The sequence below is a fragment of the Clostridium sp. OS1-26 genome, from assembly GCF_030915445.1.
Lineage (GTDB): Bacteria > Bacillota > Clostridia > Clostridiales > Clostridiaceae > Clostridium_AM.
Window position 1 is genome coordinate 287,662 of record NZ_CP133264.1, and the last position, 57,671, is coordinate 345,332.

Annotated in this window: 50 protein-coding genes and 3 pseudogenes (2 of these 53 only partly in view); 1 reads left to right on the forward strand and 52 read right to left on the reverse strand. The window is 29.0% G+C overall.

Translation table 11 applies throughout. The features are described 5' to 3' along the window. Positions 1-313, forward strand: partial view of a TrkA C-terminal domain-containing protein gene (locus RCG18_RS01500; RefSeq protein ID WP_308039678.1) — the end only. The gene continues 359 nt to the left of window position 1, outside the view; only the last 313 of its 672 coding nucleotides appear in the window; its start codon lies off the left edge, out of view; the stop codon is at positions 311-313. A 78-nt stretch (positions 314-391) separates the two neighbouring features. On the opposite strand, the gene RCG18_RS01505 is transcribed toward RCG18_RS01500, so the two are convergent. The 52 genes and pseudogenes from RCG18_RS01505 to RCG18_RS01765 form a co-directional block, all read right to left on the reverse strand. Next, positions 392-568 (reverse strand): YjfB family protein, encoded by a 177-nt coding sequence (locus RCG18_RS01505; protein WP_308039679.1) that lies wholly within the window; start codon positions 566-568, stop codon positions 392-394. Positions 569-658: 90 nt separating this feature from the next. Beyond that, positions 659-2,436: pseudogene (locus RCG18_RS01510) on the reverse strand (aminopeptidase P family protein). Positions 2,437-2,755: 319 nt separating this feature from the next. Then, the gene (locus tag RCG18_RS01520; protein WP_308039681.1) at positions 2,756-3,685 is read right to left on the reverse strand and encodes a flagellin; all 930 of its coding nucleotides are present in this window, start codon (positions 3,683-3,685) and stop codon (positions 2,756-2,758) included. A 285-nt stretch (positions 3,686-3,970) separates the two neighbouring features. Further along, entirely contained in the window at positions 3,971-4,978 is a 1,008-nt protein-coding gene (locus RCG18_RS01525; protein ID WP_308039682.1) for an SDR family NAD(P)-dependent oxidoreductase, read from the reverse strand. A gap of 45 nt (positions 4,979-5,023) precedes the next feature. After that, the gene (gene pseG / locus RCG18_RS01530) at positions 5,024-6,100 is read right to left on the reverse strand and encodes a UDP-2,4-diacetamido-2,4,6-trideoxy-beta-L-altropyranose hydrolase (RefSeq protein WP_308041946.1); all 1,077 of its coding nucleotides are present in this window, start codon (positions 6,098-6,100) and stop codon (positions 5,024-5,026) included. A 199-nt stretch (positions 6,101-6,299) separates the two neighbouring features. Next, a complete protein-coding gene (locus RCG18_RS01535) occupies positions 6,300-7,298 on the reverse strand; it encodes an SGNH/GDSL hydrolase family protein (RefSeq protein ID WP_308039683.1) in 999 nt (332 codons plus the stop codon). A gap of 92 nt (positions 7,299-7,390) precedes the next feature. Continuing rightward, positions 7,391-8,473 carry a mannose-1-phosphate guanylyltransferase gene (locus tag RCG18_RS01540; RefSeq protein ID WP_308039684.1) on the reverse strand — a complete coding sequence of 361 codons (1,083 nt, stop codon included), beginning with the start codon at positions 8,471-8,473 and terminating at the stop codon, positions 7,391-7,393. A 203-nt stretch (positions 8,474-8,676) separates the two neighbouring features. After that, a complete protein-coding gene (locus RCG18_RS01545; protein WP_308039685.1) occupies positions 8,677-9,774 on the reverse strand; it encodes a chemotaxis protein in 1,098 nt (365 codons plus the stop codon). 31 nt (positions 9,775-9,805) lie between these two features. Beyond that, on the reverse strand, positions 9,806-10,954 hold the full coding sequence (locus tag RCG18_RS01550) for a glycosyltransferase family 4 protein (protein ID WP_308039686.1): 1,149 nt from the start codon (positions 10,952-10,954) through the stop codon (positions 9,806-9,808). A gap of 59 nt (positions 10,955-11,013) precedes the next feature. Next, on the reverse strand, positions 11,014-11,982 hold the full coding sequence (locus RCG18_RS01555) for an NAD-dependent epimerase/dehydratase family protein (RefSeq protein WP_308039687.1): 969 nt from the start codon (positions 11,980-11,982) through the stop codon (positions 11,014-11,016). Between the two features lie 72 nt (positions 11,983-12,054). Beyond that, complete coding sequence (locus tag RCG18_RS01560; protein WP_308039688.1) at positions 12,055-13,158, reverse strand: glycosyltransferase family 2 protein; 1,104 nt, start codon at positions 13,156-13,158, stop codon at positions 12,055-12,057. Between the two features lie 21 nt (positions 13,159-13,179). Further along, the gene (locus RCG18_RS01565; protein WP_308039689.1) at positions 13,180-14,727 is read right to left on the reverse strand and encodes a hypothetical protein; all 1,548 of its coding nucleotides are present in this window, start codon (positions 14,725-14,727) and stop codon (positions 13,180-13,182) included. Positions 14,728-14,739: 12 nt separating this feature from the next. Next, complete coding sequence (locus RCG18_RS01570; protein WP_308039690.1) at positions 14,740-15,981, reverse strand: hypothetical protein; 1,242 nt, start codon at positions 15,979-15,981, stop codon at positions 14,740-14,742. A 46-nt stretch (positions 15,982-16,027) separates the two neighbouring features. Continuing rightward, positions 16,028-16,807 (reverse strand): class I SAM-dependent methyltransferase, encoded by a 780-nt coding sequence (locus RCG18_RS01575; RefSeq protein ID WP_308039691.1) that lies wholly within the window; start codon positions 16,805-16,807, stop codon positions 16,028-16,030. A 62-nt stretch (positions 16,808-16,869) separates the two neighbouring features. After that, entirely contained in the window at positions 16,870-17,628 is a 759-nt protein-coding gene (locus RCG18_RS01580; RefSeq protein WP_308039692.1) for a class I SAM-dependent methyltransferase, read from the reverse strand. 27 nt (positions 17,629-17,655) lie between these two features. Continuing rightward, positions 17,656-18,267 carry a class I SAM-dependent methyltransferase gene (locus tag RCG18_RS01585; RefSeq protein ID WP_308039693.1) on the reverse strand — a complete coding sequence of 204 codons (612 nt, stop codon included), beginning with the start codon at positions 18,265-18,267 and terminating at the stop codon, positions 17,656-17,658. Next, on the reverse strand, positions 18,237-18,404 hold the full coding sequence (locus RCG18_RS01590) for a hypothetical protein (RefSeq protein ID WP_308039694.1): 168 nt from the start codon (positions 18,402-18,404) through the stop codon (positions 18,237-18,239). The genes RCG18_RS01585 and RCG18_RS01590 overlap by 31 nt, the downstream gene beginning before the upstream one ends. 123 nt (positions 18,405-18,527) lie before the next feature. Next, complete coding sequence (locus RCG18_RS01595; protein WP_308039695.1) at positions 18,528-20,264, reverse strand: B12-binding domain-containing radical SAM protein; 1,737 nt, start codon at positions 20,262-20,264, stop codon at positions 18,528-18,530. 91 nt (positions 20,265-20,355) lie between these two features. Further along, on the reverse strand, positions 20,356-21,669 hold the full coding sequence (locus RCG18_RS01600; RefSeq protein WP_308039696.1) for a nucleotide sugar dehydrogenase: 1,314 nt from the start codon (positions 21,667-21,669) through the stop codon (positions 20,356-20,358). A 535-nt stretch (positions 21,670-22,204) separates the two neighbouring features. Then, positions 22,205-23,133: pseudogene (locus tag RCG18_RS01605) on the reverse strand (GDP-L-fucose synthase family protein). Positions 23,134-23,235: 102 nt separating this feature from the next. After that, on the reverse strand, positions 23,236-24,309 hold the full coding sequence (gmd, locus tag RCG18_RS01610) for a GDP-mannose 4,6-dehydratase (RefSeq protein ID WP_308039697.1): 1,074 nt from the start codon (positions 24,307-24,309) through the stop codon (positions 23,236-23,238). A gap of 342 nt (positions 24,310-24,651) precedes the next feature. After that, positions 24,652-25,706: pseudogene (pseI, locus tag RCG18_RS01615) on the reverse strand (pseudaminic acid synthase). Between the two features lie 22 nt (positions 25,707-25,728). After that, positions 25,729-26,475 (reverse strand): glycosyltransferase family protein, encoded by a 747-nt coding sequence (locus RCG18_RS01620; protein WP_308039698.1) that lies wholly within the window; start codon positions 26,473-26,475, stop codon positions 25,729-25,731. 27 nt (positions 26,476-26,502) lie between these two features. Continuing rightward, complete coding sequence (locus RCG18_RS01625; RefSeq protein WP_308039699.1) at positions 26,503-27,021, reverse strand: hypothetical protein; 519 nt, start codon at positions 27,019-27,021, stop codon at positions 26,503-26,505. A gap of 7 nt (positions 27,022-27,028) precedes the next feature. Continuing rightward, entirely contained in the window at positions 27,029-27,976 is a 948-nt protein-coding gene (locus tag RCG18_RS01630; protein WP_308039700.1) for a hypothetical protein, read from the reverse strand. A 23-nt stretch (positions 27,977-27,999) separates the two neighbouring features. Then, positions 28,000-28,686, reverse strand: coding sequence for an HAD family hydrolase (locus RCG18_RS01635; RefSeq protein WP_308039701.1), 687 nt, complete (start codon positions 28,684-28,686; stop codon positions 28,000-28,002). 24 nt (positions 28,687-28,710) lie between these two features. Then, positions 28,711-29,739, reverse strand: a complete 1,029-nt coding sequence (locus RCG18_RS01640) for an ATP-grasp domain-containing protein (protein WP_308039702.1) — start codon at positions 29,737-29,739, stop codon at positions 28,711-28,713. Next, a complete protein-coding gene (locus RCG18_RS01645; protein ID WP_308039703.1) occupies positions 29,739-30,779 on the reverse strand; it encodes an SDR family NAD(P)-dependent oxidoreductase in 1,041 nt (346 codons plus the stop codon). Before RCG18_RS01645 ends, RCG18_RS01640 begins: the two co-directional genes overlap by 1 nt. Before the next feature lie 79 nt (positions 30,780-30,858). Further along, on the reverse strand, positions 30,859-31,239 hold the full coding sequence (locus RCG18_RS01650) for a hypothetical protein (protein ID WP_308039704.1): 381 nt from the start codon (positions 31,237-31,239) through the stop codon (positions 30,859-30,861). Positions 31,240-31,370: 131 nt separating this feature from the next. Further along, complete coding sequence (locus tag RCG18_RS01655) at positions 31,371-33,116, reverse strand: 6-hydroxymethylpterin diphosphokinase MptE-like protein (protein ID WP_308039705.1); 1,746 nt, start codon at positions 33,114-33,116, stop codon at positions 31,371-31,373. Between the two features lie 52 nt (positions 33,117-33,168). Next, positions 33,169-34,212 (reverse strand): glycosyltransferase, encoded by a 1,044-nt coding sequence (locus tag RCG18_RS01660; protein ID WP_308039706.1) that lies wholly within the window; start codon positions 34,210-34,212, stop codon positions 33,169-33,171. 36 nt (positions 34,213-34,248) lie between these two features. Then, positions 34,249-36,213, reverse strand: a complete 1,965-nt coding sequence (locus RCG18_RS01665; RefSeq protein ID WP_308039707.1) for a glycosyltransferase — start codon at positions 36,211-36,213, stop codon at positions 34,249-34,251. 10 nt (positions 36,214-36,223) lie between these two features. After that, entirely contained in the window at positions 36,224-37,996 is a 1,773-nt protein-coding gene (locus tag RCG18_RS01670; RefSeq protein WP_308039708.1) for a glycosyltransferase family 2 protein, read from the reverse strand. Positions 37,997-38,014: 18 nt separating this feature from the next. Next, a complete protein-coding gene (locus tag RCG18_RS01675; RefSeq protein ID WP_308039709.1) occupies positions 38,015-38,326 on the reverse strand; it encodes a hypothetical protein in 312 nt (103 codons plus the stop codon). Further along, complete coding sequence (locus RCG18_RS01680) at positions 38,269-39,081, reverse strand: DUF1698 domain-containing protein (protein ID WP_308039710.1); 813 nt, start codon at positions 39,079-39,081, stop codon at positions 38,269-38,271. Before RCG18_RS01680 ends, RCG18_RS01675 begins: the two co-directional genes overlap by 58 nt. Before the next feature lie 63 nt (positions 39,082-39,144). Further along, complete coding sequence (locus tag RCG18_RS01685; RefSeq protein WP_308039711.1) at positions 39,145-39,978, reverse strand: glycosyltransferase; 834 nt, start codon at positions 39,976-39,978, stop codon at positions 39,145-39,147. Positions 39,979-40,093: 115 nt separating this feature from the next. Then, positions 40,094-40,507, reverse strand: coding sequence for a hypothetical protein (locus tag RCG18_RS01690; protein ID WP_308039712.1), 414 nt, complete (start codon positions 40,505-40,507; stop codon positions 40,094-40,096). Between the two features lie 44 nt (positions 40,508-40,551). Continuing rightward, on the reverse strand, positions 40,552-43,629 hold the full coding sequence (locus RCG18_RS01695) for a glycosyltransferase family 2 protein (RefSeq protein WP_308039713.1): 3,078 nt from the start codon (positions 43,627-43,629) through the stop codon (positions 40,552-40,554). Positions 43,630-43,648: 19 nt separating this feature from the next. Continuing rightward, positions 43,649-45,565 carry a hypothetical protein gene (locus RCG18_RS01700; RefSeq protein WP_308039714.1) on the reverse strand — a complete coding sequence of 639 codons (1,917 nt, stop codon included), beginning with the start codon at positions 45,563-45,565 and terminating at the stop codon, positions 43,649-43,651. Further along, positions 45,559-47,421 (reverse strand): glycosyltransferase family 2 protein, encoded by a 1,863-nt coding sequence (locus tag RCG18_RS01705; RefSeq protein WP_308039715.1) that lies wholly within the window; start codon positions 47,419-47,421, stop codon positions 45,559-45,561. Before RCG18_RS01705 ends, RCG18_RS01700 begins: the two co-directional genes overlap by 7 nt. Before the next feature lie 128 nt (positions 47,422-47,549). Then, the gene (gene hag / locus RCG18_RS01710; protein WP_308039716.1) at positions 47,550-48,458 is read right to left on the reverse strand and encodes a flagellin Hag; all 909 of its coding nucleotides are present in this window, start codon (positions 48,456-48,458) and stop codon (positions 47,550-47,552) included. A gap of 146 nt (positions 48,459-48,604) precedes the next feature. Further along, positions 48,605-48,949, reverse strand: coding sequence for a flagellar protein FliT (locus RCG18_RS01715; RefSeq protein WP_308039717.1), 345 nt, complete (start codon positions 48,947-48,949; stop codon positions 48,605-48,607). 6 nt (positions 48,950-48,955) lie between these two features. After that, positions 48,956-51,508, reverse strand: a complete 2,553-nt coding sequence (gene fliD / locus RCG18_RS01720; RefSeq protein ID WP_308039718.1) for a flagellar filament capping protein FliD — start codon at positions 51,506-51,508, stop codon at positions 48,956-48,958. An 84-nt stretch (positions 51,509-51,592) separates the two neighbouring features. Further along, on the reverse strand, positions 51,593-51,979 hold the full coding sequence (fliS, locus tag RCG18_RS01725) for a flagellar export chaperone FliS (RefSeq protein WP_308039719.1): 387 nt from the start codon (positions 51,977-51,979) through the stop codon (positions 51,593-51,595). Between the two features lie 173 nt (positions 51,980-52,152). Then, positions 52,153-52,455 carry a hypothetical protein gene (locus RCG18_RS01730; protein ID WP_308039720.1) on the reverse strand — a complete coding sequence of 101 codons (303 nt, stop codon included), beginning with the start codon at positions 52,453-52,455 and terminating at the stop codon, positions 52,153-52,155. 71 nt (positions 52,456-52,526) lie between these two features. After that, the gene (locus RCG18_RS01735; protein WP_308039721.1) at positions 52,527-52,889 is read right to left on the reverse strand and encodes a flagellar protein FlaG; all 363 of its coding nucleotides are present in this window, start codon (positions 52,887-52,889) and stop codon (positions 52,527-52,529) included. A gap of 26 nt (positions 52,890-52,915) precedes the next feature. Beyond that, positions 52,916-53,125 carry a carbon storage regulator CsrA gene (gene csrA / locus RCG18_RS01740; protein ID WP_308039722.1) on the reverse strand — a complete coding sequence of 70 codons (210 nt, stop codon included), beginning with the start codon at positions 53,123-53,125 and terminating at the stop codon, positions 52,916-52,918. A gap of 52 nt (positions 53,126-53,177) precedes the next feature. Further along, a complete protein-coding gene (gene fliW / locus RCG18_RS01745; RefSeq protein ID WP_308039723.1) occupies positions 53,178-53,603 on the reverse strand; it encodes a flagellar assembly protein FliW in 426 nt (141 codons plus the stop codon). Between the two features lie 84 nt (positions 53,604-53,687). Next, complete coding sequence (flgL, locus tag RCG18_RS01750) at positions 53,688-55,028, reverse strand: flagellar hook-associated protein FlgL (RefSeq protein WP_308039724.1); 1,341 nt, start codon at positions 55,026-55,028, stop codon at positions 53,688-53,690. A gap of 14 nt (positions 55,029-55,042) precedes the next feature. After that, a complete protein-coding gene (flgK, locus tag RCG18_RS01755; protein WP_308039725.1) occupies positions 55,043-56,974 on the reverse strand; it encodes a flagellar hook-associated protein FlgK in 1,932 nt (643 codons plus the stop codon). Between the two features lie 74 nt (positions 56,975-57,048). After that, on the reverse strand, positions 57,049-57,456 hold the full coding sequence (locus RCG18_RS01760; RefSeq protein ID WP_308039726.1) for a flagellar protein FlgN: 408 nt from the start codon (positions 57,454-57,456) through the stop codon (positions 57,049-57,051). A 72-nt stretch (positions 57,457-57,528) separates the two neighbouring features. After that, positions 57,529-57,671: the 3' portion of a flagellar biosynthesis anti-sigma factor FlgM gene (locus RCG18_RS01765; protein WP_308039727.1), read on the reverse strand. Its footprint extends 124 nt past the window's final position; 143 of the gene's 267 nt are visible here — the last part of the coding sequence; the start codon falls outside the window, past its right edge; it ends in the stop codon at positions 57,529-57,531.

Sequence of the window (57,671 nt, forward strand, 5' to 3'; positions counted from 1 at the left end):
TTTTATAGAAAGGGTAATTTTAAGAAAATATACTAGAAAAAAGTCTCCAGGAAAAGGATACAAATTAGTTACTAGAGCAAAAGGATATGGCATTTATAATATAGTTATAGATGAGAATTCACCTTTATCAGGAGTATCCTTAAAAGATTCAAATTTGAAGCCTAATAACATAATAATTTTAAATATAGATAAAGGTAATGAATTTATTGGTTTCCCTAAGAGAGACTATGTACTGGAGAATGGCGATAACATTTTGCTGTATGGCAAAGTAGATCAGGTTATAAAAACTTTTCATTTAGAACAAAATAGATAATTTTGTTAGCATTTTGGCGCTCTAAAAAATGAGCTACCTTTGAAAGGTAGCTCATTTTCTAATTTTTCTTATTCCTTTTTATACTCTTATGTCCAAATTCTGTCCTAGATTAGGACTAACTGAGCTTTCAAGCATATCTGTCATAGCTTGTGCATTTTCTTTACCTGTGTTCATGGCCATTCTCATCACCGCAATACTAGCCTGATCCATTGCCTTGGATTGACTCATTACCATTGATGCTCCTGCTATATCCATAAAAATACCTCCCATTAAATTATTTATTAATCTCTTACTTATAAATATCGTCGATAAACTAATAATTTGAAGGCCTTTTAATTTTAGATATTATATTTCTCTAGTTTCATGCTTTAACCATTCTTTTTCATCTTCACTTAAATATGGAGAAAGCTTGCTGTAAACTTCTTTGTGGTAGTTGTTCAACCATGCTTTTTCTTCTGGAGTAAACATTTCTGGTACTATTCCTTCTAAATCTATTGGACAAAAGCTAATCGTTTCAAACTTCATAAATTGTCCAAATTCTGTTTCTTCATCCTTAACTACAAGAAGAATATTTTCTGTTCTGATTCCATGTCTGCCTTCTTTATAAACTCCAGGCTCATTAGTTACAATCATACCTTCTTCAAGTATAGTAGGAACTACATTGCAGCGAATAGCATGAGGTCCTTCATGTACATTTAAGAAGAAACCTACACCATGACCAGTTCCACATTTGTAATCTATGCCATGCTCCCATAATGGTCTTCTAGCAAGTATATCAAGATTAGTTCCATTAACTCCGTGTAAGAATTTAGCCATACTTAAATCAATAACACCTTTAAGTACTAGCGTAAAGTCTCTCTTTTCTTCTTCAGTAAGAGTTCCTAATACCGTTGTTCTAGTTATATCAGTAGTTCCGTCTAAGTATTGTCCACCTGAGTCTACTAAGAACATGCCCTCTTTTTTAAGTTTATAATCACTTTCTGGAGTTGCTGAATAGTGCATCATAGCTGCATGTTCTTTATATGCTGCTATAGTAGTAAAACTAATACCTTTAAATAGTTCTTGTTCTGCTCTAAAGCCTTCTAATTTATCCGCAGCAGATATTTCACTAATTTCTTCTTTGCCTAAGTTATTATCTAGCCAGTGTAAGAACTTAACCATTGCTACACCGTCTTTTATATGAGCATTTTTAATGTTTTCTATTTCAACTTCGTTTTTTATACCCTTAATTTTTGTTGTTATATTATCTTTTTCTATAATTTCAATGCCTTCATTTAAACCTTTACAAATACCAAAGCTTGTTTTAACAGCATCCAGCATCACTTTACTTTCTTTCGCAAGTGTTTTTAAGTAGTCATTTACATCTTCATAAGCTTTTATAACTATTCCATCTTGTTCTAATTCTTTTTTAACTTCATCTTTAACCTTTACAGAATTTATAAATAATACAGTTTCTTTTTCTGAAACTACTACATATGAAACTGCTACTGGGTTACATGGCACATCAGTTCCTCTGATATTTAAAAGCCATGCTATATCATCAAGAGAGGATAAAACAATATGAGTAACTTCATCCTTTTTCATCTCTTCTCTAACCATGTTTACTTTCTCTACTCTTGATTTACCAGCATACTTAACATCATGAACAAAGATTGGCTCTGTAGATATACTTGGTCTATCCTTCCATAATTCATCAATTAAATCATATCTATGCTCTAAAGCTATTCCTTTTTTGATACAGTCTTCTCTATGTTTCTAGCTAAAGAAGTTGATAAAACACTTCCATCGAAGCCAATAACTCCATTTTGAGGTACTACTTTTGAGAGCCATTCTTCTATTGTTGGTACTGATGGTTGTCCCATTTTAAATAACTTTATACCTGAGCCTTCTAATTGTTTTTCAGCCTGTATAAAGTATCTACCATCAGTCCATAGACCAGCATCTTCTAAAGTGATTACAGCTGTTCCAGCAGAACCTGTGAAGCCAGAAATCCACTGTCTACTTTTCCAATGCTCTGCAACATACTCGCTTTGGTGGGCATCTGAACTTGGAACTATATATGCATATATGCCCTTTTCTTTCATCTTCTCTCTTAAAGAATTTACTCTTTCTTTGATACTCATAATAAAAATCCTCCTCTTTTATAGAGTGTTTATTTGAAAACTTTATAATAGGAATTTATTTAAAATTTTGAATATATTCTCATTATACATTAATCATAAGTTTTTTCATATAGTTTTACAGTAAAAATTTAAGTATAACTATAAAAAATTTCAGTTTAATAAAAATAAGTTGATTAATATCAAAAATTTATTCATATTTTTCATATTTATTAACACATTAAACTATAAAAAGAGAAGCTGTATAAACCATTATACAACTTCTCTTAGTTTTTCGAACTATATTCTCTTTAAGTTATAAAATTATTATTCTATTTTTAAACTACAGAGATTTTAGTAGTTGTATAACTCCTTCTGCCTGATGATTAGCTTGTGCAAGTATTGCTTGAGATACTTGAAGAAGAATGTTATACTTCGCATAATTCATCATTTCTTTTGCCATATCTGCATCTCTAATTCTTGATTCTGCTGCTGTTAGATTCTCTGCTGTATTGTTAAGGTAGTTAATTCTATGTTCTAGTACATTTTGAGTAGCTCCTAGTCTTCCTCTAAAAGAAGATACATTTTTTATAGCATCGTCATATATTTTAATTGCCGCACTAGCATTCTCATGATTTGAAACATCTAAAGCACTCTCTAGATTGCTTCCATCAAGTCCTATATTAGAAAATTTAGCTGTTACTTTTCCATCGCTGGATGTAATGCTTGTCCCTGTCTGTCCACTTATATCAAGTGCTTTTGCTCTCATGTCTTCTAACTTAATTCCTAGATTGTCGCCCGCGTTGGGACCTACCTGAAGCCTAATTTCAGAGTTAACTCCATCATATTTATTAACACTTCCATTTAAAAGTTTCATAGTATTAAACTCTGTATTATTTCCAATACTGTTAATTTCCGAAGTTAACTGATTAATTTCTTCTTGTATATGATTTCGATCTTGATCACTTAATGTTCCATTGGCCGCTTGGGTTGCTAGCTCTCTCATTCTTTGAAGAATTGAATGGGTTTCATTTAATGCCCCATCTGCAACTTGTATAGAAGAAATGCCATCCTGAGCATTTCTTGCTGCTTGTTCCAATCCCCTAATTTGTGCTCTCATTTTTTCTGAAATCGCTAGACCTGCAGGATCATCTGCTGCTCTATTTATTCTTAGCCCAGAAGAAAGTCTCTCCATAGCTCTTCCAACCATATTCAAGTTGTATGACATATGTCTATATGCAATCATTGCATTTATGTTATGACCGATTATCATATGCCTCACCCCTTTATCCCATAAATATACCCTTATCCAATATTTAGTCACTTAACATCATTATACCATATTTTCTAATCACCTACACCAATTTATTATTACTGATTCATCAAATCCATATCTAGTTTTTTCCATAAAAAAACTGAATGCGAAATCTAGGTCTCACATTCAGTTTAAAATCCTGTTTATACTCTTATATTAATTATTAGCTTATTTTAACATAAATTGAGAGCATCAAATCTATTTAAAATCCATTGATGCTCATTCAAATACTAAATTAATCTCCTATTTTAGGAGTTTAGTACCTTTAATCCACTGTTCTGTTTCTTCTATTCCCTGCTCTAAAGTGTATTCAGGCTCCCAATTCATAAGATCTTTAGCTTTAGAATAGTCACATTTCAGCTTCATTATTTCACTTTGGGGATGAATATGTTTTACATGTTTTACAGATACCCTATCCTTAGTTATAATTTCTGCTAATTCATTTATAGTTACATCTCTGCCAGTCCCAGCATTAACTACCTCACCATTAACCTGTCCACAATATCCTGCCATAACTACAAATCTTGCACAATCTTTAACATAAAGTAGGTCTCTTGTTTGCTCTCCGCTTCCATATATGCTTATATCTCTTTTGTGTAATGAATTATTTATAAATATAGCTACAACTCCACCTTCTCCACCAGTCTTTTGGAAAGGTCCATAGGTATTAAATGGCCTTATAACTACAGTCGGCAGCTTATATGCATTATAATATGAAAGCACCATATTTTCAGCAGCTATCTTACTTCCTCCATATGGTGATACTGGCTTTGTTGGATGGTTTTCATCAATTCCCTTTTCATTGGCTACATCATAAACCATACAGGTACTCATAAAAACTACTTTACATGGATAGGTATCTTCACTTGAATCTAAAACCCAACCATCTCCATCCATCCTTCCATTTTTACCGAACATCTGAACTTTAGCTTTTTCAAGTATATTAAAAGTACCTACTGTATCATTATAAAAAGTAGTCTTAGGGTCATCTATGCTGTCTTGAACATTTATAGATGCTGCAAGGTGATATATTATATCAAATTTTTCTTTAAAAATTTCATCAAGAATCTTTTCATCCTTAATGTCACCTATGGTAAATTTGAAATCCTTTCTATGCTGAAATTCCTGTATATTTTGTAAACTTCCATTAGACAGATTATCTAATACCACAACCCTATGTCCATCTTCTAGGAGCCTTTTTACTACCCAACGTCCTATAAATCCTGCTCCTCCAGTTACTAAAACATTCATGAATATCATCTCCATTTCAATATTTATTTAGAAAAACTACCTTTCTTAATTTAGAATTGAAACTGTTTTAAGCTCTTTTGCAATCCTTTTTGGACCTTTGCCATCAACTAATTTTATCATGTTATAGGAAATCTCTCTTCTTCTTTCATAACACTCCAAGAAAGAAAGCTCCTTAATTAATTTATCCTTTGTTAAGTTTTTATACCAGCCTAAATTATTTATTACCCCTATTTCATGAAATTTATTCGCAACTCCTACCTGATTATCAGCTAATACAATACCTAAAGTAGGCGTCCCAACCCTACATAATTCATATAATGTGCTTCCACAGGCCGAAATAGCTACATCACATTTTTTCATAATTTCACACATATCTGCATTATAATATAGTTTAATCTTGTCACACTCAAAATCTTTTATATTATTATTATCAAAGGAAGGCCCTATAACTACATGAAAATTGTATTTTAAGTTTTTTACCCATGCTAATATTCTTTCTGTAATATGATATGGATCCGCTCCTCCAACAGTAAGCATTACATCCCTAACCTTTTCACTTATATATCTAACAGCCATATGCTTAAATTCATCTCTCAGCATTACATATTTAGTTCCCAGCATAAGTCTTGTATCTTCATTTGCATTATAACTAAAATCCTCAGCATTAATGTTTTGATTTATTAAAATACTTACATTAAAATAATGCAGATTCATATCATCTATATAAACTGTTTGGGGAAATATGTCTTTAGTTTTATTAAAATAATCCGCATCTACCTCATAGCTGTCAGTAATTAGAGTATCTGCTTCAACTTTTTTTAAATCTTCTATCAAATTACTTTCTCTTACTAAATTAACCCTAAATCCTTCACTTAAAACCTTTTTTATTCCCTTTATATACTCATTTCCTATTAATTCCTCATAAGCTTTCACATTATTATTTGTAATAGTTATTATATTTTTATTAAATAATGCAAAAAAATCTATATTAGAGCACTTTGCTCTACATATGTATAAGACCTCATTATTATACTTTAAAAGCTCTTTTGCTAAAGCTAAGGTCCTAATTATATGTCCCATACCTATTTTACTACCTCCATCTGCTCTTATACCTATTTTCATATAATCACCTACTTTAATTAGTTGTAAGTTCATATCTCTATCATTATCTTTACACAGTTTTTTCATAAGACTTTACTTTCCATAATTCTATCAAAAACAGGGTTAGGATAATAAATAAAAATAAGTTACAAGGTAAAGTATAACTTATTTATTACTCAAAATTTTATAGATAGCATAATGATTTTCTTTCAACATTATTTTAATAGCTCATATCTACTAAAAAAGACCCTATTGTAATTTTATTTCCTTTACTAGAAAGATTCTTTCTATCACTTACCCTGATTATTATATCATGATTTCCTTCTGACAAATTAAACAAATTTATTGCGGAGGAAAAATAAAGTGGTAAGTTAGTATATAAATCTAAAAAATAATTTATTCCATCTATCTTTATCTCCATACAGCCACTTTCTTCTGAAAGTAGTGTTGTTATGGCAATGCATTTCCCATTAAAATTAAACTCTAAACAATCTCCAATAGTATCAGAAACTGCAGCTATCTCTATTTGAGGTATGTTTATGTTTTCTTCTCTCCAATGCCCATAAAAAGTTGCTTTTTCATAGCTTATAATATTTGGATTATTGAACTCATATCCTGTTATTGTATTTATTTTTTCAATAGGTTTTCTATTTAATATATCTAAGTCTTTTATGCTATTTATTATACACTCCGCATATATGCTGTGACCTTTGTCATTTGGATGCAGATTGTCTATGGATATATCCTGCCAAGTATAATCGTCTACGCCTATATGTCTATACATATAATCCTGTATATCTATAACTGGTACACCGTAATAATAGGCTACCCGTTTATGTACACTGCTGCAGGCATCTGCAAGGCCAGTAGGGGTAATTAGTATCACTACTGCTGGTTTACTTTTGAGTTTTGACAGCTGTTTTAATATACCCTCCATAGTAACAGCAGCATTATATGAGTTTTCTATTCTATCATTTACTGCAAATTCAATAAATACTAAGTCAGGATCTTTAGCTATTACATCTGTTTTTAGTCTAAACACTCCAAAATTAGAACCAGTACCACTAACTCCTGAGTTTATTATATCTACATTTTTATCCTTGTATAGGACCTTTAAATATTCTCCTACTTTATAAGTGTATGAATTTTCATATATTGAAGCTCCTGTGCCTTCAGTTATGGATCCTCCTAGGAATACTATGTTGAATTTATTATTCATAACAATCTCCTATATCTCAAAACAATACAACATATTTACTTAAAATTTTTTACACTTTATTATACTTCTAAAATATTATTTAACTTAAAAACTTATATAAATTCGTTCATATTATTTTCTTTTAACTTATCAATAATTTTTTTTATTTCCTGTGCCTTGTCCTTTGCACAAACTAAAACAGAGTCCTTAGTTGATACAACAATCAAGTTATTTACCCCTAACGTAGTGATTAGTTTATCTTCTGAATATACTATAGAATTATCCGTTTCCAGAACTATATCATTGCCTTTAATAATATTTCCGTTTTTATCTGGCGGATATATCGCCCCTAAAGAATCCCACGCACCAACATCATTCCATTGAAAGGAGGAAGCTACAACTGCTACATCATCACTTCTTTCTAAAATGCCATAATCAATTGATATTGATGGTATTTCTGAATATATTTGTTTTATCTTTTCTTCACTATTTTCTTCATCTAAAAGTTCACTTATCTGATTAAGCTTATCATATATTTTAGGCAAATATCTTTGTATATTTTTTATAATTTCAGAAACTTTCCATATGAATATTCCACTATTCCACATATATTCACCAGAATTTAAATACTGTTTTGCTTTTTGAAAATCTGGCTTTTCAACAAATTCCAATACTTCGCAAGCTACTTCACTTATTGCTTTATTTGAATTATAATTTATGTATCCATATCCTGTTGCAGGATACGTTGGTTTAATTCCTATAGTGACAATTTTATTCTCTTGTTCAGCTACTCTCACTGCTCTATTGATAGTATTAGTAAACTCTACATCATTGTCAATGCAATGATCTGATGGATAAACACACATAATTCCATCACCACGTCTTTTCAAAATTGTAATAGCCGCAAGACCTATTGCAGCAGTAGTATTTCTTCCCATTGGCTCTAGTATAATATTTTCTTCTTTACACTTTCCTTTTACTATTTGCTTCAGTGATTCCTCTTGCTTACGATTTGTCACAATATATAAATTATCATTATCAGATATCCTATTAACTCTTGCTATAGTTTCGTTAATTAGCGCATCTTTACCAGTAATATTTATTAATTGTTTGGGTCTAGATTCTCTACTTAAAGGCCAAAATCTTGTCCCATTTCCCCCAGCTAATATAACATTATATATATTCATTTTCTTCATTCCTCTCACTCCAACCAAATCACTAAATTTAACTAAATATCTTACCCTTCTAATCTTAAGTTGAATAAGGTTTAACTACACTGTATCCTCTTGCTCTTCAATTATTTCATGAAATTCTTCTTCAACTCGTTTTGAAAAGTATTATAATTTATTTCGTTTCTATTTATCCAATAATGGTAGATCGAAGAAAATACCTGCTTACACTACCACTCTATTTCTTCATTCAACATTTTGGTAAACTTTTCTGCTCCTTGATTATTTAAATGTGATACATCTGAAAAATCATCGTCATCAAATAATTCTGATCTAAAGTAATCTATGTATTGAAAATTGTACTCTTTTTTCACTTGATTTATAATACAATAGAATTCATCTTCTATTCGTTTTGAAAAGTACTCTGTATAGTATTTAGAAGCTGGGAATACCACAACTATGGGTTTTATATTATTATCTTTTAAAAAACGTAAATAGTCCTTAAATATTTGAATATTTTCTTGTACAGTTTTAGGATAGTCTTTATTACAATCTAGTTCTGCTTGTTTTCTTCCAATCTCTACTTTATTTTCATACTCTTTAAAACTAGGAACATCATATACAAAATCAAAATAACCACCATTAATTCGAAATGTTTTTTCTGCAATCTCTCTGTTATTTTCATACTCTTCACTTAATCTATCTGCATTGCTATAATGGTGTGCTGTTTTCAAAATTGAATAATACCAAACAACCTTATTCTTCATAGCTGAAAGCGACATATCATACTGAAAACTATAATAACAAAGCCCAATAATAGCATATTTTACATTTATAACTTTTTCCTTAAAATTATTGAATAAATATTTAATAGTATGATAATCATAAAAAATATCTTGGCTACTCAAAGAAAACTTGTAACAACTTTTTAAACATTTCTTTTCAGAAAATCCAGTATAAGCATAAGAAATTCCTGTGCAAATAGCTTCTAAATCATCATTATTGTTTTCAATAAAATTATCAATCATATATTTATATTCATTTGAATAATTATCCATAAACTTATAATATTGAAATATTTTATTCTCCACTACTCCCAAATCAATAAGCTGATTATATATTTCTTCATTAAATTGGCTAGCAATTATTATATAATCGTAATCATAATTTTTTATTTGTTCTGGTTTTACTATCAAAATATTGTTTCTTTTTGTTCCCCATTTACTTTCGTTATTATCCACATAAGCCAATATTTTAACTTTACAATTTAATACATTTTCAATGATAATTGAACTCTTACCAGTTCCAAACATTAAAACATTGTACATTGAAATCACTCATTTCATAAAATGTTAATATCTAATCAAAATCTTTATATTTACCTTCACATATGTTTATATACAATTCATTATATTTTTCTATCATAATATCTATATCGAATTTGTTTTTATAATCTCTATAGGCATTTTCTACTATAGTTTTTTCATTTTTTAATCCAAAATTATTGGCTTCAATTATCAACTTCTTCAATGAATTTTCATCATTATTGTTAAACAGATACCCAGTAGAATTTTCTTCTATAATCTCTTTGAATACATCTATATTACTGGCAATCACCGGCACATTTTCCCTATATCCTTCAGCTATTACTAAACCAAACCCTTCACTTAATGATGGAATTATCAAATAATCAAATAATTTTATGTACAGACTAGCATTTTCTCTATATCCATAAAATCTTATTTTATCTTCAATTTTATATATTTTAATTTTTTCACTTAATTCATCTAGCAAATCTCCTTCGCCAATGAATACACAAAAAACTTTTTCTTTTAAATTTTTCACTGTTTCAACTACTAGTTCTTGATTTTTTCTTTTACAGACTGTTCCAATGCATCCAAATATCTTGTATCCTAAATCTTTATATCTAAATATATCATCAACGATATCTTTATCAATGCTCTTATCTTTAGGCTGATTTTCAATGCCATTATAGATTGTAGTTAATTTTTCTTTGTAAATTCCTTTTTCAATCATCAGCTCCTTGTCACTTTCAGAAACAGTTACTACAGCATCCAACCCATTTATAATAGCAATATCCATTTTTTCATGCTCTGGTCTTTTATTTGTTCCCCACCCATGCATGGTTTGAATAACAGGAATATATTTATTAATTCCAGACCTTGCTACTATGCTTACCATTGCTGGCACTGCTGAATGTGCATGTATTATATCAATATTCTCTCTTATTAAAATTTCTCTTAATTTTCCTGCAACATTTAAATTAAGGTAAATATCTCTTTTAAATGTGGAATCTATTTTTAAGCATGGTATCTTTAATTCTTCTAACTCACGCATATATTCACTATAATTACAATAACCTAACTCATCAGATAAGCTAGCTACTATATATACATTATTTTCAGATTTTTCCTGACATGAGGCTATATTCTTTATTATTCTACCTGCCCCTCCTTGAAGAAAAGTGGTTATATGCAATATATTCAATTTATCACCTCAAAATATTATTTAAAACTCCATCAGAAAATTCTAATGGAGTTTTAAAATTATAAATTCAACTTTTTTCTAACTTCATTTTCTATCCATTTGTATGTTCTTTCTAGACCTGTCTCTAAAGTAATCTCTGGGTACCAACCTAAAACTTTATTTATCTTTGTATTATCAGAGTTTCTTCCTCTAACACCTTGTGGTCCTTCAATATGTTTTTTTACTACTTTATAATCTGAAACATTGGAAATTATTTCTGCCAATTCATTGATAGTAACCATTCTATCTTGTCCTAAATTAAGTGGTTCATAATAATCACTTTTCATTAACTTATATATACCTTCTACACAATCATCAATATAGCAGAAAGAACGTGTTTGTTCCCCATCGCCCCAAATTTCTATTTCATTGTTATTTGTAAGCTTAGCTATTGCAATCTTTCTGCAAAGTGCAGCTGGCGCCTTCTCTCTTCCACCTTCCCATGTTCCATGAGGTCCAAAAATGTTGTGAAAACGAACTATATGTGTATTCATACCATAATCTAATCTATAATGAGTACATAACCTCTCAGTAATCAACTTTTCCCAACCATAAGCATCCTGAGGTTCTGCTGGGTAAGCATCCTCTTCCTTTAACGGCTTAACATCTGTAACTTTTTGCAGATATTCCGGATATATGCAAGCAGAAGATGTATATAAGTATTCTTTTATGCCATTTAATCTAGCAGCTTCTAATGTATGAAAATTTATTAATGTATTATTATGTAATATTTCTGAATGGTGATTAGAAATAAAGCCCATCCCACCCATATCTGCAGCTAATGCATAAACTTCATCTACTCCAATTGTAGCTTGAAGGCAATTGTCCCATCTTCTTAAATCTAGAATTAAAAATTCATCTGCATCTGTTTTTGTAAATTCTGGATACTTTAAATCAACACCTCTAACCCAGTAACCTTTTTGTTTTAGAAAAGTTACTAAATGATGTCCTATAAATCCACCTGCTCCTGTAACTAATACTTTTTTCATTTCAATACCTCCCTAGTATAATTGTTAGATTAAAACATTTATTATTTAATTAGCAACAAATTGTTGTTATAGTTAAAGCATATTTATTATTTCTTTCCAAGTAAAAACTTCTATTTTCTTCTCTTTCATTATTTCCTTTATTTGATTTTTCACTTCAAGATCATGCAAATCTGACTCTATGGAAATAATTATGGCATCTAACTTATCTTGATTATCTTGTAACCAAAAAGGCGACTTTACCCTTACATCATCATATATTATTTGTTCATGTGTACTTTTATTATTGTCAATAAAAGCTAAAACTTGGATTTTTTCATTTCGTAAATCTTTATACATATATCTAGCAGTTTTTAGAGTACCCCATATAGCCACAGACTTAATATTTCTCTTAGTTAAAACACTTGTAGCATTTTTATCCATAAGCAATAAAGATTCTAACCATACTCTGTACAAAGCCTGATATTCTAAACCACTCGAATAATTATCTACTCCGAAATGTTTTTTCATCACTTGCTTTTTATACTTGTCAAATTTCTCTAAATTCCTAACATCAGAACACTCACCCTGCAACCTAAAAACTGCAATAGTTTCATCATAATATATGGTATTTTGCTCTTCACCTTTAAAACATTTTACTGTAAAATCATAATCTGCGACAATAGGATATTTTATATCAAAAAAACCATATTTATCGAATAAACTTTTTCTAACAAATACTCCTTGATGTGGTGTCATATAGCCTTTGGCTAAATCTTCTAAGCCAATTTTTTTGCCTTGTATATACTTAATGCCATATTTTTCATCAATACATAGAACATTACCATATAATATTGATTTTTTAGGATTATCTAAAAACTTATCTACCACTTTTTGTATTATGTTTTGGTCATATAAATAGTCATCTGAATTAAGAAAATATATTATTTCACCAGTAGAATACTTTACCCCTTTATTAAACGCATCGATTATGCCTTCATCAGGCTCACATATTATAATGCTTTTATTATAATTTTTAACAATCTCAAGGGTTTTATCTGCTGAAAGTGCATCTACTATAATGTGCTCAATATTTTTATAAGTTTGACTAAAAATGCTTTTTAAAGTATTTTCAATATATTTTTCGCTATTTAAAGTTGGAGTTATAATAGAAACTAAAGGTAACTTAATATCTGTCAATATACTCTTCCTCCAAAATATCTATATTTTCATATCATTTTCTGCTAAAATATACCCAACACTTATATATATATACATACTTGAAAGATAATCAAAATAATGGGTATCCTCTGAAAAACCCAATGAATTTAATTGTTCTTTTATCTCTTCATAAAACTGAGAACAAACTATAATTAAAGTGTCTTCCTTCTTTTCATCTAACAGCGTTTCTACTGGCAATACTTGTATTCCATTAATAAAAGCCCCATGTTTATTTTTATCATTATCAATTATATATAATGGATTTTTATTGAATAAATTTAGTATCTTACTAAAAAAATTTTTATATCCATTACTAGCTCCAAAAACAATGATTTTTTTCTTGTTTAAATGTTGTAAAAAATATCTTATATAGTCATCTTCTAATAATTCATCATTCACATATCTTCTTCTTATAATTAAAAGCTTTTCAAAGAACTCTTCAAATGTACTAGTACCTAAAGTCAATAACTTATTATATTCGGCTTCAACAAAATAGAGCCATTCTTCAGTGTTGCATACATTATTAGGTTCAAAATCAGTGTTACAATTCTTATTTATATTTGTCAGTTCTACATTATTTAGTCCCCAATTTTCATCATTAAATATTATTGGTTTTTTATTTAAAGCCATATTATTAGCAAAGGTAATTAATTGCAAATATGTTAAAGAATCAACTTTCCTCTTATTTAATTGGCTTTCTAACTCTTTATTTTCTGGTTGAAATCCTGAAGTATGTTCCATGTGGTAAGTAACCATAGGATTATTCAAATATATTTCTTCTATGCCATTAGCCCTTGACATATATTGCATTAAAGAATCAATATGCATTGAATACATATCTAACTCTGGATAGCCATTAAGTTCAAACCAATGTTTTCTTGCCATTAATTGAAAATCCCCACAGGCATTACAATGGGGTGGCTCTTTAATCTTTTTATTATTTGCTAATTCTTCAATTTCTTTTGGATAAACTAAATATTTTTCATTATTAATATAACTTTCTGTATAAAATCTTTCATTTATCCTTATAATATTTTTTTTGCAATAGTTAATTTTATCTTCGTGAGTTCCACTAATAGGAATCTCATTTCTCACATCATATCTATCCACTCTATAAATCTTATTTTCTTGTAGCTTTCCTGAAATTAAAAACTCAAAAAGTTCGTCAGAAAAAATTATATCTACATTTGTAGCAAGAATATATTTTCCCTTTGCTCTACGTATCCCAACATTCTTCCCAATCATTTGATATAAAGGAAGAGATTGAGAAAAATTATATTTATTATGCATTTGTTCTGGTACTTCAATAATTCTTATATTACAATAATCATTTTTTTTATTCCAACATAATTCTTCATTTAATCTTTTTTTATCTTTTGGCGGATTCCACTCAACTAATATTAACTCAACATTAAACTTATATTTTTTCGTTTGTTCAAGTATATTGTCAATGAAAAGCTGCATCCTATATTTTAAATCGCCACCATGGTTATCATTTCTAGTTGTCGCTACAATTGAGAGTTCAGGACAATCAGTAAAATTATTCATATTACTCCTCCCTTATTTTTGAGAATTATATGCCATTAATATATCTTCAGATTTTATTCCTAACTCATTGAGTTGATTGCAAATTTCATTAACTTGTCCCGATGCAATGATAACTTTTTCCACATTTTTCAAACTATTTGTTGTAGGTTTTTCTATTCGGATACCATAAAAATCTTTACTTATTTTATTAAGATCATTATCTACAACTAACTTTATTTCTATCTTTATTTCATACCTTCTATTTAATTCTTCAATAAGTCTATAAACAGCTTTAGCTAGTCGCCCTGCACCAAAAATTGCTATTTTTTTTTCTTTATTATTAATTAAAGAGTTAACGAGCATTATATCAATATCTGTGTTAAATATTTTATCTATAATTTCATTTTCATAGGCCATTTCATCATATATATGAATCCTCGGAAAAGTAAACGGACCCTCTTCATTATTTAAAGTAAAGCAAAACCAATGTCCATTAAGTGAAAACATTTCATTTCCTAGTTCTTTTTTCATTTCTTCTACTTTTTCTATATCTTTACCAATTTCCTGGTGAAAACTGTGATCAGAAGAAACTAAGTCTATATTATTTCTTGAAACAAAATCTACTATAGAAACACTTTGCTCAACTGCAGAGTTTATATTTCCTAATACTACCCTCTGACCAACATCATTGTTACCTCTCCAAAGATAATTATTATCATAAGATAAAATTTGTTTAGGCATATATCTATTATCCGATAAATCATGCATTATAATATGATGCTTCTTATTCTGCAACAAAGGCAATATCTTTCCTAGTACACATTCAGCTATACTATACCCATGGGCATCCCAAAATACTAAAACTCTTTCATAATTACTAAATAATTTTTCATAATCATAATCAAGAATATCTGTATTTATACACTCTAACGGGTTAAACCATTCTTCAGATACAACACCATTGTCTTTAAGCTTAGGTATAGTTTCTTTTTCAAAGCTATCAGATATACAAAGACTGACTACTCTACACTTGTCTTTTCCACCGAACCAATTAGAGACTTCTGTAAAAACACAGGTAGAATTGCCTTTTCCTCTTCCTAATTCTAATATCAAATCAGGTTTAAATTCTAAAGTAAAAGCAACCAATTGGCTCCACTGACATATATTCAAATCGTTTAAATAATCAACTGCATGGGCTAAATCTTTTATACGTTCTTTATTTTTACTTATTTTTTCCCTTTGATTCCAGTATGCACTGGCTGGAGAAATTACCACAATTAATCATCACCTTTATAATAGTTTTCTTGTTTTTTCCGTTTACTTATTTTTTTATACCTACAAGTATCCAACTTGGCTCTACCCAAAATAATTTTTCAGTATTACTATTTATAAAATCCCACTGGTCAATTACTCCCTCCATAACTCCTTTTGTTGTTTCAAATACATTTGAAATAGGTGGACAGAAATCATGCCACATAATAAGTCCGCCATTTTTTAAAACTTGAAATGCTTTTTTCGTATCATTTGCAACTATTTCTTTTGTATGTCCTCCATCTATCAAAACTGTATCAAAGAAGTTATCTGGATAATTTTTTGTATCCCATAAAGTACTATCACAATATATTTGGCAAACTCTATGTCCTAAATTTTCTTGCAAATACTTTCTTCCTGTAAAACCAATGGAATCAGTGGGGTATACGTCCTTGGCTGGAAATTGTATTTTTTTTGCCCAAGCTTGAAGTTCCTCAACCTCATAACTATAGTTGCCATAAACATTATCTCCAGAAATGTTTTTTTCTCCAAATGGTAAATTTAATGTCCAAACTGTAGCCTCTGTCTCCTGCAAACAATATAGGGTACCTATTCCTTGCCAGGTTCCAAACTCAAGATGTCTTCTAGGCTTAAAGTTCCTATAAATATACCTGAATATTGGAGAATCATTTATTTCCATTTTAAACTCATTGAATGGTTTATCAAGTGATTCTTTGGGACAGTCAATTTCTTCATTAAAATTTAAAACTTTGTTTAAATCATTTATATTAACTAATGGGATACTGACGATTTTTCCATCTATATTAAATTGTTTCTTTGTAATGCACAAAATTATCACATCCTTAAAATAGGGAATAGTTATTTACTATTTATTTTTTAATATAGTTTTTATTATAACTTTTCTATAACAAGCAATATTTCGCAAGCTTTAATATCACCTAACCACTGATGAGATTTTAGCTCTGGATAATCAGAAAATTTTTCTGTACAAATATCTTTATTTTTTTCCCATTGTTTATCACTATAGTTCTCCATTCCAGGAAATATATTCATTTGAATATTGTTTACATTAACTTCTATATTAAGTTTATCAATTATCTCTTTAATGTTTAATGGTATATATATGCTATAACCTCTATTCTTAAAATAGGAATGATTTTTTATAGATTTTTTTACCTCATCTATATCTTTAACTCCTAAAAAATGTCCTATACTTACAGCCAATATTCCTCCATTTTCTAAGAGATTAACTGAATTTTTCAAAATTTTAAACATTTTCTTAGGGGAAATGTGTTCTAATGAACTAACAGAAACTATACAATTAAACTTTTTATTAAATGGTAAATTTTCATTTTCTAAATTGCATTGTGTATAATTTATGAACTCAGAAATTTTATCTTTTGGAGTAGGCAATATGTCCACAAATTCTGCCATACAATTGTTATCTTTTAAAGCTTTAATAATATATGGATTTCCATAACCAGATGCTATATCTAAAACATAGGCATTCTTAGGAATATACTGTGAAACTCTTTTACTTGACCAATTCCAAGGAGTATATCTTTGCTCATCTTCTCCAAAAATTTCTTTACATTGAGAAATACTACTATATTCCAAGGTAACTAGTTGCAAATTAGACTTTTCTATCATTTCCCCTAATCCTTTCTATATCTAAGTTTATTTATTGTCCAAACATTCATTTGAAATCTTAGTTAAATCAAACCAATTAAACTCTATATTATCTTGTCCAAAGTTTCTGCTCCACTCTAAAACAAAATCCTTTCCAAATAACTCTTTAATTTTTTCATCATCATACCATTCACATAAAGGTGTTCTTTCGCCATCTGTCATTTTTCCAAACTCTTCAAAACTTTCAGCCCCTGATGCTATATATCTCTCCTTTGGATAAGCAAGCATCAAAGCCTTGCCACCTACTTTAACATGGCTCATAAGTGCATCTACCTGTTTTTTACTAAATTCAAATGGTGCGTTATGCATTGACCCAATAAAGATCATTCCATCAAACTTATCAATAAATTTATAATTAAAGAAGTCATCTATAAAATAATAATTAGCTTTAATACCTTTTATATTACAAACTCTTTCAATCAGTTTTAAATTATCTTGCACAATATCAACAAAAGTTACTTCTGCACCTTGTTCAGCAAAATGTATACCGTCAATTCCTACTCCTGGACCTACATCTGCTATTTTAAGTCCTTTAAATTTTTCTTTATATAAATTCTGATACCATCCTCTTACTTCAAGAGTAGAAGTTTCTTTTTGCATTTTCCCCAATATTCTAATATATCATCATCTGTCCATTTTAATACTTCAGAACTAAAAACTCTCCCCTGTCTTGTACCAGGAACCTCCTGCCATTTTTTTCTTAATTCTTCAGAAATGTTTTCAAAATTACTGTTCATTTTTTTCCTCCTAAAAATAGTTATTTATGCAATTTATAATTATTGAAAGTATAAATATATTTTCTAAATGCAATGACTAGGTTGAATACATAAAATTATACTTTAACTACACTATTTATAATGTTAAAAAGAAAATAGAATTTTTTCCTCTTTAACTCCTAAATTAATAAGTTGTTCTTTTATTTCTAACTTCCAATTAGATGCTATAATAACATAATCAACCATATCAATATATTCTTTGCTAGGTTTCATAATTTGTATATTATTTAATTTACTACACCACTTTTGTGGGTCATTATCCATATAGATTTTTATGTCTATTTTACATTGAAAATTTTTATTAGTTTTTTGAATTTCATCATAAATATATTTGCCACAACCACTAGCTCCAAATATACATACTTTTACTCTTTTGTTTATATCATCATGTCCTTTTAGCACTTCTGTATATTTCATATTAATTCTGTTTTCTTTAATACTATCCCCAAACCAAAATTGTGAATTTGAAATAATTGCTTCATTTGCTATACTTAAAGCCTTTTTATAAAGAAATTTAAATCTATCAGGATCTATTTCTGCGTATACATTGCCATTTTCTAGAGCTTCACCAATTCTTCTCCATTCATGAGTGTCTTGAAATTTTACCAAACCTTTTTTCCTTAACTCTTCATAATCATTTGATCCTGGCAATGGAACGTACCAATTAACTCCTATATTAGTGGGCGAAATTGATTTTAAGAACTCAAATGTTAACAAAATATCTTCTTCTGTTTCATTTGGATATCCTAAGAGAATGGATGCATGATAAGGAAATTTTAATTTTTCATGCAATTTAGAAGCTATAATATTTTGTTCCACAGTACAACCCTTATTCATAGCATTCAATATCTTTTGACTTCCAGACTCAAAACCATAAAATAATAATCTACATCCTGATGTCCACATCAATTTCAATATTTCTTCATCAACTTGATTTGCTCTTATGTTTGCAAACCATTGAATTTTTTTGCTTACACCAGTTTCAATCATTAAATTACAGAACTCTGATAACAACCTCCTATTATTTCCAATACTACTATCTATAAAGTATACACTGTCTATATCATACTTATATATCATATCTTCAATTTGTTTCACTAAATATTCAGCTGAATAAAACCTTACACTACTTAAAGCAGAGTAAGCACAAAACTTACATTTATTAACACACCCACGTCCCATCATTAAATCTAAAGTTTTTGCTATTTTCACCTTTGTTTTTGCTATTGAAGGAGTAGAATAAAATTTATAATCACACAGACTCCAATCTGGAAAAGGCAAATCATTTAAATTTAAAACTTCTTCACCACTTTGGTTAACTTGTAATTTTGATGATATGATACCTTTAACTTTTGTAGGATCGTCACATAAAGCCAAATCAATAATTCCTAAATCACCTTCACCAACAAAAGCGTAATCAAAACCCAATTCTTCTATAGTTTGTAATGGCTCTATAGAAGCATGTATACCACCAGCTAAAAAAATTGAATTGAGACCTAATTTTGAACAAGTATTCCTTACAAATTCTACAATAGATTTAACTTCGTCTAATTGAAAAGAAAAAAAACTAACACCTATTATATCCGGCCTAAAATCCATTATTTGCTCATATAAATGTTCTAAACACTTATCAAGTTTACCTTTATTGTGTACTAATATAGGTTCTAAATCAACAATTTTTACAGGTATATTATGAACTTTCAGTTGTGTAGCCAAACATAATAAATTATATGGTCCATTTCTCCACTCTTCACATAAATTGTGAAGAGATATATTTTCATCATGATAATTCCAAGGTCGGATGAACATTACCTTTTTCATGAAAACCCTCCTAAAATTTGGAACATAACTGTCAATTATAGGTTTATAATCAATAAAATAAAAAATTCAAGTTCATTTTTTATTTTATCTTTTAATTTCCCAATCCTAGTCCCACATAACGAAGTCTATTAAATTTAGCTTCTTTATATGTTCTCCAACTATCTATTATTACAGCATTTTCTGCAGCAATTTCATTTACTTTATTCCAATCAATTTTATTGTACTCTTCCCAGTTTGTTAGAAAAACAATAGCATCCGTACCTTCCATTGCTTCATATACATCTTCAGAATATTCTACTAAAGTTCCTAATTTATCTTTAACACTTTCTGATGCCTGAGGATCATGTATAATTACCTTATATCCATTTTTCACCAACTTATCTGCAATCATTACTGATTGTGACTCTTCAATTATATGAGTACCAACTTTATATGACATACCTAACATTGCAATTTTTTGACCTGTTTTAACTTTTTCAACAATTATATTATAGATTCTCTCCACAACATCATTGTTAATGTTTACCACTTGTTTTCCAAGCCTAGCTTCTGCACCATATTCATTTGCAAAAGCTTGAAAAGCTATATTATCTCTTGGGAAACAAGGACCTCCAAAACCTAATCCACCTTTTAAATATTTCTTACCTACCCTTGTATCTGCTCCTATTGCATTAGTAATTTCATCCACATCTGCACCTGGGATTTTTTCACATATAGAAGCTAGTTCATTAGCAAAACTAATTTTCATAGTTACATAACAATTTAAGCTGATTTTTGTTATTTCAGCATTTGTTAATGACATTGTAGCTATATATGGATTACTTTCACAGCTTTCTTCATATAGATTTTTAACCTGTTGTGCTGAATATTCATCAGAAGCTCCTATTAAAACCATGTCCGGATTTAAAAAATTTCTTATAACAGAACCTAATGCAATAAACTCTGGATTATATACTAGACCGAAATCCTTACCACAAGTCTTGCCAGTTAATTTTTCAAGTAAAGGCTTGAATATTTTTTCTGATGATCCTGGCATAACTGTAGACACTACATCAATTATATGAAAACTACTTTTTTTCTTTATATAAGGAGCTATTTCCTCAAAAACATTTTCAACATAAGCATTAGTAAATCTACCATCTGGATTACTTGGTGTTGGAACAATTATTAAGGTAATATCCGAGTTATTAATAACATATTCTATATCTGTGCTTATTTTTAGTTTATCCCAAGAATTTTCAAGAAGTTCTGGTAGGTCATTCTCATCTATTGGGCATTTTTTTTCTTTGAGATTATTAATTATGTAATCATTTTTATCAAAGCCTATAACGTTATGTTTTTTTACAGCAAAACATGTTGCTGTACACAATCCAAGCTTTCCTAATCCTATAACTGAAATATTCATTTATTGTATCCCCTTTCTAGTAACTGATAAAATTCATAAGTTTTTTTATTTGATTTATAATATATATCATCAACATCCTCTAGTATGTCATAGTCTTAAGATTCAATTTTGATTAGTAACAACAAAATTTCTATTTATAGCGATATTTTTATTTAATCTTTTTACAATTATCTACATCTCAATTTCTTTACCTAACTGTTTTAAAAACTGTTTAGATTTTTCTTCTGTCGAAAAACGTCAAAAACCTCTCCCTTTTCCTCTAAATCTTCGAGTATTTCCTTTATATAAAGCTATTATTTTTATCGTAGTCATTTTTATAAACTTTACATTGCACTTTTAGATATGTCAAAACCATTAGTATTGTTATTTTCTATTATCAATACTTTTTTCCTTGGAAACATATTTCAATCAAAAATTCGTGCTATGCTTTTTCACTTTCTGATGCAAAAAATATATCATATTCCTTTTCTTGTGATGTTTTTCTTTAATATAACAACAGAATGCCAGCACCTTCGTTTCGCTATTTAAATTTGTCCTATACATAATTTAAATAGTCCCTATATGTGCTTTTCACGCCATCATAAAGCTCCATCTTATGACTCCATCCCGCTTGCTTAAGTCTTGATATATCCAAAAGCTTTCTTGGCGTCCCATCTGGCTTACTTCCATCAAACCTCAATTCTCCTTCATACCCTACGATCTCTTTTATCATTTCTGCTAGTTCTTTTATGCTAATCTCTTTTCCTGTCCCCACATTAAAAAACTCATCTCCATCATAATTCTCCATCAAAAACACACAAGCATCTGCCATATCATCCACATATAAAAACTCTCTTAAAGGCTTTCCACTTCCCCATACTTCCACATAAGACAAATTATTAAGCTTTGCATCATGAAATTTTCTTATAAGAGCTGGTAATACATGAGAAGTCTTCAAATCATAGTTATCATTTGGTCCATACAGATTTGTAGGCATTACGCTTATAAAGTGATCTCCATACTGCTTTTTATAAAATTGACACATTTTAAGTCCTGAAATTTTTGCCAGTGCATAAGCCTCATTAGTAGGCTCTAAATAACCTGATAGAAGATACTCTTCTTTAATTGGTTGAGGACAATTTTTAGGATATATACAGGAACTGCCTAAAAATAATAACTTCTTAACCTTAAAGTCATGAGCTGCTTTTATAATATTACTTTGAATCATCAGATTTTCATATATAAAATCTGCTGGATATATATTATTAGCGTTTATTCCTCCCACCTTTGCTGCTGCTAGAAACACATACTCAGGTTTTTCTGCTTCAAAAACTCTCTTACATCAGCTTGGTTTGTTAAATCTAATTCTATATGAGTTCTTTCTATTATATTTAAATATCCTTTTTTCTCTAAGTTTCTTACTATAGCAGAACCAACAAGTCCCTTGTGCCCTGCCACATATATCTTGCTGCTTTTGTCCATAATAACCTCCAAAACAATGTAAAGATATTAAATATCTCTATTATTACCTTCTTCTCTTTTAAAATAAATACAAATATATACCTAAATATACTTAAAATCTAATATTTATTTTGTACTTGCTGCTTCTTTATACTGTTTCAAGTTTATTCCACATATATCTTTAACGTCTGCTTCCACCATTATATGTACTAACTCTTCAAAGCTTGTTCTTGGCTTCCAACCTAATTTATTATTCGCCTTGGATGCATCTCCTAAAAGCAATTCAACCTCTGTTGGTCTAAAATATCTTGGATTTACATCTACAAGAGTCTTTCTCGTTTTTTTATCTATTCCTTTTTCATATACTCCTTTTCCCTGCCATTCTAATTCCATTCCCACTTCTCTAAAAGCAAGCTCAGCAAATTCTCTTACCGTATGGGTTTCTCCTGTTGCAATAACATAATCCTCTGCTCTATCTTGCTGAAGCATAAGCCACATACCTTCTACATAGTCTCCTGCAAATCCCCAGTCACGTTTTGCATCTAAGTTCCCCAGAGATACCTTGTCTTGGACACCTTTTATTATGTTTGCTACAGCCCTTGTTATTTTCCTTGTAACAAAGGTCTCTCCTCTTCTTGGGGATTCATGATTAAAAAGTATTCCATTGCATGCAAATATATCATAGGCCTCCTTATAGTTTACTGTAACCCAATAAGCATAAAGCTTTGCTGCTGCATAGGGGCTTCTTGGATAAAATGGAGTTTTCTCATTTTGTGGTTCTGTACCTGGCATTCCTCCAAATAATTCAGATGTGGATGCTTGATAAAACTTACTCTTTACTCCCGTTTCCTTAATAGCATCTAGTATTCTTAAAGTTCCAATAGCATCTGTCTCTGCCGTATATTCAGGTACCTCAAAGGATACCTGCACATGACTTTGCGCTCCAAGATTATATATCTCATTAGGTTCAATTTTTTCTATTAATCTATTTAAATTACTTGAATCCGTTAAATCTCCATGATGTAAAAAAAGTGTTTTATTCCCCACATCTAGATTCTCAAATAAATGATCTATTCTTTTGGTATTAAAAGTACTAGCTCTTCTTATTATTCCATGCACTTCATACCCTTTATCTAATAAAAATTCTGTTAAATAAGAACCATCCTGTCCTGTTATACCTGTAATTAAGGCTTTTTTCATCTAGTTAACCTCCGTGATTTTCTTTATATAAAACTATTATTTTTATCGTAGTCATATTTAGAAGCTTTATGTAAAAAGAATGTCTTACATATTGAAAAAACTGCAAAAGCTTAGTTTTGCAGTTTCTATATATTCTAAAATTCCAACAATTTTAACACAAATTTGGCTTGTGAATTTGCCTGCACAAGCATTGCCTGTGTAACTTGAAGCAAAAATTTATTACCATAACACTCACCTACCATTAACTTAAATAATTAAAACACTTACTATTGTTTACATTGTACCATAAATAAACAATTAAGAATATAGCTACATTTAAGTTAATTTCATACACCTTAAGTTTTATTTTTCTATAAGATTCCACGTCATTGGAGTTCCCTTTTTTATATCAGCTGATGCCTTTTCACCAATAACATCTTTAAAATACTTCGTCTCCATGCCAAAAGCAGGCCTTATACTTTTTACATTTTCTTCAGTAAATAACTCTCCTTTATTTATATCCTTTACAATAAATAAAGAACGAGAGTGCTCTCTGCTTCTTTTTGCTTTTCTGTGAGCTCATAGGTTACAGTACCTAATGCCTTTTCTACATTCCTTATCCCTTTTACCATTTCTTTAAATTCAGCTGGTTCCATAGAAAATGCTGCATCCGGTCCACCTTCACTTCTACTTATAGTAAAGTGTTTTTCTATTACCTTTGCCCCTAAGGCCACAGAGGCTACTGATACATGGGTTCCCAATGTATGGTCTGATAACCCTATAATAGTATCGAAGGTTTCTGCCATATTAGGTATAGTTCTTAAATTTATTGTATCCATTGGAGCTGGATAAGCACTAGTACATTTTAATAATATAATTTGTTCATTACCCATTCTTTTACAAGCATTTATTGCTTCTTCAATATCCGATAAAGTAGCTATACCTGTAGACATAATAACAGGCTTTCCCTTTGAAGCTATATATTCTATAAAAGGTATATCAGTAATTTCGAAAGATGCTATTTTGTAAGCAGAAACATCCATTTCTTCTAAAAAATCTACTGCTGTTTTATCAAAGGGTGAAGAAAAACATATTAGTCCTTCTTTTTCAGCTTCTTCTTTAAGCCTTGGCTGCCACTCCCATGGAGTATGGGCTTCCTGATATAACTTATGAAGAGTAGTTCCGTCCCATATAGTTCCTTGCTTTATTTGAAAGTACTCATTATCACAATCTAAAGTTATAGTATCTGGTGTATAGGTCTGTAATTTTATAGCATCTGCTCCCGCTTCTTTTGCTCTCTTTATTATCTCTACAGCCTTATTAAAATCCTGATTATGATTAGCTGACATTTCTGCTATAATAAAAGTTTCACTGCCTTCCCCTATCTTCTTGTTACCTATCTGTATATGTTTTTCCATGCTGCTCCTCCTACTTATATGTTTACCTTTGTTTTATATCTTCATTTATTCTAGCTACTTCAGGATTATTGTCTAAATACTTTATAACTTCTTTTGCAGAAACAAATTCATCTCTAAAATTATTATATATTATCTCTACTAATTTAAAGTCCTCTTTTGTGTCCACACATAGCCTATAATCTTTATTATAAAAATTACTTCCCTTTACATAGTCTATTTTAAATTCTTTTGGATGCTTATAAATGTAATAAGTAACATGTTCCTTATACATATTAATTTCTTCTATATTACTTATACACTTAGAAGTATTAACTATATCATAAACTTTATCCAGTGCATCTTTAGTAATTATCTCGACGTCAAACCCTCTTACAAAAGTATCTGGTACATCTAATCTTACATAATCATAATCATTTGTTTTAAAATAGGTTATTACGTTATCTACTATTTTAGAATCTATTAATGGACAATCTCCTGTAACTCTTATGATTATATCTCCACTAAACTTATCTGATGCATCTTTATATCTTTTTAGTACATTACTCTCATGCCCTCTAAAAACCTCATACCCAGCTTTTCTTACGGCATCTACCAATTGTTCTTCTCTATCTTCTGTTGATGTAGCTAGAATAATATTATCTATATATTTACTTTTGCTTAATCTATCTAAAGTGTAAAGTATCATAGGCTTATTCATTATAGGTTTTATAACCTTTCCCGCTAGCCTTTCCGATCCCATACGGGCTTGAACTATACATAATATTTTCATTTTAAGTTCCTTTCAACATTATAAAATTTATTTATATATAGAGTAATTGAATTTTTCTAATTTATCATTCAATAATTTTGTAAATTTCATAGTACCATTTTTATTTAAATGAGATACATCATAAAAATCTTCCTTTAAAAAAATATTAGAATCAAAATAATCAAATACTTCAACATCAAACTCTTCTTTTATTTTATTTATGATTTTCTCAAACTCTTCTTTAATTCTAGGAGAAAATTTTTCATAGTAATACCTGCTTGTTGGACAAACAACAATAATAGGTGTAATTTTTTTTGATTTAAGTAGTGAAATATACTCTTGGAGTATCTTAGTGTTCTCCTTAACAGTTTCTGGGTAATCCTTATTACAATCTTTTTCTACTACCCATTTGTATATTTCTGCCTTTTCATCGTCCAAAATCCCGCTTATCATGTCATCCCACCAAGATTTATTTTGCTCATTTAGAAAATTATGTAGTATCATATTATAATCTTTCTTAAATATCTCCGATGCTACTTGTTCAAACTTAATATAATTATCTATCATCTCCTGATTACAAGGATGATTTCTCAGAAATCCTAAAAAACGGATAATAATTATATATCATTTTTTTAAAATTACTTTTTGAAAGATCGTATTCAAAACTATAATAACTCAATCCTATTATAGCGAACTTAATATCATTGACTATTTCATCATTATTTAATATCATCCTAGCCCATTGATAATCATAAAATAAGTCCTGACTAGAAACAGCTACATTTGCTACATTATAAGGCAACTGTTCTGTATCTATCCCAACTTCTGCATAAGATAACCCTGTTATAAATCCTTCAAAAGGTTTCTTACAATTAGAATAATTGGCATATGCCCTAAAAATTTCATAGTGATAGTAGCATTTTAAATAATCATTAATACTAATAACTCCTTTTTCATCTTGAGCACACATGGAGTAATCTGCCACTAGTAAATAATCATAATTTACATAATGAATTTCATGTTGTCCAAATACAGGAATTCCTTGTATATACTTTCCTTGCAATTCACTATCGTTGCTAATAATCGCAATTATTCTGCACCTTTCTAAATCCATTAATTCTTCAATATTTGTTAATAAACAATTTATGTCTATAGCAACCTTTTTAACCGCTGTTATATTAGAGAAAGAGTTACCCATATCTTTACGAAATTCACTAAACTTTGGAATCAAATAGTTTTTTAATATATCTTCGACTAAATTACTCTCATTTATTTCACAACAATAAATTATCTTCTTAAAATACTTAACTAATTCATCTATACTATCTGCTAAATTATTCTGAAGGTATTGTGGTAAAATAAGCTTTATATTCTCTTTTAACTTAACTAAAGCACTAATTAATGAATTAGCACTTTTTATAAGTTCTGTCGAGTTGGCATTACATTTCCATTCTTCATTTGTTATATTTAAAATAATATCTATGTCTGTAGCCATCATCTCAATTTTAAAAAGTTCATCCATTTTTTTCTACCCCTTAAATGTTATTAATTATTACAAAGAATATTTTCTAACTCATAAAGATTTTTAATCGAAAAATCCGCCTCATAACTTTTCTCCAGAAAAGTATTCATATGATCACCTATTTCTCTAATTACCCGTACAGTATACATATTGACTTTTCTAGCACCTATAAAATCTTTATTAGGGTTGTCTCCAACATACACACATTCTTCTGCTTTACAGTTAAAATACCTCATCATTTCCCTATATGCAAACTCATTAGGCTTCCAATATTCTAATCCATAATCGTCTGTAACTACTATTTTATCTATATAATTTTCAAGCTTTAAAGCTTTAATTTTATTCCACTGAACTGAAGCTTTTCCATCTGTAATAAGTCCTAAGTTATATTTGGCATTTTTATTACTGAAAGAATTTTTTTCCAAGAAATACAAAGCATCTTCATAAAGCTGTAAGCTTGGTTCTGAATTTCTATAGATATCTATCAAGTTACTTATATCCTCATTTATATTATGCTTATCACACAGAATGTTAAAAATTTCCCCTCTGCCATGATTATTTAAAATATCTATGGTGTTATTATAAAGAATTTCATAATCTTTATTAAATTTTGTAGCCAAATATTCACATACTTTAGCAAAGGCTCCATATACAAAATCTCTTTCTCTGTATAAAGTATCATCTAGATCAAATACGATTGTTTTTATCATTGCTACCTCTCTATCCTTTAAATGCTACCTAATAAATACTGCATCATCATACCTTAGCATAGTCATTTCTTCAAATTGTCCAATTATAGGTTCTATATTTTCTCCCTTTATCATCATATTGAAGTATTTTCCATAGTCTACTTCTGCCTCAAAGGTAAGCGGTACTCCCCCTCCAAAGCGGGGGTTTATTTCTATGAATTTTATTCTATTGTCTTCTGTAACTTTGCACTGTATCGTATATGGCCCCATGACAGCCGCTTCCTCTGAAGCATCAACCAATTTCATTAAGCATTCAATAACTCTATAGGTTTCTTTTATTATTTCTTTATGTAATACAGTTCTAGTTTTAGAAACTTCTCCCGAGCGTATCTCTAACCTTTCCCTAGGTACTATAGATATAGGTTTTCCCGTTAAATCACAAAGAACATCTATAGTATATTCTGGCCCTTCTATGTATTCTTGTATTATAGGTCTTTTTACATAATCTATAAAAAACTCTAGTTCTTTCACACTATTAACCTTAAATACCCCTGAGCTTCCCATTCCATTAATAGGTTTAACTATCAATGGAAATACCAAGTTAAACTCTCTTTCTAAAAAATCTTTAATTATATTTTCATTCTCTTCATGTTTTAAGTTTGCAGCTTTTAAAATGTTTATGATTGTTTCCTTAGAATAAGACTCAGGGGAGCCTATATCATTTTCCATGAAAAAGTTATACGTATTTAATTTATTCTGGCATACATCAATTATTTTTTTATTGCTTAACAATAGAGTGGTTTCTACACTTTTAAATTTACTTCTACTTTTGCATAATATATCAAATTCGTATTCATGAAGTGGAATTAGTAAATCTATGGCTTCTTCTTTGCATATACTTAAAATGGTATCTACATACCTCTCATCAGTAAATCTAGGTATTTTATAAAATTTATTCACAAAATTAGCTGCAGGAGCGTTATCACCTGAATCAACTCCTACTATAGTACAGTTTCTCTTTAAATATTTTATAAGCTGTACTCTTTTACCTATGGATGTAATAAGTAGCTTCACTATACCGTGCCCCTTTCACTATCTACATTTAATCCCTGTAATATAAGATCTCTGGTTTCATTCTTTGTTAAAGGTTCTATACTATGAGAAGTATAACCTTTTTTAATCGAGTGGTTAAATGATTTATAAAATTTTTCGTATTCACTTCTATTAAAGGTTGTTGGCATCACAGCATACATATTCCCCAAATCATAGGCATATTCCGATTCTTCTTCCGTCATAAGCTCCTCGTACATTCTCTCCCCTGGTCTTAAGCCTATATTTTCTATTTTTATAGTTTCAGTACTTATATTATATTCCTTGCAAACTTCTTCTATAATTACCTCTGTCAAATACTTTAACTTAACTACAGGCATTTTTAATATGAACAGTTCCCCACCATAGCATATCTCTGCAGCCTTCATAGTAAGCTTTACAGCCTGATCTAAAGTCATCATAAATCTACTCATAGTCTCATCTGTAACTGTTACTCTTTTTTCTTCTATTATTTGCTTTTTAAATAAAGGTATAACTGATCCTCTAGAACCAATTACATTACCAAATCTTACAGCTACAAATTTAGTTTCTACAGGTCCTTTACTATAATTTGCTGCCTGAACTAGCTTTTCTGCTAAAAGCTTTGTAGCTCCATAGGAATTGGTGGGATTTATAGCCTTATCTGAACTGGTAAATATAACACATTTAACATTATTATATACCGCTGCCTTTATAACATTTTCCATTCCATTGACGTTAGTTTTTATAGCTTCTGATGGGTTGTATTCACAGGCTGGAACATGCTTCATAGCCGCAAGATTAAACACTATATCTATGTCGTTCATAGCTCTTTCTACTCTGTCATAATCTCTTACATCTCCAATAAAAAACCTAAACATACCACCGCTTCCGTACTTATTTTGCATTAAAAACTGTTTATATTCATCTCTACTGAGTATTCTTATAACCTTTGGTTTATGTTTTATAAGTTCTTTTACAAGACCTTGACCTATGGTACCAGTACCGCCTATTATTAAAATTCTTTTGTTTGTGTAATAGGTCATTTTTTTACTCCTTTATTGAAAATATTTTATATTAAAATTAAAAAACCTCACACATCATAAAATGTACGAGGCCTTTATCCTAACACTTAACAGCATTTATAACCTTCTTCCATGATTCTAACAAAGGCTTTATCTCAAATTCTAAAACATCACTCATTAAGGTATAGTCTTTATTTTCATAGGCATCTACAAGCATATCTAATTTTTTTGACATGAGCACTTCATCCATTTCCTCATACTGAACATCTTTAGTAAGCCTGGCTACTTCCATAAGCCACTCTAGACCTTCCTCTATATATGAAGATAAATTAACCCCTTCTTCATTTTCTCCAGCTTGGAACTTATTAATTGCCATGTCTACACCATTTTTAAGCTTCACTACATATTCTGAAGCTGTTGGCATCGTATCTCTTTGAAGAGTTTTAAATTCTTCGATTGCTCTTACAGATTCTTCGTTCATTTTTATTCCTCCTAAAATGCATAAGTTCTCTTTATATAATTATCGTAGGTTTTTATAAAAAACTTATATTAATGATAGTAATTCAAATAATAAACTATATTAATAAATCTAAATTTCTTAATATATAAAGTTTAATCCATATATTGTAGTGCCTCTCCTACAGCCTTTGATATTTCTTCATATAATGCTTTACTTTTTTCTGCCGTTCTTTTGCCAGCATCTAGTTCAGACTCATTTAGCTTTTCGGCATATTTTTCATTATTTAAAACTTTATCTATATAAGGTGCTAACAAATACGCTATGACTCCTATTTTTTCAATATCATTTATTATCAAGTCTATCTCATCTAATTCACTAAATACCTTATTTATATTTATTCCTTTTTGTCCTATATAATACATATACATTTTTTCTGTATATTTTATCCCCTTTTCACAAGCTGCCTTTATATTCATTAAGTTATCTTTCATTATACTTAAATTATGCTCTACAGTCTCATGCTTTATGGTATCTTTAAAGCTTATATTTTTATTTATTTTTTCTACAGCATATTTTTCTATAGAAGTCTTAAGAGAAACTACTCCCGTTCCCTTCATATGAGCTCCACCTTCTGTGCTGTTTATGAAGGTTATGCCACTGCATTTTTCTATAAGCTCTTCAAACTCTTCTCTATAAGAGTTTAACAGCACACTTGTACGTACCAATTCTCCATTTATATCCTTTACGTACATCTCCTTCTCAGTGCTAAGCCAAAGATCCTTATGTTGTTCTAAATAGGTTACAGCTACATCTCCTGGGTTTTCCATAGCCTTAGCGCTTTCTGCATGAAACTTATCTCCTGTATAAGCTAAATCTTGACCAATAAATATAATAGGATTACATCCTAAATAAACGGCTAAACCCATGCATATATGAGCTACAGAACCCCCTTGAAGCAGTGAATCTACCTCTCTACCTGTTATACTCTCTACATAACCTTCCATTCCTTCATTAGAGAATAGTATTTTATTACCCTTATATTCTTGAACAATTTTATAGTTTACAGAATCCATAAATACTAAAGGTACTGTACTTTCAAGATTATGTTTCATTATAGTATAAGTAACTTCTTGAGGATCTATCGCGCATACAAAATCCGGAATAATATCTGCATTTTTCAATGCTTTTAGAGTTCTAGCTCCACATATTATAATAAATTTATCCTGCACATCCTTTAATAAGTGTATATTTTTTTCTAAGGAAGGTCCTGCTGAAACAATAATTGCAGGTCTTCCTTTAAATAAATCCTTGTAAGAATTTATAACGCTGCATCCAGCGGATTGTTTCATGTTTTTTATAAAATTTTGAAAGAATGTCTGTGAAAAGAAAGCCATGGTATCTCTACCTATTCTTTTATTTTGAGTAATTTTTCTTAAAGAGGTATTTAAATTCTTAAATTCATCTTCAAATAAAGATACATAATTCGCAAAACTTATAAATTTGATAGTATCTATTTCATAACTTTCTATACTACTATTTAAATCCTTGTCTATATTTTTTTCATCGTAGATAAATATTTTTACTCTTCTATCCTCAAGTATATATTTTAAATTTTCTACATTAGAAAATAAATTAGCTATTTCTAAACTTGGCTCTATTATTATAATTTTATTGCTATCTGTTATACTTTTTAGCAATTCTCTTATATGTTCACCAGTACCCAATCCAAATACTAAAATCAAAGCATTTCCATTTATGCTTCCTAAATCACTTATAAATTTGCTTATATCTCTTTCTACTGAATATTTACTTCCTATATATACTTTTTTATCTTCACTCACAGCTCTAATTATATTTCTATCATCCATTGAATTTTCAAGGTAATATTTACCATCCATAGTTTTTCCCCAAACTGTAATTTAGTTCTATATGTACTTATTGCTAATCATTTTAATATACCTTATGCATTTTTAACCTCTCTATCGCAGGTTCATAGTCTTTACACATTTTATAGTATTTTACCGATTCATCTTTTAAACCTAAACATTCATATATTACACCTATATTGTAACAAGGCAAATATGATGTAATTCCTTCTGCCTTTCCATCCGTACAGCTTGTACATTTAAAAAAATTATCTACAGCTTCGTTAAAATTAGCATTATTCATATAAATAAGTCCCATTAAAAAGTTATAATCTGCTGATTTTTTATAGCCTTCCCTGTATTTCTCAAGCTTTAAAGCCTCTGCATATTTCCCATTATTAATCAATGAATACCCATAAGTTTCTACTAAATCTTCTACATACTCATAATTAAAATTTCCTACATAAGATAATGCTTTTTCAAAACTATTACTAGAATTACCATACTGCTTATCCAAGTAATAAGATTTACCAAGCTGATATAAATAATATGCATCTTTAGGGTTATCCTCTACTGATTTCTTTAAAAGTGCTATGTTTCTTTGTAACTTTTTAGTATTATTTAATGCTTCTTCTGTGTATCCAATATGTTCTACAGCAATATTAACCAACTCTGTATTATGAATTTCTCCGTTTAAAGCTGTAATCTGTTCATGAATAATTCCCTTATACTGAAAGTAATTTTTATTAAATAATCTACTTACCCTTTCTATTTGCTTTTTATTCTTACTTCTTTCTTCTAATAAATTTACTATTTCTATTCTACCTACACATTTCAAGTTTTTATCATTATTTATAAATTCAAAAATACTTTTAATATCAAATTCTTTAATTACTTCATCAGCATCTAATACCAATATCCATTCATTAGAAGCCTTCTCTATTGAATAGTTTCTAGCCTTAGAAAAATTATTACACCATTTAAAATTATAAATTTTATCTGTAAATTCCCTAGCTATTTCTTTAGTTTTGTCTGTAGAACCTGTATCTACTATAATTATTTCATTTATAAAAAGAGATGCCTTTGCAAGGCATTTTCTTAGGTTTTGTTCTTCATTTTTAACTATCATACAAAGACTAATCATATTTTTTGTGAACTCCTCTTATTATTCTTTCCACTCAACTAGATTTGGTATTTCATCTAAAATAGAGTCATATTGCTCTACTACTCCATATCTTCCTTCTGGGTCATGGCTCATATATCTATCATATTTTTCTATACGCTCCTTTTCGTTACACCATCCGTAATGTTTTATTCTTAAATTACTTATAGCACCAGGTAAATTATATATATTTAAAGGAAGTCTTCCACAGTGAACTGGGGTTTCATTCCATACATATATAAAATTAGGCTGATATCTAACAAGAAAACTTCTATAATATTTGTGTGCACACCAATACTTGTCCTCTCTATAATGCTCCTTATCCCAGAAATCATATAATCTAAAATCATAGTAATCATAATATGGCTGATTTATAAGATTTGTTATTTCATATTTAACTTTATCTTCAAATATTTCATCGGCATCAAGACATAGTATCCAATCAGGATTAGTTTTCACTGCCATATCCCATAATTGTTTTCTTAAATTCACTTCATTATTAAATCCTGAAACTTTGTTTGAAACTATAGTTAGTGGTATATCTTTTAGTATTCTTTTACATACTTCTACTGTATTATCTGTGCTGCCATCATCTAATATAACAGCTCTATCAATATATTGAGCTGCATATTTAAGTACATTTTCTAAATATCTATCTGCTTCATTTTTAACCAACATACATAAAGTCAACGTGTTACTTTTTGATTTTACAGCTGTTCTTGTAAAAGTATCATATCTATAAATAATAGATTTTCTACATTTATTTTTATAATCTTCAACACCCTTTAAATATTCTTCTCTATATATGTGATATGCTGGAATACTTGTTTCTACATATAGCTTTAATCCCATTCTTAATGCTCTAATACAAAAATGCCTATCTTCTCCTCTGTAGTTAACACTATCTAACTTTTTATAGCATACCCCCTTATCTAAAGCTTGTTTACTTATTAGAGTACATGCACCTAATCCACCAACTTCATAAACACCAGGAATTCTCATAGATTTAATAAAAGCATTCGTTCTACTTGTTATTTCTTCTTCAGTTAAAACTTCATTTTCTGCTTTATAATACAAAGTATAATTGCCACTAACCCATACCTGTGGCTTCTCTATATCACTTGAATTCCATTTGGTCCAAAAAACCTCAGATATTATATCTTTTTTAGTAGAAATTAATTTTTCCAATGTTTCAGGATGAAGTACTAAATCAGAATCCACTAAAAATAAATAATCATAATCATTTTCTTTAGCATAATCAATTATTCTGTCTTTATATTCAGCTACTTTCCAGATAAGCTCATCTTTCCACTGATGGCTAATATCATCACAAATGTATCTTCCTTGTTTTTCACCTCTTAATATTATGGTTTCACAATCTTGAATTTTAAAATTATTTAACATCTGTGAAGATACCAAATCTTCATTATCATCAAAAAACATAAAATTCACATTATAATCTTGTATATATAATTCTGATAGTGATTGTAAAAATTCTCTTAGTATTGATGTTTTCTGCCTAATAGTACTTCCTATTAATACTCTAGGTGCATTTTTTTTCTTTTCTTCTTCACTAGTATATTTAGACTTTTTAGGTTGAAGTTCTATTAAAACCTTATCATTAAATTTATCTTTATTTAATACCGCTTCAGCTTCACTATTAAAATATTTTGCTAACTCATTATTACCTTTCAATTGTTGAACATAAGCCATATTATATAATAAATCATAATATTGGCTATCTATACCTAGACCTTCTCTTAAAATTTCTTCTGCATCATCTAATCTACTTTCAATAACTGCAACAACAGCTTTAATGGAATAAATTTCAATATCGTTTTTTATGCTTTTCTCATATTCCATTATTAATTCTTTAGCTTGAAAAAGTTGTCCATTATTTATGATTTTAGATATATTTTCTTTTACTTTAATTTTATATTCCTCGATTAAGTTATTATTTTTATTCATATTTTTCACCTTAATTTATTTGGTATTCTTCAATAGCATTTTTTAAAACTAATTCCATCTTCCTTACTATTTGAGTATCTACATCTACACAACTTTTTGCATATTGAATAGCACTCATTGCTAATTGTATAGTTGAAGCATGCATCTCATTTTTATTTTCAATAATATAATTAATATATTTAATTATTTTTTTATATTCACTATTAGCACAACAGCAGACTAATGCCATATTTATAGCTTCTTCACTGCAAGATAATGAATTAAATATAAAAGCAAGATCATTTGCAATATCGTGTTTGTAAAATTCTTTTAATAAATTTAAATATATTTCTATATACTGTAATGATTTTTTATATTCTTCTTTAATAAAGAATATTTTTCCTTTCATAAATATAAAATCTATAAAATCATTTTGCTTTTTAAGAGCTAAGTCACAAATTTCTATAGCTTTATCAAGCATACCTTTAGCCATATACACACTAGCTGCTTCATTATAATATGTTAAGTATTGTTTGTTAAAAGCACTATCCTTCATTTTATTTATTAATACTTCTGTAAACTTTAAAGCTTCCTCTAAATCCCCATGACCCTTATATGTACCAATTATTTGATATATATAATAAATCCTATCTGGATTTTTTCTCAATTCTTCCTTTAGTAACGATAAGTTTCTATTATGTTTTATTTTTTCAGCTTTTTCATCCATAATATATCCGTAATGTAGAATATATGTATTAAAATTTTTAGTATTATTTAAACTATTATTATCAAATACAATTATAGGTTGTTCGTGAATTCTTCCTAAATAACAAAATCTCTCTTTATTTTTAAATATAATTGTTCTATTAAAAACTGAAAAACTTTTCAAGTCTTTATCTAAAAAATTCTTTTCCTTAAATAAGAAGGAGTTATATTTTTTATATTCATTACTATTAAAAAGCTTTATTAATTCCTCCGCAGAAGCTTTATCCAATTCTTCATCCGCATCTATTACAAATAAATACTCACCCTTTGCCATAGCTATACTATAATTCCTAGCTTCTGCAAAATCATCTTTCCATGGATGAAAATAAATTTTATCTGTATATTTTCCGGCTATATTTATAGTATCATCCGTTGATCCTGTATCTACTAATATTATTTCTGCCAGTCCACTTTCGACTAAAGGCTGCAAACTTTTTAAACATCTTTCAATATGCTTTTCTTCATTTTTAGCTATCATACAAACACTTAATTTATAATAGTACATATTATTTTCATGTATTATTCTTTGTATATAATATCTAACAGGTAATGCTAAATACTCAACTTTCATTGATGCTTTTTCTAATAAAGTAATTGATTTTCTTATTTCATTAATATTTAAGTAATATATAGCTTTATCGACATCTAACATAGAGATTTTTTCCTGTGAAGAAATAAGTTCACTATTTATTCCGTTTAATTTATCTAGAATATAAAATGCATAATTAGTATACTCTATAAATACTTGTATTAATTTATCTTTCTTTTCTTGAATATAGGATTTATCACACATATATATCAAGTAAGCTTTAATCACAGTAAAATATATAAGCACATTTTTATTATTGTGTCTTTTTAATTCATTCTGTATATCTATAGATATTATAAAATCATAAATAAATAGATATAATCTATCATTTTCATTAAAAAGTTCATTTAAATATTCAGCCATTAAAATTAGCTCATTATGATTTAGAGCTTCCATTAGCTCTCCAAAATTTTTTGAATAAATAAATTCTTTAATGTTATTTTTATTCATATCATTCACCTTAAGTTTTTATTTCAAAGTAGATTTTTTTACTCCATGTGCAAATCCCCTACATTCTGCTAAAATATCAGGTTTATCTTTAAGCTTCCAAAACTCTATATCTTGAAATCCTGCTGCTAAAAGCATATGGCCTAAACATTGTAATGATGGTACCCACCAATTAGTATCATTAGTTCCATATTGGTTTCCGGAATAAAATTCTGCTACTACTTGATTTCCTGAATATCCATGTCCGAATCCGCCATTAAATATGCTACAATCATCTAGTATAGCAGTTTCAACATATATTTCACCATCACAGAGTGCTGATACCTTGTCCAAAGCCAAAGAGGGTGTCTTAAATGATATAGAACACCAAAAAAGAATACAACATCAAATCTTCCAAGTAACTCTTCACTAATATCATAAACTGACATATCATAACGCTGACACTGCTCATCTGTGTATCCAAATGCTTCTTTGCATAAATCAAAAGTTTCCCAAGCTTTCCTATCAGAATTCTCTAGCTTACCAAGGAAATCTGAAAAATCATCTATTGCCACAACTTGTTTTGCTCCTCTTTTTAATGCTTCAAAAGTCCAAAATCCATCCCAAGCTCCTACATCTAGAACTCTTAATCCTGTCATGTCCTGTGGAATTCTATACATCCCTCTATTTAAAGGTGCCCAGCCAGGTGTTACAATTCCTTCTGTTAGCTCTATTTTATGATACCAAAATGGAAACTTATTAATTTTCTCTATTAAACTTATTTTATTATTTAAATCACTAATTCCATTTATTAAACTATTTTTCATTTCCATCAGAATATATTTACTATCTAATCGTTCATAGGCCTCATATAAATTTTCTAGAATTTTATTTATATATGAATATAATTTATTCATTAAATTATCGTTTGTATTTTTAATATTTAAACAAGCTTCTTCTATATCCATTATATTATTCACTATTCTATTAAAATCACTTACAGTACTGATTAATTCACCTTTTTCTATTCTTATTGCTAAATTTTCAAGTTCTTTTAGAACCTCATTAATTTTTTTTACTATATTTTCACTATTATTTATATTGTTCATTTTTCATACCTCACTAAACTTCTACTGATTTATTATATTTTTTGAATTATATATTTTATATATTTACTTCATTGATTCTAATTCATTTTTCTCAATATCATTTATTAAACCTTTTATTGCTTTTAATTGTTTTTGCAATGAATATCTATTTTTTATAAATTTTCTATATTCTATTGAGTTATACTCATTAGAGATTATCATGTTAACAGCCTCTTCTATAGTGTTAAAAATATATTTTTTATCATAGTGGTCTTTTATTCCTTCACAATTATGAAGTATAGGCTTTATTCCACTACACATAGCCTCCGCTGCAGCATAACATAACCCTTCATCTATACTTGATATAATCATGTAATTTATCTTTTTAAACCATTTAACTTTACTTTTAGAATCTTGCCACCCATCAAACTGAACATTTTCAAGCAAGCCATGCTCATTTACAAAATACTTAATATATCTAAAGGTTCTTGCATCTTGAATCTCACCTGCAAGATACAATTTATACCTGCTGTCTATATCATGAAGTTTTTTAAATATATCCATGGTTAACGGTAAATTTTTCTTAAAATTAATATATCCCAGGTATCCTATATTAAATCCTTTTTCTTTAATATTTAAAGGATATGCATCTAAATTAACTCCACAAAAAACTGTATCTATTTTTAAATTACCTTTATTTATATCTTCTGTATTTTCCTCAAATATTCTTCTAATATGAGGAGTAACTATTATAAGTTCATTTACATTTTTCCATTCTACGTTTCTTATAGAATCAGTATATACTTCATATCCATGTATCCTACATATTATTTTCTTCCGTTTTGCTAATTCTAACTTACTTCCATATCCAATAAGTTCATCACACCACTCAAACCAACATATATCTGCCCATTCCATTCCCTTATCAATATGATTATATTCTGTTACTATAATCTTTTTAGTTTCATACTCCTGTGATAACCCATTTATAATATCGTCAAGAAAACTATCTAATCCTTGCTTAACAAAAAGCTTATCTCTTTCTTTCCTTATAATCAGTAACTTTATGATGCTTTTTTATATTATTTACAATATTATTTATTTCTTTTATCATATTGTCATCACTACAAGTTTTAAGAGCATTTTCATAATAATATGTAGCCTCATTAAACTTTTGCAATCGTTCATTTACATATGCTAAATTATAATTTATATCAAAATTATTCTTATCTATATTAAATCCATCTTTAAGTATTTCTTCAGCTTCATAAAGATTATTCTTCATTATAAAAACAACAGCCTTCATAGAATACGCTTCAATATCATCTTTAACTATCTCAAAATATTCATTAATTAAAGAATATGCCTCATCTAACTTACCCTCATTTATTAAACCATCTATTTGTGATTTTATTTGTTTTTTCATATGTTCCATATTATTATCCATTTCACACCATCCACCTAAATATACTTTAATTTTATGTATACAAATTAATTAACATTATATCCTGGTATAATAGTTTCAAGGTATATTGCCATCGCATTTGCCATATCTTCATCTTCTGAAACAGCATTTTTAATTGCCCTTACAGCTGAAAGTAACTCTTTTTCCTGCATATGTTTAAAAGCCAAAAGTATATTTTCTAAAAATAATATCTCTTTTTCATTTAAGCTTTGCTTACTATTTTCATATATAAAAAAACTATAATCCATATATTTATATATGATTTTTAATATTTGCTCTTTATTTAAACCATTAATGGATTTTTTATTAAGAACTTGTACCAAAACATTTTTTATTGTTTTTCTCATCTCTATTATTTCATTTAATGTCAGGCCTGCATCCTTATTATTAATTAAAATAATAATAAACTCATATATGGCTTTTTCAAGTATTATCATATTTGAACTTTCCATATCGTGCTTTGCCAAAAATCTAATTATATCTTTTAATGAATTCTTCTCCTTTTTCTCTATAGCTTCTTTTAATAAATTAAAATATTCGTCTTTTATTTTTAATTTATTAAATTCATCTAAAAGCATTTTTAATTTATTATCATCTAAGCTTTCTATTTCATTTTTAATATAATAACTAAAGTTTAACTTATCATTTTCTGAAGCGGAATCTATATACGTTTTATAAAAAATAGCTAGTTCTTTAAATTTATTAAGCTGTATATAACTATTAATCATTCCAAATTGATATGTCACTACCTTACGCTTATCTTTATCCAATATATACTCTATAAATTCAGAATAATTCTCAAGCTTTAAATAAGCAGCCATTATATCTTTTTCTGCTATCTCACTTGAATCAAGGCTATAGAATTCTAATCTAGTATCATTTATTATAGGATTTTTTTGTATATTATTAAGTGAATTTAAATAAGACTTGTAATCCTTTATAGCTTCTCGGTAATTTGTTTTCAAAAACATTGATTGAGCTTTAAAATAAAATGCATCCATAAAGTCTGGAATTATACTTAAAATATCATCACATATTTTTATTGTTTCGTCATATAATCTATTGCAAAAATATACTACTGCAGCTGCAGTATAATACATAACATAATCATAATTTAATGGTTTATTATCTAATATTTTCATAAATAGTTTTGTTTGATTTAAACTTTCTTTATGATTTCCATATATAGAATAACTTTTTGCTAATTGATATCTATAATAAAGATTTAATGGATCTTTTTCTAATTCTTTTTTCAATATGTAGCTCGTTCTATTAAATTTCTTCTCTCTAACTTCCTTGCTATTCATGATATAACCGTAATGAGACAGGATTATATCTAAATTCCCAACTGGTTCTTTAAAGTTAGGTTGATTATGTACTGTACCAGAATAATAAAAAGTTCCATCATTTTTAAAAATATAATGCTGAGCTATTATACTAAATTTAATATTATTTTCATCTTCGTAATTCTTTACTTTAAATGAGAAACTATTAAAATTTTTATAAGCTTCAGAGCTAAAAAATTTAATACATTTATCTATTTCTAATTCTTCAAATTCGTTATCAGCATCTATAATGAATATGTACTCTCCCGTAGCTAATGATATACTCCAGTTTCTAGCTTCTGAAAAATCCCCCTGCCACTGATGGAAATATACTCTGTTAGTATATCTTTTTGCTATATCCACAGTTTTATCTGTAGAACCAGTATCTACAATTATAAGCTCTGCTAGCTCATTTTTTAATAAAGGAACTATGCTTTTCAAACATCTTTCTAAATTTTTTTCTTCATTTTTAACTATCATAGTTATACTAAACATATGTGAGTTCAATTTATTCTCATATATAAGTTTCTGTGCATAATATCTAGCTGGAAGCGTAATCACCTCATAAATTTCTCCTAGTTCCATTAAAATATTAGTAGCAGATTGAATTTTATTTGAGTCTATTAATTTTTTTACATCTTCTAGTCTTATTAATAATTTCTTTCTATCTGCATCTATACTTAAGTTATTTTTTAATGCATATGTTCCATAGTTTGAGTAATGAATTAGTAATCTTATTAATTTTTCTTTTTTATCTTTATCCATAAAAGAAGCAGATGTATTTTCATAGTACATTTCTATTAAATTTATGTATATTAGTACATTCTCATTTTGTGTAATCTTTAACTCTTCCTCTACATCTATTGAAGTCAAAAATTCATATATATTTGAATTAAAATTCTTATATTCATCAAATAAATTTTTTATATACGCTTCAACAACATCTTTCTCCACTATACTAAATATCTCATTTATTAATTTTTTTCTTTTAAAGCATTCAAATATGATATAACTAAAATAAACATCTCTCTCATTAAATTTACTTTTTTGTATTACATTTATTAAATTGTCTTTTGATAGTTTATTTTCTTGAAGCATTTTCATTGTTTTTAAATACTCACAGTATTTAAAATCTAATCCTTCAACAATAAAATATCTCTCTATTGATTCTCTAATATTATGATTTAATTTCATTTTACATTTCTCTATGTAATTATAAAATTTAAACTTAATATCTTCCTCTTTTATGATATAACTTTTATACCATAAATAAAGTTCTTCAAACTTTTCATCTTGTATAAATCTAGATATGTTATGTTTAAGATTAATACCTAAGTTGCTTAAATATGTGAGATTATCAATTTCAATATTTACTTTTTCTTCTCTCAAACTTTTATTATTATAAATAAGAGCTTCTTCTTTGATATAATAATTATTTTTATCATAATATTTTTTGAAATTTGCTTTTATATTTACATCTTGATATTTTAATAAAAATTCCTTTATTGTTTTTACTAAGACTTCAGTTAAAACCATTCTATCTTCTATAATCATTAAATTATCATTAAAACTTGAAGCATTGCAAAACTTATGAAATTTTTCATAATCTTCTTCAAACTCATATATAATATAATCATAATCTATTTTAAATTCGTTTTTTATATTATTTATTAATATTAGTTGAGTATCTCCATCCTCTAGAAGAGGCTTTAACATTTCAATATATCTATATATATTTTCTTTTGAATCTTCTTTTATAACTATACTTAAGTTTTTCATTTTCTCCTCCAGAATATCTTTATCTATTCTTTGTCGTATTAGCCTTATCTTTGTAATACTCAGCTAGAACTTCATTTCCTTTTAACTCTTGAACATAAGCCATATTATATAATAAATCATAATATTCTTTATCTAGATTAATTCCTTCTTGCAGAACTTTCTCTGCTAAAGCTATGTTTCCTTCTATAATAGCTATAACTGATTTTATAGAATAAATCTCTATATCTTCTTTTGCTATTTTTTCATATTCATTTAATAATATTTTAGCCTGTTGCAAATTACCTTGCTCTATAATTTTAACTATATCAGCTTTTATTTCTTTTTTCTTCTCACTATTACAATAATCTATCCATAAATTTTTATAAACTTTCTCTAATTCCTTTGTAAACTTATCCCCCTCCATTAAAGGAGAGCTTTTCATATTAGTTCTAAGATTTAATTTTATTTTCTTTAGTTTTTCTATATTTCCAGCTAAATCTACAGCTTTTTGAATATATTCCTCTTCGCTATAAGCTATAAGTTCATCTAATCCTACATTAGTAAGTAAGCTAACTCCTACTCTTGAAGCATGCCTTTCTCCAGCTAATGTTATAACAGGTACTCCCATATACATTGCCTCACAGGTAGTAGTTGTTCCATTATAAGGATACGTATCTAATGCTATATCTACATCATTATATCTATTCATATGGTCCTTTACACTTATATCTCTTTCTATAAATTCTAACTGTTCTTCCTTTATTCCATATTTATAGAATCTCTCTTTAGTACTATTTATAATTTCTTCATCTAAAAAAGCAGTATTTTTAACTACTAATACAGATTTATCTACTTGTTTTAATATATCACACCATAGTTTTATAGTGTCTTCTGTTATTTTAGCCATATTATTAAAACATCCAAAAGTAATCTTATTGTTTCTAATGCAAGGCATTTCTTCTTTTATTTCTGGACATTCTGCTGCTGAATAACATAGAAAACTTTTTGACATCCTTACTAATTTTTCACTATAGTATTTATCTGTGATACCCTGAGGGTCTGCATAGTTATCTGTTATCCTAAAGTCCATATTTTTTAATCCTGTAGTATTAGGATATCCTATCCAGGTTATTTGTATAGGGGCTATCCTCTTTGCAAATACGCTTAATCTATTTCTACCTGCATGTCCATTTAAATCTACTAATATGTCAATATCATCCTTCAATATAAGCTGTTCCACATCTTCATCTTTCATTTCGGATATATCTCTCCATTCATCTGCAAAGGATTTTAATGATTTTGTTATACCATCTTTCATTATCACATCAGAATAGCAGTAGATTTTAAAATCACTTTTACTATGTGCTACCATAGGCGCAGCTATAAAATACATAACTGAATGTTGTCTAAAATCTGATGATACATATCCTATTTTTAATTTTTTATTTAATTCTAAACTTTTTTGTTTTAACTTAAACTTTATTTTTCTTTCTCCTATAATTTTTCCAAAATCCAAATGTTTAAAAAACAACTCACTATCACTTAAAAAGAAATCATAATTTAAAGTTAATAATAAATTACCGTAAATATTAACTTTATTTTCTGAACTTTCAATAGCTTTCTCAAAATAATAAATAGCCTTTTCATTTTCCCCGGTCTTACTTAACAAATGTGCATAATTATTAAAAGCTGAGGTACTATACTCCTTTAATTCCATAGCCTTTTCAAAATATTTTCTTGCCATACTTACATTACCAAGGTTTGAATAACATTCTGCTATATAGTAATTTGCATAAGGGTAATCCGGAACTATGGCAACTATTCTTTTATACCAATATAATGCTTTTTCTAAATCTTCTTTTTCAAATAAATATTTCCATCCTAGCTTTGCCATACTTTCAATGTCCTTAGGATTTTTGCATATATCTTGTTCTAAAATTTTTATTTCCTTTACCATGTGTTTTCCCTTTCTAGTTTCTTCACTAATCCATCCCTTATTTCTTTAATCTTACATAGTTCTAAGCTTTTTCTATAATAATTTAAAGCTAACTCTCTTCTTTCAGTAACCTCATACACATAAGCTAGATTATATAATAAATCAAAAGAGTCACTATATTTTAAAATAGCACTTTTTAAAATATCTTCTGCTTCATAATACTTATTACTCATAATCATTATTATTGCTTTCATTGAATATATATCTTCATCAATTTTATATTTTTCGCATTCATTAATTAATAACTGTGCTTCTTCTAGTAACCCCTTCTCTATACGCTCTTGAATTTTAATTTTTAATTCTTTATAACTTTTCTCAAATTCATTATTATCTTTACATTTATTTTTCTCTTCTTCCTTTAACAGTTCTTCTATATAAATCTCCATAGCTCTTGCCATATTATTGTTTTTTTCTACTGCTATTTTTATAAACCTTATGGCAGTTAATAAATCTCCTTTTTCTAAATTTATAAAAGCATTTTTCATTTCTTTTAAAAATGCTTTTTCTTCTTCTTTTAGAATTGAATCTCTTTCTGTAAGTAAATCCATGGATTTTAAATATTTATCTATTATATATAAATACTCTTCTTTTGAAAGCCTTTTTATCTGCTTTGAATTTAATGTTCTCTGTAGTATAAAATCTACAGACTTTTTAAAAGCATTTAAGCCTTTTACATCTACTTCATTATTAAAATCTTTTACAAATGCAATTAAATCTTCTATTATATATTCTGTTGATGTTTTATCTATATTTTCAAGATTGCAACTTTCTATAAACTGTAATAAAGATATTTTTTGTGTCTTGTAAGAACATACTAGATATATATTTTGTGCTGTTTCTCTACAATTTAAAGAATAAAACAAAAATCTTGTATCATTAAATATTTCATGATTTTTAAAATCACTTAATAATTTAAGATACTGTCCCGCATATTTTAAAGCTTCTTTATAACATTTTTTTTTGTAAAAAGCATAAATCATACTATATATTAAATCAATAAAATCTTCTTGTCTTCCTAAACCTTTGTTGCAAATTTCAATAACCTTATCATACATACCTGCGGTTGTGTAAATTCTAGCTGCCGCGCTATAGTAAAGTAAAAACAATTTATTATACTTCTTATTTTTTATTAAATTCATTAAAATCTCTATTTCTTTTACTGATTCATTTAAATCGTTATGCATTTCATAAGTTACACTTAATTGATACCTATAATAAAGATTCTCTGGATTTTTTATTAACCCTTTTTTTAGTATTTCAGAATTTCTCTTATATTTTTTTTCTTTAACCTCTTCATTCATTATGTATCCATAGTGTAATACAATTACATCTAAATCCTTACGAGGTTCTAATATACTTGGCTGTTCATGTATACTTCCTACATAAAAAAAATCTTGTGAATTCTTAAATATAAATGCCCTAGTAAATACTCCAAAATCTTTTAACTGTTTATCTATAAAATTTTTTTCTTTAAAAGTAAAAGCATTAAATTTTTTGTATTCATTATTATTAAATAAATTAATTATTTTTCCTAAAGAATCTTCTTCTATTTCCTCATCTGCGTCTATGATTAAAAGGTACTCTCCTTTTGCTTTAGATATACTATAGTTTCTAGCTTGAGCAAAATCATTTTTCCAATTATAAAAATATATATTATTAGTATATTTTCTAGCTATTTCTACAGTAGTATCTGTAGAGCCTGTATCTACAAAGACTATTTCAGCTAAACTTTCTTCTACTAATTGATATAGACTTTTTAAACATCTTTCTATATGCTTTTCTTCATTTTTAGCAATAATACATATACTTAGTTTCATGCTGCACCCAACTCTCAAATTTAAATTTCACTTGATACTATTATAAGTATCGGCTCAGTTTAGTGTTTCTTTAAAAAATAAAAGACCAGAAATTTCTTTCTGATCTTTTATATGAATTACTATAAATATTAACCTCTTAATAATTGAAGAACTTGTTGTGGAGCTTGGTTTGCTTGCGCTAACATTGATTGTGCAGCTTGTGTTAATATGTTTGTCTTTGTGAAGTTCATCATTTCTTTTGCCATGTCTACGTCTCTTATTCTTGATTCTGATGCACTTAAGTTTTCGCTTGCTGTATTTAAATTTGCTATTGTGTGCTCTAATCTGTTTTGGTATGCTCCAAGTTTTGCTCTTTCTGTTGATACTGAATTTATTGCAGTATTTATTGTTGTTAATGCGCTTCCTGCTGCTGCTGTACTTCCCACGTTTAATGCATATTCATTTGCACCAGTAACTGATATATCTGTTAATGTTGCTGTATTCGTTCCAGTACCAGCAGTAACAGTAGAAATTCCAAGTGCTCTTGCTCTCATATCACTAATTTGCATCTTGAATGTTTGGCTTTCATTAGCTCCTATTTGTAATGTTGCTGATAATGTTTGTCTTGTTGTTGATGCTGACGCACCATTTAATAATTTTTGTGTATTGAATTCTGTTGTATTTCCTATTCTGTTGATTTCTGATGTTAATTGGTTCATTTCTCCTTGGATAGCTTGTCTGTCTATTGATACGTTTGTATCATTAGCTGATTGTGTTGCTAACTCTCTCATTCTTTGAAGAATTGCATGAGTTTCGTTTAATCCACCTTCTGCTGTTTGTATCATTGAGATACCATCTTGAGCATTTCTTGAAGCTTGATCAAGACCTCTGATTTGTCCTCTCATTTTTTCTGATATTGCTAGTCCAGCAGCGTCATCTCCTGCTCTGTTTATTCTTAAACCTGAGCTTAATTTTTCCATTGACTTTCCAGCTGTTGTTGTGTTAGCCATCATGTTTCTGTGTGCATCCATTGCATTTAAGTTGTGATTAATTATCATTTTTTATTCCTCCCTGATTTTCAAATTAAGTAAACTTCCTTGTCTACTTATTTTTATTTTTAATGTTTGTACTAAATATATCGGATTATATTTTTTATCCTTTATACTTTTAAATAAAATTTTTTAATTTATTTAAAAATAAAATTTCACATTGTTTTGTTAAAAAATAAAGAATCTACACTAGATTTTTTATTATAACTTTTCCTTGCTGATTTATTTTTAGCTATTGAATTAAGCTCATTCTTTATTTTGCTTTTCTTTTCATTCATTAAATCTGTCAGCCTTTTTTGCAGAATCAAAATCTGTAAGTCTTTTACTATTCTTGAGAATTCCTCTTTTGTATGCTCTATAGAATTTATCTTATCGATTATATTTTCTCTTTTTTCAATCAAACCTTCTATATCGTCATACAGTTCTGATTCTACTATACTTATAAGCTGCAGAGTACACTCCTTATATTGATTTAAAAGACCTTCTAATTCAGTATTCATCTATTTTTATTGACCTCCACCAAGCTGCTGTGCCAGCCACTGTGATTGAGAATTTAGTTTTTGAAGAGCTTGTTCCATAGCTGAAAATTTTTTGTAATATTGATCTTCCTTATCAGATAACTTATCTGTAAGACTCTTAATAAGATCATCTTTCTCCTGTAATTGCTTAGGTATGAGGCCTCTTGTGTCTGTTATATCTCCTTGAACTCCTGCCTTTTCTATGAGTATTCCCTTATTTCCCTGAGAATCTCTTGACATTCTTACACTATCTTGTATAATATCGCTTATTCTTTGAAATATTCCTTCTTCTGAATACCTTGTTGCTCTGTCAGTATTACTCATAGTTGGGCTATAATAAGGCTTAGAAGTAGATTTCTGTGTAAATAGTTTAGCTATTTTATCACCATCAGTTTGTAATGCCTGCTTTAACTTATCTTCATCTATTATAATTTTTCCTCTCTGAGTTGTATCATCAGATGTAGATAATCCTATATCATATAAATTTATTCCTGCATCCTTTACTGCATCATAAAAAGCTGTTCTCATTTGTGAAGCCATATTACTAAGTGTTAAATCATTTTTTAACAAACCTTGCTTCGCTTTATTTTCTAATTCTGTTATCTTATCTTCCTGTCCCTGATCTTTTAAAGCTTTCTTTTCATCGTCACTTAAAGGTTTGTAGCTATACTGTCTCTTTTCATCTGTCTTTGTATTTATCTTCCCTATCAAATCATTATACTTGCTTATAAAGTCCTTTATTTTGTTAAGAGTAGCATCTGTATTTGGCGCTACATTTAATGTTGCCGTGGAATTATTAGCAGCACTAGGATCTATTTTGTAATTTACACCATCTATAGTAAAGTTATTTGAAGATTGTGTAACAGTTGTAGCTACTCCCCCTGGCTCTGTTATAGTAAAAGAACCATCAACAGCTTTTTGCACGGTTAACCCTGCTGGAGCAGCTGCATTTGTATCTACAGTTCCAGATCCAAAAAGGGTAGACATAAATGTTCCTGAGTTGTCTTGTGCCGTAAAGTTTTGAGATACTCCTGTATTTCTACTAGTTACTGTAAAGTTTCTTGTAAGTTCACTATAAGCAATATTTACATTAGCCTTAGTAGAAATTTCAGTCATTATACTGGATATACTTCTACCACTGGCACCTATATATCCACTTGCTAATGATGAATCTCCTGCAGCCTTTGAAAAATCATACTTAAATTCAACTCCATTAATTGTAAAATCTGCTTGTCCAGTTAAAAGATTATTAATACTATCACTTTGAGATTGGGCTAACTGAGAACCGTTAATAAAACCTAAAGTGTTTGAAGCATTACCACTTAACGTTATTTGAGCCGAAGTAGTTGAAACTAGCTGAATTTTATTACTACCATCTATTGCAGTTCTCGCTGATATAGTGTTAACGCCTGCTGCTGTTAACTGAGTATTTATTTGTGAAATTAAGTCTGCTGTTATGTCAGCATCACTTGTCCCTAAAGCTGTATAATCCTTTGCAGCAAGAGTGATGGTAGCTCCACCTATACTAAAAGTATCATTTTTTCCTGTTATTATTTGTCTATCATAACTAAAGCCATTAGATGAAAAGTTTAATTTACTTCCTGTCGCCCCTGCTGTATCTCCGTTTCCAGTAATGGTAGGCAGTGTAGTTGATACAGCTGCACCTCCTGCGGTATAGGTTACAGTACCTGCATGAGCTGATTTATCAGAAGTATTTATAAAGCTTATAGTTTGCCCATCTGTAGACTGTGCTGCTACTCCTGTTGGAAAAGTCGTACTACCATCTGCAGACTTTAAGCCTGATATCTGACCATTTATCATTCCTGCAATATCACTAGTAGTAAAGTTTCCTTTGGCTAAAGTTATATTATAATCTTTTCCATCCACATTAAGAGTTACAGCTTTATTTGTATCATCTATTGTTATCTTTTTATTAAATTGAATGCTTTTACCATCACTACTTATCACAGCTACCACATTATCGCTTAATTTTCCTGTGCCTACTGCAGTGTTGCTCATTTTAGTATTTAAATCTGCAGCCATTTGTGATAAGTTTCCATAAACTTTTCCTGTATCCAAAGTAATATCATAATTTGACCCTATATTCACATGAAATGTATTATTAGTATTGTCTACAACTATTGGGAATCCAATAGTTCCGCCTTGCTCTACATTTATAGACTTACTTGTTATACTTGCTCCTTTTGCAACATTATTAACAGTTACGTTATAAGTACCTGTTCTTGCAGTTGAGATAGCTGTTGCATTTATCTTACTGGTAGTATCTGAACTAGTTACACTAGCTGCTGAAAATGTGTTAGAAGATAAAATATAGGTATCGCTTTTTAAAGTGTCGAAATAAGTGCTTGAAAATGTATTTAAATTTCCAATCACCTCTCTATACAAGTCTTGCTTCCACTGTATTACTTGTCTGTCCTGTTTTACCTTATCTATCTTGGCATTCTCAGCTTTCATAAGCTTTTGAATAGTACCATCTACATCAAATCCTGAAAAACCAGTTATTCTATTTATATTACTCAATTTTTAAACACTCTCCTTTCTCCTAGGACATAAGCTATTTATAAATAGCATTTTATATTTTATAAATCAAATCTATACTTTTTCTTATTTTGCCTCTTTAGATATCTTATAAGCTTCATTCCACATATCTCTTACACTTTCTGCAAGAGGTATAATTTCATCCATTATCTTTACATCTTTTTTTGTATTTGCATCTCTAAGTCTTCTTATGATAAAATCATATATCCCAAGTAACTTAGATCCCCACTCTCCTGTCTGCGTTGTATCTAAAGTTAACATAAGTTCATAGAATATATCTTGAGTTTTTACTATGTTTTCATGCGCCCTAGGTATATCTTTTTCTTCTATGGCTTGTCTTGCTATCTTTGAAAACTTAACAGCTCCATCTAAAAGCATTAATAATAATTGTTCCTTTGAAGCAAAATTTACACTATTAGTTTTATATGCATTATATGCGTTTTGTGCATACATCTAAAACTCACTCCTTCTAATAAGAATTTAAACTGATATCTTTGGTATGACTTTTTTCTAATTTAGTAATGCTATAAATTAATTATCGTATATTTATTTCCATTATTTAATTTAAATTAAGAATCAAGATTTATTTCTTATCTTCAAAGTAATAAATACTAATTCTCTTTCTGTTATTTTTTTACATCTATCATATAACCTCTAACTTCATTCTCAGATAAGCCTTCTTTTTCTTCCTTATAAACCGAAACCTCTACTTCTTCAACTTTTACTGCATCTACAGAAAAAATTTTTTCTTTTCTCTTATCTTTTTGTTTTTCAAGCTCGGAACTAAAATCTTCTCCATTTCTATTTTTTTTATTTTCATTATCCTTATTTGTAACTATACCACTCTTAGTGTGAATCTTACCAGAACTTGTGGTTTCTTTAACTCTTTGGCGTACTTCAGGGTCTATTTTATTTAATCTAAATTCCATAGAATCATCCCCCTTTTAATAATTGAAACTTGACAATCGAGGCTACTCTTCTTTGTCAAGTTTCAATTAAATTAAGCTTTTTGATCTACAAATACTCCCGCTAGTTCACATAATTTGTCTATCATGTCTATAATTTTTTTAGGTGGTATTTCCCTTATTACTTCCTTTGTTTTACTATTTACTATTCTTATTGTTATATCTTTAAATTTTCCGTATACTTCATATTCCACATAAGTAGACTTATCTTCCATTAGTTTATTAAATTTATCTACTGATTTTTTTACCTCTTCTTCACTTATATTTTTATCCTGTACGCCTATTCCTTCTGAACTTTCAATATTTTTAGTACTAGGATTCAAGTTAACATATTCATTTTGCTGCAGGAAATCCACTTCATTTATTTGTCTTCCTTGACCTAAATTTTTTACTTCCATGCTTTACTCCACCTTTAAATATATTTTTATATATTTTTAAGCAACGAGATATCTGAAGCTACTGCATTTTTATTTTCCTCTACAACTTCCTTATACAATTCTTTTCTAAGGATAGTTACATTTTTAGGTGCATTAATTGAAAGTTTTACAGATCCATCGTCTACTTTAACCACTGTAATCTCTATGTTATCTCCGATTAATAAGGACTCACCTTTTTTTCTGCTAATTACTAACATTTAATCATCTCCTTAGCAGGTCTAATGCCTCCAATATATAATTATTAAATAATTATGTACCAAACAACGGATGTTTAATAGCATAATTAGGGCTATCTAGTATTATTTGTTCCCCTAATTTCTTGTTTATATTAATTACAATTGGAGCTTTTAAATTTATTGTTATATCTTCAATTTTTGAATTTAATGTTACCGTATTTAAAACAAGTACTTCCTCATGTCCTTCTACTTCAAGCTCCCTCATTTTTTCTTCATTTAAATCAAACTCGTAATCTTTAATGAAAAGGAAGGGCGAAACTACTACAATGCCTAACCCCTCGTCTTCTATAGAATGGAGTATGCTAAATACTTCATTTTCTTCTGCTGGAAACAAAATAAACTTTTTTGCTTTCTCAAAACCTGGCATTCCTTTTTCAAATTTTATTATGTCTTTTTCTTCATACTCCCTTACACCATGATACTTTGTATTTAATTTCATACTTAACAACCCCTTTTTCAGTTGACAGTTGAGAATTGATAATGAGAAATAAACCATTAGGCTCCCCACTATCCTTCTATTTGCTTATCTTATATAGTCCATAAGTGTTGGTTGAATCACTTTAGCACTAGTTTGTAATGACGCTAAATATACCGTCTGCATTACTGCAAATTCCATAGTCTTTTCAGTTATATCTATATCCTCTGTTTTTGAAAGTATATCTGTCATATCGTAATTTGACTGTTCATTTTGATCTTTAGCACTATCCATTCTATTTTGCATAGCACCAACCTCCGAACGAACTTTTAATATTTGTGCCATTGCATCACTTACGTCTTTTAAATCCTGATTGGTTAGGTTTGTTACAGCATTCGGATCACTTGCATTACCAGTATCATCTTTACCATCTAGATGATTTACTATTCTTTGAAGAAGATTTCTTATATCATCTTCACTTCCATCCTTTTTCGTATAGCTTATAACACTCTCTGCAGAAATATTATACTTTACTAATACCCCTTGAGAAATTTCTGTTTGTCTGTTTGATTTTATCGCTCCCAATTGAATTGCATCTTGTGAAGCTGGGTCAGTACTATTAGGATCTAATTCTGTTCCGTCTGCTTTTAGATATACAAGTTTTGTATTGCCTGATGACTCACAATCAAAGGTATAAGTAGTTCTCTGTGTAGGATCCGTAGCATTGACCTTGTTTCCCATATCTGGTGGTATTGTGAAAGTTAATCCATTTCCTATATCAAATGTTCCATCACTTTTAACACTTGGTGTAGATGCTAGGTTATAAGTAGTCCCTCCGTCTGTGCTTTTTAAAACATTTATCTTTGTAACCTTCGGTGGAGTAGAAGAATCTACAGCTGCTGCTTCTATCTTAAAGGTTACTTTTCCAGAACCATAAAAAGTTCCTGATACGCTAGCGTCGCCTCCAGTAGTAACCTTTGTTACTGAACCAACCTTAGAATTTGTTACAGCATCTACAGGTTTTGAAGTAGCTCTTATTCCACCAAATATATACTCACCATCAAAGCTTGTGTTTAATATTTGAGAAATCTGTCCTACTCTTTGGTTTAGTTCGTCTTTTATCTTAGCTCTTTCTTCTGATCCATAAGCTGCATTTCCTGCAGAAACTAATCTTTCTCTTATTGACTGAAATACATTCCCTAACTGCCCTAGTGCTGTGTCCGTAGTATCCATCCAATTTATTGTATTAGTTATATTTTTATTATATTGCTGATTTGCACCTATTGCTGTATGCATCTGCATTGATCTTGCCACGTTAAATGGATCATCAGAAGGTTTTGCAAAGTTTTTTCCTGATGTCATTTGTTTCTGAAGAGTTTGTAAACTCTGCAAGTTTCTATTCATATCACTTAAAAAGTTATTTGAAAGCATCTTGTTAGTTACACGCAATTTTTATCACCTCTTTATTTCTTTAGTCCGTTAACCACAACATCCAGTAGCTCATCTACTGTTGATATAATCTTTGCATTTGCTTGATAACAGTGCTGAAACTGAACAAGATTTGCCATTTCTTCATCAAGAGACACTCCTGATACAGAATCTTTTGATTCCTGAAAGCTTGAAAGAAGTTTAGCTTGATTTGTTACCATTCTTTTAGCTTCTTGTTCCTGTATACCAAGTCTATTTACCGTATCTTTAAAATAACTGTCTAATGTCATGCCGCCAGTAACATTTGTAACTACAGATATATTTAACTTTGGATCTTTATTAAAGTTATCTTTCAAAAAATCCGTTCTTGTAGTATCAGAACTTATATCTTGTATTTTCATCAAACTATCTCTAAGCATTTCAACAGCTAAAGCTCTTGTTCCATCACTTTCTCCTATTGGGTTACCGCTAGCATCGTATTGTGCTGCGGATTTTATAAGCATAGGATTTTTTAATATTGCATCATTTACTGTAATATTTGCAGCAGTAATCTCTTTTTCTGCTGAAGTTATTTTACTAGCATCGGTTCCAGTATAAACTCCATTTTTTGCAGCATCTGCATTTACAAAAAAGTTATTTATATCCGTAGCAGTATCCACTGATGGATCTAAGCTTTGACTCATTATAGAATTTACAGAAAGCGCTAGGGCTTTTGCGAATTTATTTAGTTGACCTTCATAGGTATCTACATCTTTCTGAACTGACATATACCCTTTTAATTCACCGGATGGAGCCTTAAATAATGCTAAATTTTCAAAATCTACTGCTAGTGGTGTATCTGAATTAACTAAGTTATCTGCATCTTTAATACTAGCTACGTTTCCCTTACCGTCAGTCTTTAATGCCACTCCATTGTTGTTAGCCCAAAGAACTCTGCATTCACTCAGCTGCTTAAATTTATCTTCAGCACTCACATAGCCTGGATCTCCTTTGGCACCAGTATCATTAATATTAACCTTTATTGTTACTTTATTGGCATCTGTAGTCTTATCACCATTTTTATAATAGGTAACTGTATAACTCCCAGGACCATCAAACTTTTCTTCTGACGATCCGTCCTTAATAATACTGTCTATAGATGAGAATCTGCAAGTATCCTCAGGATTAGTAGACTGCACTAAATTTAATATTCCTTTGGGTCCTGTTGGTGCAGTTCCATTGTCTCCTGCATCAGCATACTTGGATTCATTAGATGTAGTTACATCATAGCCATCAAAGGCTCTTTTATCTATCTTAATTCCAAACTTAGAACTTAATTGATCTAGTAAAAGATCTCTTCTGTCCATTAAATCATTGGGATTATTTCCTGCTACCTTAACTTGTGCTATTTGCTGATTTATTTGATTTACCTGTTTTAGTATGCTATTTATATCAAATACAGTATCCTTGATAACTGTCTGAGTATTCTTTTTAAGGCTTTCAAGCTCTGTATAGGTATGATTTAATTCATTAGCAAGTGCTAGTGATTGCTGTGCTACTATCGACTTTGCATTAGATTTACTTGCAGAGGTTCCTAGAGTATTCCATGAATCAAAAAACTTACCAATTAAGCTAGATATACCTGTGTCTGTTGGCTCATTCATTATATTTTCTATTTCGCTCAAGAACTTGTCTCTACCTGAAAACTGACCATTTACTCCCATTTCTACTCTTACCTGATAGTCAAGAAAACTATCTCTTATTCTGTCAACAGATTTAACATCAACTCCTGTACCCATTTGTCCTGGGCCTACTGCATTGTTTATACTAGGCATAGGAAAAGGTCTAGAGGTTTGAAGGGTAACCCTTTGTCTTGAGTATCCCTCTGTATTAGCATTCGCTATATTGTGAGAGGTTGTATCTATTGCTTTTTGCTGAGCAAATAATCCTCTGGTTGCTATATTAAAAGTTCCAAATAAACCGGACATTCTATCACTCCTCGTATTTTTGTTTCAAATTATATATAATATAAGTTTTTAACTCAGAAAGCTCACTTTCTAACTTACTTACGTTTTCCATAAGAATTATAGGTCTTTGGACCTTTGTCAGGGTTTAGGACACTAAGCATCTGCGTTGTAAATCCTAAACCCTGCCTTATCAACATATCATTTGTGTCCTTTTGTAGTTGTATTTCTTCTAAAAGTCTTACTATATTTCTGTAGTTATTCTCTAACTCTTCATCCTTTGCTTGCTCTATGATTTTACTCATAGCCTCACCGTCAGTTAACTTCCTTCTTTCCATCTCTAAATGAGCTACTTCTATACTGCACTCATGAAGCTTATGTGATACCTTATCTAAGGAAAACATATCTCTTTTTGTAAGGTATTCAAACTGCTCATCTAATACTTCAAGCAATATTTTTAATGCTTTATGCTCTTCTAATATTATTTTGTTTAACTCAGCAGTCATTATACACCTCCAACTCTTTTTTTAGTTGACAATGGACGATTTTTACACTCTCAGTTATCTACTCTATATAATCTACTTCTTCATTTCCTCAATAATTTTTGCTGCTACAAGTTTTGAATCTCTTTTATAAGTACCACTTGCTATTTCGTTTTTTATCTTTTCTATTTTTTCCTTTGAATTTACCAAGTTACCATCTGGTGAATATGTGCTTAAAC

What these genes read in the sequence shown, in the direction of transcription:
- RCG18_RS01505 (WP_308039679.1), bottom strand. Translation starts at nt 568, where the DNA reads ATGGATATAGCAGGAGCATCAATGGTAATGAGTCAATCCAAGGCAATG.
- RCG18_RS01520 (WP_308039681.1), bottom strand. Translation starts at nt 3,685, where the DNA reads ATGATAATCGGTCATAACATAAATGCAATGATTGCATATAGACATATG.
- RCG18_RS01525 (WP_308039682.1), bottom strand. Translation starts at nt 4,978, where the DNA reads ATGAATGTTTTAGTAACTGGAGGAGCAGGATTTATAGGACGTTGGGTA.
- pseG (WP_308041946.1), bottom strand. Translation starts at nt 6,100, where the DNA reads ATGAAAATAGGTATAAGAGCAGATGGAGGTAGTAAAATAGGTATGGGA.
- RCG18_RS01535 (WP_308039683.1), bottom strand. Translation starts at nt 7,298, where the DNA reads ATGAATAATAAATTCAACATAGTATTCCTAGGAGGATCCATAACTGAA.
- RCG18_RS01540 (WP_308039684.1), bottom strand. Translation starts at nt 8,473, where the DNA reads ATGAAGAAAATGAATATATATAATGTTATATTAGCTGGGGGAAATGGG.
- RCG18_RS01545 (WP_308039685.1), bottom strand. Translation starts at nt 9,774, where the DNA reads ATGTACAATGTTTTAATGTTTGGAACTGGTAAGAGTTCAATTATCATT.
- RCG18_RS01555 (WP_308039687.1), bottom strand. Translation starts at nt 11,982, where the DNA reads ATGAAAAAAGTATTAGTTACAGGAGCAGGTGGATTTATAGGACATCAT.
- RCG18_RS01565 (WP_308039689.1), bottom strand. Translation starts at nt 14,727, where the DNA reads ATGAATAATTTTACTGATTGTCCTGAACTCTCAATTGTAGCGACAACT.
- RCG18_RS01580 (WP_308039692.1), bottom strand. Translation starts at nt 17,628, where the DNA reads ATGATAGAAAAGTCTAATTTGCAACTAGTTACCTTGGAATATAGTAGT.
- RCG18_RS01585 (WP_308039693.1), bottom strand. Translation starts at nt 18,267, where the DNA reads ATGCAAAAAGAAACTTCTACTCTTGAAGTAAGAGGATGGTATCAGAAT.
- RCG18_RS01590 (WP_308039694.1), bottom strand. Translation starts at nt 18,404, where the DNA reads ATGAACAGTAATTTTGAAAACATTTCTGAAGAATTAAGAAAAAAATGG.
- RCG18_RS01595 (WP_308039695.1), bottom strand. Translation starts at nt 20,264, where the DNA reads ATGAAAAAGGTAATGTTCATCCGACCTTGGAATTATCATGATGAAAAT.
- RCG18_RS01600 (WP_308039696.1), bottom strand. Translation starts at nt 21,669, where the DNA reads ATGAATATTTCAGTTATAGGATTAGGAAAGCTTGGATTGTGTACAGCA.
- gmd (WP_308039697.1), bottom strand. Translation starts at nt 24,309, where the DNA reads ATGAAAAAAGCCTTAATTACAGGTATAACAGGACAGGATGGTTCTTAT.
- RCG18_RS01620 (WP_308039698.1), bottom strand. Translation starts at nt 26,475, where the DNA reads ATGAAAATATTATGTATAGTTCAAGCCCGTATGGGATCGGAAAGGCTA.
- RCG18_RS01625 (WP_308039699.1), bottom strand. Translation starts at nt 27,021, where the DNA reads ATGATAGATAATTATATTAAGTTTGAACAAGTAGCATCGGAGATATTT.
- RCG18_RS01630 (WP_308039700.1), bottom strand. Translation starts at nt 27,976, where the DNA reads ATGGATGAACTTTTTAAAATTGAGATGATGGCTACAGACATAGATATT.
- RCG18_RS01635 (WP_308039701.1), bottom strand. Translation starts at nt 28,686, where the DNA reads ATGATAAAAACAATCGTATTTGATCTAGATGATACTTTATACAGAGAA.
- RCG18_RS01645 (WP_308039703.1), bottom strand. Translation starts at nt 30,779, where the DNA reads ATGACCTATTACACAAACAAAAGAATTTTAATAATAGGCGGTACTGGT.
- RCG18_RS01650 (WP_308039704.1), bottom strand. Translation starts at nt 31,239, where the DNA reads ATGAACGAAGAATCTGTAAGAGCAATCGAAGAATTTAAAACTCTTCAA.
- RCG18_RS01655 (WP_308039705.1), bottom strand. Translation starts at nt 33,116, where the DNA reads ATGGATGGTAAATATTACCTTGAAAATTCAATGGATGATAGAAATATA.
- RCG18_RS01660 (WP_308039706.1), bottom strand. Translation starts at nt 34,212, where the DNA reads ATGATAGTTAAAAATGAAGAACAAAACCTAAGAAAATGCCTTGCAAAG.
- RCG18_RS01665 (WP_308039707.1), bottom strand. Translation starts at nt 36,213, where the DNA reads ATGAATAAAAATAATAACTTAATCGAGGAATATAAAATTAAAGTAAAA.
- RCG18_RS01670 (WP_308039708.1), bottom strand. Translation starts at nt 37,996, where the DNA reads ATGAATAAAAATAACATTAAAGAATTTATTTATTCAAAAAATTTTGGA.
- RCG18_RS01680 (WP_308039710.1), bottom strand. Translation starts at nt 39,081, where the DNA reads ATGAACAATATAAATAATAGTGAAAATATAGTAAAAAAAATTAATGAG.
- RCG18_RS01685 (WP_308039711.1), bottom strand. Translation starts at nt 39,978, where the DNA reads ATGGAATGGGCAGATATATGTTGGTTTGAGTGGTGTGATGAACTTATT.
- RCG18_RS01690 (WP_308039712.1), bottom strand. Translation starts at nt 40,507, where the DNA reads ATGGATAATAATATGGAACATATGAAAAAACAAATAAAATCACAAATA.
- RCG18_RS01695 (WP_308039713.1), bottom strand. Translation starts at nt 43,629, where the DNA reads ATGAAAAACTTAAGTATAGTTATAAAAGAAGATTCAAAAGAAAATATA.
- RCG18_RS01700 (WP_308039714.1), bottom strand. Translation starts at nt 45,565, where the DNA reads ATGGTAAAGGAAATAAAAATTTTAGAACAAGATATATGCAAAAATCCT.
- RCG18_RS01705 (WP_308039715.1), bottom strand. Translation starts at nt 47,421, where the DNA reads ATGAAACTAAGTATATGTATTATTGCTAAAAATGAAGAAAAGCATATA.
- hag (WP_308039716.1), bottom strand. Translation starts at nt 48,458, where the DNA reads ATGATAATTAATCACAACTTAAATGCAATGGATGCACACAGAAACATG.
- RCG18_RS01715 (WP_308039717.1), bottom strand. Translation starts at nt 48,949, where the DNA reads ATGAATACTGAATTAGAAGGTCTTTTAAATCAATATAAGGAGTGTACT.
- fliS (WP_308039719.1), bottom strand. Translation starts at nt 51,979, where the DNA reads ATGTATGCACAAAACGCATATAATGCATATAAAACTAATAGTGTAAAT.
- RCG18_RS01730 (WP_308039720.1), bottom strand. Translation starts at nt 52,455, where the DNA reads ATGGAATTTAGATTAAATAAAATAGACCCTGAAGTACGCCAAAGAGTT.
- RCG18_RS01735 (WP_308039721.1), bottom strand. Translation starts at nt 52,889, where the DNA reads ATGGAAGTAAAAAATTTAGGTCAAGGAAGACAAATAAATGAAGTGGAT.
- csrA (WP_308039722.1), bottom strand. Translation starts at nt 53,125, where the DNA reads ATGTTAGTAATTAGCAGAAAAAAAGGTGAGTCCTTATTAATCGGAGAT.
- fliW (WP_308039723.1), bottom strand. Translation starts at nt 53,603, where the DNA reads ATGAAATTAAATACAAAGTATCATGGTGTAAGGGAGTATGAAGAAAAA.
- flgK (WP_308039725.1), bottom strand. Translation starts at nt 56,974, where the DNA reads ATGTCCGGTTTATTTGGAACTTTTAATATAGCAACCAGAGGATTATTT.
- RCG18_RS01760 (WP_308039726.1), bottom strand. Translation starts at nt 57,456, where the DNA reads ATGACTGCTGAGTTAAACAAAATAATATTAGAAGAGCATAAAGCATTA.